This is a genomic window from Wujia sp., from assembly GCF_056872695.1.
The window spans coordinates 1-42,789 of the sequence record NZ_DBMFCD010000016.1; the positions used below are offsets into that span (position 1 = coordinate 1).

46 protein-coding genes and 2 tRNA genes are annotated in these 42,789 nt (G+C 39.5%); 29 read left to right on the forward strand and 19 right to left on the reverse strand.

The genetic code is table 11. The annotated features are described in order from the left end of the window. From ACZQK9_RS12205 to ACZQK9_RS12215, 3 genes are all read right to left on the reverse strand, one after another. Window positions 1-948: 3'-5' exonuclease (locus ACZQK9_RS12205; protein ID WP_216508190.1), on the reverse strand; the 948-nt coding region annotated here is incomplete at its 3' end. Between the two features lie 2 nt (window positions 949-950). After that, window positions 951-1,577, reverse strand: a complete 627-nt coding sequence (locus tag ACZQK9_RS12210; protein ID WP_216508189.1) for a hypothetical protein — start codon at window positions 1,575-1,577, stop codon at window positions 951-953. A 32-nt stretch (window positions 1,578-1,609) separates the two neighbouring features. Continuing rightward, window positions 1,610-3,022 (reverse strand): glycoside hydrolase family 1 protein, encoded by a 1,413-nt coding sequence (locus ACZQK9_RS12215; RefSeq protein ID WP_216508188.1) that lies wholly within the window; start codon window positions 3,020-3,022, stop codon window positions 1,610-1,612. A gap of 46 nt (window positions 3,023-3,068) precedes the next feature. On the opposite strand from ACZQK9_RS12215, the gene ACZQK9_RS12220 reads away from it, so the two are divergent. After that, a tRNA-Arg gene (locus ACZQK9_RS12220) sits at window positions 3,069-3,142 on the forward strand. A 13-nt stretch (window positions 3,143-3,155) separates the two neighbouring features. On the opposite strand, the gene ACZQK9_RS12225 is transcribed toward ACZQK9_RS12220, so the two are convergent. From ACZQK9_RS12225 to ACZQK9_RS12265, 9 genes are all read right to left on the reverse strand, one after another. Continuing rightward, on the reverse strand, window positions 3,156-4,121 hold the full coding sequence (locus tag ACZQK9_RS12225) for an ROK family protein (RefSeq protein WP_216508187.1): 966 nt from the start codon (window positions 4,119-4,121) through the stop codon (window positions 3,156-3,158). Window positions 4,122-4,144: 23 nt separating this feature from the next. Further along, window positions 4,145-5,020 (reverse strand): DUF3881 family protein, encoded by an 876-nt coding sequence (locus ACZQK9_RS12230; protein ID WP_178016886.1) that lies wholly within the window; start codon window positions 5,018-5,020, stop codon window positions 4,145-4,147. A gap of 32 nt (window positions 5,021-5,052) precedes the next feature. After that, window positions 5,053-6,330: a serine--tRNA ligase gene (gene serS / locus ACZQK9_RS12235; protein WP_216508186.1), complete on the reverse strand. Its 1,278-nt coding sequence runs from the start codon at window positions 6,328-6,330 to the stop codon at window positions 5,053-5,055. 95 nt (window positions 6,331-6,425) lie between these two features. Then, the gene (locus tag ACZQK9_RS12240) at window positions 6,426-6,992 is read right to left on the reverse strand and encodes a DUF4446 family protein (RefSeq protein ID WP_483270744.1); all 567 of its coding nucleotides are present in this window, start codon (window positions 6,990-6,992) and stop codon (window positions 6,426-6,428) included. Between the two features lie 21 nt (window positions 6,993-7,013). Further along, window positions 7,014-7,934 (reverse strand): ParB/RepB/Spo0J family partition protein, encoded by a 921-nt coding sequence (locus tag ACZQK9_RS12245; protein WP_483270745.1) that lies wholly within the window; start codon window positions 7,932-7,934, stop codon window positions 7,014-7,016. Between the two features lie 26 nt (window positions 7,935-7,960). Continuing rightward, entirely contained in the window at window positions 7,961-8,746 is a 786-nt protein-coding gene (locus ACZQK9_RS12250; RefSeq protein ID WP_483270746.1) for a ParA family protein, read from the reverse strand. Between the two features lie 1,380 nt (window positions 8,747-10,126). Further along, the gene (argS, locus tag ACZQK9_RS12255) at window positions 10,127-11,818 is read right to left on the reverse strand and encodes an arginine--tRNA ligase (RefSeq protein WP_483270747.1); all 1,692 of its coding nucleotides are present in this window, start codon (window positions 11,816-11,818) and stop codon (window positions 10,127-10,129) included. Window positions 11,819-11,849: 31 nt separating this feature from the next. Continuing rightward, the gene (locus tag ACZQK9_RS12260; protein WP_483270748.1) at window positions 11,850-12,974 is read right to left on the reverse strand and encodes a hypothetical protein; all 1,125 of its coding nucleotides are present in this window, start codon (window positions 12,972-12,974) and stop codon (window positions 11,850-11,852) included. Window positions 12,975-13,006: 32 nt separating this feature from the next. Beyond that, window positions 13,007-14,395 (reverse strand): D-alanyl-D-alanine carboxypeptidase family protein, encoded by a 1,389-nt coding sequence (locus tag ACZQK9_RS12265; protein WP_483270749.1) that lies wholly within the window; start codon window positions 14,393-14,395, stop codon window positions 13,007-13,009. A 150-nt stretch (window positions 14,396-14,545) separates the two neighbouring features. Here ACZQK9_RS12265 and trmB point away from each other — a divergent pair, with 150 nt between their 5' ends. The 8 genes from trmB (at window position 14,546) to ACZQK9_RS12305 (ending at window position 19,828) form a co-directional block, all read left to right on the forward strand. Beyond that, the gene (trmB, locus tag ACZQK9_RS12270) at window positions 14,546-15,193 is read left to right on the forward strand and encodes a tRNA (guanosine(46)-N7)-methyltransferase TrmB (RefSeq protein ID WP_178016894.1); all 648 of its coding nucleotides are present in this window, start codon (window positions 14,546-14,548) and stop codon (window positions 15,191-15,193) included. 65 nt (window positions 15,194-15,258) lie between these two features. After that, a complete protein-coding gene (locus tag ACZQK9_RS12275; RefSeq protein WP_178016895.1) occupies window positions 15,259-15,417 on the forward strand; it encodes a hypothetical protein in 159 nt (52 codons plus the stop codon). A gap of 125 nt (window positions 15,418-15,542) precedes the next feature. Continuing rightward, a tRNA-Lys gene (locus tag ACZQK9_RS12280) sits at window positions 15,543-15,615 on the forward strand. 144 nt (window positions 15,616-15,759) lie between these two features. Continuing rightward, window positions 15,760-16,734 carry a hypothetical protein gene (locus tag ACZQK9_RS12285; RefSeq protein ID WP_483270750.1) on the forward strand — a complete coding sequence of 325 codons (975 nt, stop codon included), beginning with the start codon at window positions 15,760-15,762 and terminating at the stop codon, window positions 16,732-16,734. A 136-nt stretch (window positions 16,735-16,870) separates the two neighbouring features. Beyond that, the gene (locus ACZQK9_RS12290; RefSeq protein ID WP_178016897.1) at window positions 16,871-17,401 is read left to right on the forward strand and encodes a histidine phosphatase family protein; all 531 of its coding nucleotides are present in this window, start codon (window positions 16,871-16,873) and stop codon (window positions 17,399-17,401) included. 136 nt (window positions 17,402-17,537) lie between these two features. Then, window positions 17,538-18,455 (forward strand): hypothetical protein, encoded by a 918-nt coding sequence (locus tag ACZQK9_RS12295; RefSeq protein WP_483270751.1) that lies wholly within the window; start codon window positions 17,538-17,540, stop codon window positions 18,453-18,455. A gap of 82 nt (window positions 18,456-18,537) precedes the next feature. Further along, window positions 18,538-19,329, forward strand: coding sequence for a zinc ribbon domain-containing protein (locus tag ACZQK9_RS12300; protein ID WP_483270752.1), 792 nt, complete (start codon window positions 18,538-18,540; stop codon window positions 19,327-19,329). Next, a complete protein-coding gene (locus ACZQK9_RS12305; RefSeq protein WP_483270753.1) occupies window positions 19,322-19,828 on the forward strand; it encodes a hypothetical protein in 507 nt (168 codons plus the stop codon). Before ACZQK9_RS12300 ends, ACZQK9_RS12305 begins: the two co-directional genes overlap by 8 nt. A gap of 1 nt (window position 19,829) precedes the next feature. On the opposite strand, the gene ACZQK9_RS12310 is transcribed toward ACZQK9_RS12305, so the two are convergent. Further along, window positions 19,830-20,675 carry a prephenate dehydrogenase gene (locus tag ACZQK9_RS12310; protein WP_178016900.1) on the reverse strand — a complete coding sequence of 282 codons (846 nt, stop codon included), beginning with the start codon at window positions 20,673-20,675 and terminating at the stop codon, window positions 19,830-19,832. A 211-nt stretch (window positions 20,676-20,886) separates the two neighbouring features. On the opposite strand from ACZQK9_RS12310, the gene ACZQK9_RS12315 reads away from it, so the two are divergent. Continuing rightward, window positions 20,887-21,642: a YwmB family TATA-box binding protein gene (locus ACZQK9_RS12315; protein ID WP_216508175.1), complete on the forward strand. Its 756-nt coding sequence runs from the start codon at window positions 20,887-20,889 to the stop codon at window positions 21,640-21,642. Window positions 21,643-21,871: 229 nt separating this feature from the next. On the opposite strand, the gene ACZQK9_RS12320 is transcribed toward ACZQK9_RS12315, so the two are convergent. Continuing rightward, window positions 21,872-22,747: a methionyl aminopeptidase gene (locus ACZQK9_RS12320; RefSeq protein WP_483270754.1), complete on the reverse strand. Its 876-nt coding sequence runs from the start codon at window positions 22,745-22,747 to the stop codon at window positions 21,872-21,874. A 213-nt stretch (window positions 22,748-22,960) separates the two neighbouring features. On the opposite strand from ACZQK9_RS12320, the gene ACZQK9_RS12325 reads away from it, so the two are divergent. The 7 genes from ACZQK9_RS12325 (at window position 22,961) to ACZQK9_RS12355 (ending at window position 29,269) form a co-directional block, all read left to right on the forward strand. After that, the gene (locus tag ACZQK9_RS12325) at window positions 22,961-23,401 is read left to right on the forward strand and encodes a protease complex subunit PrcB family protein (protein ID WP_483270755.1); all 441 of its coding nucleotides are present in this window, start codon (window positions 22,961-22,963) and stop codon (window positions 23,399-23,401) included. A 108-nt stretch (window positions 23,402-23,509) separates the two neighbouring features. After that, window positions 23,510-25,060 carry a DUF3794 and LysM peptidoglycan-binding domain-containing protein gene (locus ACZQK9_RS12330; protein WP_483270756.1) on the forward strand — a complete coding sequence of 517 codons (1,551 nt, stop codon included), beginning with the start codon at window positions 23,510-23,512 and terminating at the stop codon, window positions 25,058-25,060. Window positions 25,061-25,210: 150 nt separating this feature from the next. Beyond that, window positions 25,211-26,077, forward strand: coding sequence for a 4-(cytidine 5'-diphospho)-2-C-methyl-D-erythritol kinase (ispE, locus tag ACZQK9_RS12335; RefSeq protein ID WP_483270757.1), 867 nt, complete (start codon window positions 25,211-25,213; stop codon window positions 26,075-26,077). A gap of 222 nt (window positions 26,078-26,299) precedes the next feature. Further along, window positions 26,300-26,995, forward strand: coding sequence for a GntR family transcriptional regulator (locus ACZQK9_RS12340; protein WP_483270758.1), 696 nt, complete (start codon window positions 26,300-26,302; stop codon window positions 26,993-26,995). A 166-nt stretch (window positions 26,996-27,161) separates the two neighbouring features. Then, on the forward strand, window positions 27,162-27,992 hold the full coding sequence (locus tag ACZQK9_RS12345) for a DUF6273 domain-containing protein (protein ID WP_483270759.1): 831 nt from the start codon (window positions 27,162-27,164) through the stop codon (window positions 27,990-27,992). Continuing rightward, a complete protein-coding gene (locus ACZQK9_RS12350; RefSeq protein ID WP_483270760.1) occupies window positions 27,989-28,984 on the forward strand; it encodes a hypothetical protein in 996 nt (331 codons plus the stop codon). The genes ACZQK9_RS12345 and ACZQK9_RS12350 overlap by 4 nt, the downstream gene beginning before the upstream one ends. 129 nt (window positions 28,985-29,113) lie before the next feature. Continuing rightward, window positions 29,114-29,269, forward strand: a complete 156-nt coding sequence (locus tag ACZQK9_RS12355) for a hypothetical protein (RefSeq protein WP_483270761.1) — start codon at window positions 29,114-29,116, stop codon at window positions 29,267-29,269. Window positions 29,270-29,472: 203 nt separating this feature from the next. Here ACZQK9_RS12355 and ACZQK9_RS12360 read toward each other — a convergent pair whose 3' ends face one another. The 4 genes from ACZQK9_RS12360 to ACZQK9_RS12375 all read right to left on the reverse strand — a co-directional run bounded on the left by ACZQK9_RS12360 (window position 29,473) and on the right by ACZQK9_RS12375 (window position 32,720). Continuing rightward, entirely contained in the window at window positions 29,473-30,150 is a 678-nt protein-coding gene (locus ACZQK9_RS12360) for a cell envelope integrity TolA family protein (RefSeq protein WP_483270762.1), read from the reverse strand. Continuing rightward, on the reverse strand, window positions 30,137-30,466 hold the full coding sequence (locus ACZQK9_RS12365) for a hypothetical protein (protein ID WP_483270763.1): 330 nt from the start codon (window positions 30,464-30,466) through the stop codon (window positions 30,137-30,139). Before ACZQK9_RS12365 ends, ACZQK9_RS12360 begins: the two co-directional genes overlap by 14 nt. A 191-nt stretch (window positions 30,467-30,657) precedes the next feature. Beyond that, on the reverse strand, window positions 30,658-31,737 hold the full coding sequence (locus tag ACZQK9_RS12370) for a sensor histidine kinase (RefSeq protein ID WP_483270764.1): 1,080 nt from the start codon (window positions 31,735-31,737) through the stop codon (window positions 30,658-30,660). A gap of 242 nt (window positions 31,738-31,979) precedes the next feature. Beyond that, window positions 31,980-32,720 carry a LytR/AlgR family response regulator transcription factor gene (locus tag ACZQK9_RS12375; protein WP_483270765.1) on the reverse strand — a complete coding sequence of 247 codons (741 nt, stop codon included), beginning with the start codon at window positions 32,718-32,720 and terminating at the stop codon, window positions 31,980-31,982. Between the two features lie 188 nt (window positions 32,721-32,908). On the opposite strand from ACZQK9_RS12375, the gene ACZQK9_RS12380 reads away from it, so the two are divergent. The 4 genes from ACZQK9_RS12380 (at window position 32,909) to ACZQK9_RS12395 (ending at window position 36,097) form a co-directional block, all read left to right on the forward strand. Next, window positions 32,909-33,502, forward strand: coding sequence for an accessory gene regulator B family protein (locus ACZQK9_RS12380; protein ID WP_483270766.1), 594 nt, complete (start codon window positions 32,909-32,911; stop codon window positions 33,500-33,502). Window positions 33,503-33,507: 5 nt separating this feature from the next. Further along, window positions 33,508-33,654 carry a cyclic lactone autoinducer peptide gene (locus tag ACZQK9_RS12385; RefSeq protein WP_483270767.1) on the forward strand — a complete coding sequence of 49 codons (147 nt, stop codon included), beginning with the start codon at window positions 33,508-33,510 and terminating at the stop codon, window positions 33,652-33,654. A gap of 273 nt (window positions 33,655-33,927) precedes the next feature. After that, window positions 33,928-34,902: an ATP-grasp domain-containing protein gene (locus tag ACZQK9_RS12390; protein WP_483270768.1), complete on the forward strand. Its 975-nt coding sequence runs from the start codon at window positions 33,928-33,930 to the stop codon at window positions 34,900-34,902. Between the two features lie 37 nt (window positions 34,903-34,939). Further along, window positions 34,940-36,097 carry a hypothetical protein gene (locus tag ACZQK9_RS12395; RefSeq protein ID WP_483270769.1) on the forward strand — a complete coding sequence of 386 codons (1,158 nt, stop codon included), beginning with the start codon at window positions 34,940-34,942 and terminating at the stop codon, window positions 36,095-36,097. On the opposite strand, the gene ACZQK9_RS12400 is transcribed toward ACZQK9_RS12395, so the two are convergent. Continuing rightward, entirely contained in the window at window positions 36,094-37,542 is a 1,449-nt protein-coding gene (locus ACZQK9_RS12400; RefSeq protein WP_483270770.1) for a pentapeptide repeat-containing protein, read from the reverse strand. The genes ACZQK9_RS12395 and ACZQK9_RS12400 overlap by 4 nt on opposite strands. A gap of 186 nt (window positions 37,543-37,728) precedes the next feature. Here ACZQK9_RS12400 and ACZQK9_RS12405 point away from each other — a divergent pair, with 186 nt between their 5' ends. The 8 genes from ACZQK9_RS12405 to ACZQK9_RS12440 all read left to right on the forward strand — a co-directional run. Continuing rightward, window positions 37,729-38,019, forward strand: a complete 291-nt coding sequence (locus ACZQK9_RS12405) for a WXG100 family type VII secretion target (protein WP_483270771.1) — start codon at window positions 37,729-37,731, stop codon at window positions 38,017-38,019. Window positions 38,020-38,038: 19 nt separating this feature from the next. Further along, complete coding sequence (locus ACZQK9_RS12410; protein WP_118734742.1) at window positions 38,039-38,341, forward strand: hypothetical protein; 303 nt, start codon at window positions 38,039-38,041, stop codon at window positions 38,339-38,341. Between the two features lie 24 nt (window positions 38,342-38,365). Beyond that, window positions 38,366-40,012 carry an FHA domain-containing protein gene (locus ACZQK9_RS12415; RefSeq protein WP_483270772.1) on the forward strand — a complete coding sequence of 549 codons (1,647 nt, stop codon included), beginning with the start codon at window positions 38,366-38,368 and terminating at the stop codon, window positions 40,010-40,012. Window positions 40,013-40,023: 11 nt separating this feature from the next. Continuing rightward, entirely contained in the window at window positions 40,024-40,509 is a 486-nt protein-coding gene (locus ACZQK9_RS12420) for a hypothetical protein (protein WP_118734744.1), read from the forward strand. Then, window positions 40,499-40,807 carry a DUF4176 domain-containing protein gene (locus tag ACZQK9_RS12425; RefSeq protein WP_483270773.1) on the forward strand — a complete coding sequence of 103 codons (309 nt, stop codon included), beginning with the start codon at window positions 40,499-40,501 and terminating at the stop codon, window positions 40,805-40,807. Before ACZQK9_RS12420 ends, ACZQK9_RS12425 begins: the two co-directional genes overlap by 11 nt. After that, window positions 40,785-41,198: a hypothetical protein gene (locus tag ACZQK9_RS12430; protein ID WP_483270774.1), complete on the forward strand. Its 414-nt coding sequence runs from the start codon at window positions 40,785-40,787 to the stop codon at window positions 41,196-41,198. Before ACZQK9_RS12425 ends, ACZQK9_RS12430 begins: the two co-directional genes overlap by 23 nt. 2 nt (window positions 41,199-41,200) lie before the next feature. Next, on the forward strand, window positions 41,201-42,445 hold the full coding sequence (locus tag ACZQK9_RS12435) for a T7SS effector LXG polymorphic toxin (RefSeq protein ID WP_483270775.1): 1,245 nt from the start codon (window positions 41,201-41,203) through the stop codon (window positions 42,443-42,445). Then, a partial coding sequence (locus ACZQK9_RS12440; RefSeq protein ID WP_483270776.1) for a hypothetical protein occupies window positions 42,442-42,789 on the forward strand: 348 nt, incomplete at its 3' end. The genes ACZQK9_RS12435 and ACZQK9_RS12440, both read left to right, overlap by 4 nt.

Consider the following 42,789-nt stretch of genomic DNA (forward strand, 5'->3'; position numbering starts at 1 on the left):
ATTATGACGCTTTGTCTGACGTCTTATCCGGAGTTCATCCTGTCGTTCTTTTATTGCTTCCAGACCTTTTTTATCGGTAGGAAGCATCGTTTTAATGACAAATATATTGTTGTTTCTCGATTGTTTAAATCGTATTTTTCCGCTTACTAATCCGTGATGCCAGCATTTTCCAACACAGGTATAGGAGTTTGGAGTATTGGCAAACCATTTTACCTTTGGTGCTAATTTCTTTCCACAGCGATAGCAGATCGGAACCATAAGTTCTACATCTGAAATTGCTTCCTCCTTGCAATGGTATTCTCTGGATATATGCTCTAAATAATGCTTGTGATGGGAGATAATCTCATCTTTTTTGTCTTTCGGGTTGTTATAGATATCGTAACAATACCGGTCTGCCAGATCTCTTGGAGACATTGCTTTTAACACAAGTCCGGTATAATATGCATCATTGACTGCGCTGTGAAAAGGTTTATCTTCTTCCACTTCTATCTTCAGATGTTCGACTGCTTTTTTCAGCTTTACGATTTTTCCGTCTTCGTCATACATATCCGCATAAATCTGCTGTATATTATAAAACTTTAATGGCACAGGCATTGGCTTTAAGTAGTAGTAGTCCATGTTTGTCTGCAATATATTCAAGTCCATTGAACCCCATGTGCCAAAAATATAATCCTGTCCACACCATTTGATAAATTCACGATACACCATATCAAATGGTCGTCCCTTCCGGAGTGTGGATTCATCATAATTTAAAATTGTCTTGATATGTGGCTGCAGTTTCTTGTAGAGCTTTGGTTTTATAATACTGGAATATGAGTCGATAATATTAAATTTTTTGTCCAGTTTCACTGCACCGATTTCTATGATTTCAAATGGCATGCGTGGATTCTCCATATCTCTGCCACCACAGCACTGGTTCCATTCCAAATCAAATATGATATAGTTCATGTTTATTCTGCCTTATCCATTATATGAAGATGAGAATAGTCATTATCATTCTCTGTTTTTCCGTTACGCTGTTCTAGTTCTTTACAGATATCATTGAGAATCTCAATGGTCTCATTGGAAGAACGTGAATTTGCGGTTGCCATTTTTGTAATCAAAACGGCCATCTTTTCCGTGCTGCTTACCACACGGTCGGTATTGTCTACATCCTTCTTCAACTGAATCTTTGTCATCAGTTTATCCTGCTCCATGAAATCTTTCATGTGTTTTGAATTATCATCCTTGATCTCAGATAACAGTTTGGAATTCTCATCTTTCATCTCCAACATCATATCAAGGATGGCGGACATACTCTGGGTACGGGAAATCTCTTCTCTTTTTGCAACTGAATAGATACCTTTTTCTACCTTGGTAAGCTCGTTCTGCTTGTCGAGGTTCAGGTTTGCGATTTCATCGACCTTTGCAAGAATCCCATCTACTAAGAAATAGGTATCAACGACTACAATCAGAGAGACTGCAATAATAACCTGAATCATGGAAGGATATACCAATATTAAATATAGGTCAATCAGCAGTGCCGCTATAAAAGCGACAGCACTGATTGTAAGAGTTGTACTTGATTTACGGTTCATGTAACACCCTCCGTTCTACATATCAAACCGGATTAGTCTGTCAGATCTTCTCCGTTTGTTTCGATAACCTTCTTGTACCAGTAGAAGGAATCCTTTTTATATCTTGCCAGATCCTTCAGGTCGAATTCATCACGGTTTACATAGATAAAACCATAACGCTTTACAACACCTTCATGGGTTGATACAAGATCAATGGCTGACCATGGACAATATCCCATCATCTCTACACCTTCGGAGCATGCAAGCTTGATCTGTTCGATATGCTTTCTCAAGTATTCGATACGATACGGATCATGTACCTTGCCGTCTTCTGTGAGCTTATCATAAGCACCAAGACCATTCTCTGTGACGATCATTGGCAGGTGATAACGGCTATAGATCTCACGCATCGTTGCACGGAAACCATCCGGGTCAATCTCCCAGCCAAACTCTGTACGAAGCAGGTTTGGATTTGGATAAGCTTTAAATACGCCAGGTTCATCTCCACTGATTTGCTGGTCACCTCTGCCTGCTGGTTCTGATCCATCATTCCATTCTACAGTTGCCGTAGAATAATAGTTAAATCCGATGAAGTCAGGGTGTGCACTTGCCATTATATCCATATCACCATCTTCAATAACAGGTGTTGCATCGTGCTCCTCTAAGAATGCCCACACAAGATTATTATAACGACCGAAAACAGCCATATCAAGATACAGCCAGTTACGGATTGCATTTAAATTCTGTGCAGCCAGTATATCCTTAGGCTTGCAGCTTGCCGGATAGACAAGGGAAATGTTTGGTGCAGGACCAATCTTTCCACCCGGTACCATCTCATGACACAGAGCCATAGCCTTTGCCTGTGCAAGCAACATGTGATGATTTTCCTGATACAGCTTTTTGTATTTATTATCGACTCCCTTTAAATCACAGGTGCCGATTACTTCACCATTTAAGGTTAATACATTCTGCTCATTTATGGTTAGCCAGTATTTTACACGATCACCATAGTTTTCGTAGAGAATCTTCGCAAAATTGACGAATTCATCGACACTCTCTCTTCTTGACCATCCACCCTTCTTCTCAAGGGCTGCAGGAAGATCAAAATGGAACATCGTAACGAGTGGCTCAATATTGTATTTCAGACATTCGTCAATGACATTGTTATAGAAATCGATACCTTCCTGATTGACAGCACCGGTTCCTTCCGGAAGAATACGTGTCCATGCAACAGAAAAACGGAATGTCTTAAATCCCATCTCTGCCATCAATGCGATATCTTCTTTGTAGTGATGATAAAAATCAGCACATACATCTAATTCACTTGTGCCTTCCGGTACCTTTTTGATATCTTGTACACTTGGTCCTTTTCCATGTGTCAGGTTCGCACCCTCTACCTGATATGCACTGGTAGACGCACCCCATAGAAAATCTTTTGGCATTGGTTTTAAATTTTTTAAAATCATGGATATTGACCTCCTATCAAAAATATTATAAAATAGATAACGATTTGTTTCCGTAGCTCAGCAGGATAGAGCAACCGCCTCCTAAGCGGTAGGTCGGGCGTTCGAATCGCCTCGGGAACATTTCTTTTTTTGCTTAATCTTCCAGATACATCTGTCGGAAGCTGTAAAGGGCACCGAGCAGATTCGAATCATTTCCAAACTTACATACATCAACCTTGATAAAATTCGTAATCATGCTGATGGATTTTAATTTTTCTACATAGCGTTTCACACCTTCTACGAATGCAGGCTGTGCGCTGATTCCACCACCAAGTAAGATAATATCCGGATCAACTATTGCAAATATGTTGAACAGATATTTTGCAGTTGTAAAATAAAAATCTTCTAACATGTCAAGGACAACCGGATCCCCTTCCTCTGCCATTTTATAAAGGAGTTCTCCGTTGAATTCTTTTGGGTTGATGCCTTTTGCCGTTGCAACCTGATAACAAAAAGCACGTGTAGAGTATGATGTAGACCAAAGATAAGGAAGTTTCTCATATTCTTCTTCCATATCGCTGATTGCATCAATATCAAATATTTTATCCACATCTTTTCTTGTCAGGGTATCTGCGAAGAAATAAGAGAGTTCTCCGGCAGATAAATCTTTTCCTCTATGCACATGACCGTTGATAACAATACCACCGCCGATGCCTGTTCCAAGGATAACGACAGCAGCGTTTTTACAGCCTTTTGCATTTCCCATCCAGACTTCAGCAAGGGCTGCACATTTTCCATCGTTTTCCATGGAAATCTTCACCCCATCACAGCGCGCACCGAGCAGTTCTGCCAAGTGTGCATCCTTTAGATATTTGATGCCGCCACCATTTCGGATGATACCATTTTCTGCATCAATCAATCCTGGTAAAGAAAGTGCAATTCCTTCTACGCCATGCCCCTTGTATTTGTCATAAATCTGTCCGAGAGATTCCACGAATTCCGGTACAGATTCTCCTTCTCTGGTCGGAGTTGGAAATTTTCCTTTTTCCTGAATATTACCGTCTATATTCATCCAGGCATATTTTACAAAAGTTCCACCTACGTCAAATACTAGATACATAAAATCTCCTTCCTATAAGTATATTATATTGTTACGACACCCTGTAACCAGATTTCTCCGCGGAACCGTCTGCCAACTTTTGGTTCTCCCTGTAAATCTGCTTCATTGATGCCGACATTGATCATCAGTCCATTTGCTTCAATCAGCAAATTGTAGACAATCTCTTTGCTATATATATTTTGCAGTTTCTCCACTGCATAGATATTTCCGATAACCATGTAATGATCACATTCCACGCCACATGGCATAAAGCTTGTATCGATGATCGAAAGAACATCTTCCTTGATGACTCTGGAAGAAATCGAAGTGTAGGTGTTCATTTCGTCATAGGTTAGTTGTTCCATTGCGTCGGTATCACCGTTCCGCGCTGCATCGAGCAACTGGTTTCTGCGGTTACGACCTTTCGATTCGACGGCTATCTGGTGCTTGGAATGATGCATGCCAAGCAGAATCGTTCCAGCTACAGATAAAGCAGAAAATCTGACCTTCGTGATCTGCCGGTTGGAATAGTTCAACCATTTGGATTTTGCATAATCTGCGATATTGATGACATAGAAGATAATTGTCATACCAAGATGGTAATCTTCACAGACTCCCGCATAGCTTTCCTTGTCGGTCTGCTTCTGAATCGTGATGTTCTCAAACTGCATGAACCGGTCTCCCTTCAGATAAGGAAAATAATGTTCAATGGATAAAGAACCTTTGATGTCATATTCACCGATCAGCGAGAGTCCAAAATTCTTACCAAAATCTTTTTCAAACTGCAACAATGACGTATCAATGCTGATTGTCGTCATAATCTTACGGTTTGGAGTATTCAACGTGTGACGATAAATATCTTCCAATTGCTGTCTATTTTTACATTCGCGAAAACCGATCGCACGTAGATAAGTATGCATACTACCTCCAACATTTCCACAGGGGAAATGGATTAACAGATTTTTGTCTTACCACCCATATATGGCTGAAGCACCTTTGGAATATTGATGCTTCCATCTTCGTTCAGATTGTTCTCTAAGAAAGCAATCAACATACGAGGTGGAGCAACAACTGTATTGTTCAATGTATGAGCAAAGTATTTTCCATCCTTGCCTTTTACCTTGATGCCAAGACGACGTGCCTGTGCATCACCGAGATTTGAACAGCTGCCAACCTCAAAATATTTTTTCTGACGTGGAGACCATGCTTCTACGTCATATGATTTTACCTTCAAATCTGCCAGATCACCGGAACAGCACTCAATTGTACGAACCGGAATATCCATAGAACGGAATAAATCTACGGTATTCTGCCACAGCTTGTCGAACCACATCTTGCTATCCTCAGGCTTGCAGACAACAATCATTTCCTGCTTCTCAAACTGGTGGATACGATAAACACCACGTTCCTCAATACCATGTGCACCCTTCTCTTTACGGAAGCATGGAGAGTAGCTTGTCAGAGTCTTTGGAAGCTCTTCCTCCGGAGTCATTGTGTCGATGAACTTACCAATCATAGAGTGCTCACTTGTTCCAATCAGATACAGATCCTCACCCTCAATCTTATACATCATGGCATCCATCTCTGCAAAACTCATAACACCGGTTACAACGTTGCTGCGGATCATGAAAGGTGGTACACAGTAAGTAAATCCACGGTCAATCATGAAATCTCTTGCGTAGCTGATAACAGCAGAATGAAGTCTTGCAATGTCACCCATCAGATAGTAGAAACCATTTCCGGCTACTTTTCTTGCACTGTCAAGATCAATACCGTTTAGCTTCTCCATAATATCTGTATGATAAGGAACCTCAAAATCCGGAACAACCGGCTCGCCAAAGCGCTCCAGCTCTACATTCTCAGAATCATCTTTACCGATTGGAACAGTCGGATCAATGATGTTTGGAATGACCATCATTTTCTTCTTTAACTCTTCACGTACCTGAGGCTCCTGATTCTCCAACTCTGCCAGACGGGCTGCGTTTTTAGCTACTTCCTTCTTAACTTCTTCTGCCTCTTCCTTCTTGCCCTGTGCCATCAATGCACCAATCTGCTTTGCAATCGCATTCTTCTTTGCACGAAGCTCGTCAGCTTCCTGCTGAAGGGCTCTTGCCTGCTTATCAAGTTCAATCACTTCATCTACTAATGGAAGCTTTGCATCCTGAAACTTTTTCTTGATATTCTCCTTTACAGCGTCTGGATTTTCACGAACAAATTTAATGTCTAACATAATTGTCGTCCTTTCTTAATTTATAATAGTAGTTTAAAATATTTGTAAAAAAAATGATATCAAATTTTTTGTATCCATATAATATTGTAATCTAATTATGTATCAAAATTCAGATTACCATCAGCATCTTCAAATTCAGCTTCCTTCGTCATATCCTGAATCTCTTCCTCTACGGTCTTTGCCTGCTCCAATGCTTCCTTTTCTTCCGATGAAAGCTGGATATAGGATTCGCCGTTTACGATTTCCTTCGCATAGGTGAAACAACCTTCCCGCGAATGCATCGAGTTCAACAAAATACCGGAGTTCTCATCATTTAATAATGCTATAACGAAGCTTAGTTTTCCGGCCATCTTGTCAAATGCATCATATTTGACAAGTGCATATTTGCTGATACATGAGGACAGGTGTTTCTTGATATGCCGGTGTTCTTTCGTCACACGTCTGGCGTTTGCCTTGACTTGATCCATCTCTTTAAAACGAATACGAATAATCTTCTCCAGATCCGCACCTTTTTTTCCACTCATAAGCATCTCATATTTTCTAGCCATCACATTCATCTTATGAATGATAAAAATGATTAGAATTATGAGTAAAACAACCAGAATACAAAGGATTGTGACAGCAGAAGATATTTTCATACCAAATATCTTAGCCTCTTCCATGAAGTTTTCCTCTTTTCGATTTTATTGTGCGAGCAACTGCGTAATGCGCTCTAAATCTTCCTGTGAATAATATTCAATTTCAATCTTTCCAGAATCCTTAGTCTTTGCTTTGATGGTTGTCTTTGTACCAAGGGATTCCTTTAAGCGGTTTTCAATCGCTTTATATAGGAAGGAAAGTTCCGGATCTTCTTTTTCGGATGTCTTTTTCTTAGGTTTTTTATTTAATAATTTCTTGACGTAGCTCTCTGTCTCACGCACGGAAAGCTTCTTGTCAAATATATACATTGCTGTCTCATACTGTAACTGTGGATCTGTGATTGTGATTAATGCGCGAACATGTCCGGTTGAAAGCATATCATCAATCAGCATCTGCTGAACCTTTTCTGTCAGCTTCAGAAGCCGGAGTGCGTTTGTCACGGTTGTACGACTCTTTGATACACGTTCCGCAACCTCATCCTGTGTTAAGTTGAATTCCTGAATCAACCGTTCGTAAGCATGTGCTTCTTCAATCGGATTTAAGTCCTCCCGCTGGATATTCTCAATTAATGCGATTTCAACAATCTGCTGATCATCGTAATCTTTGATGACAACCGGAACTTCTTTCAGACCGGCTAACCGGGCTGCTCTCCAACGGCGCTCGCCGGCAATCAGTTCATAGTAACCTTTGCGCTTGACTACGACCAATGGCTCAATCACACCAAACTGTTTGATCGAATCTGCAAGCTCCTGCAATGCATCTTCGTTGAACTCTTTTCTTGGCTGATTCTTGTTCGGTTCAATTCGGTTGATATTTAATGTCTGTTCTGCTTTTTTCACAACCTCTGTTTTCGCAACTGTGCTGGTTTTTTGTTGCTTGGATGTCTTTGAACTGACATCTTCGGTTGTATCGTCTGTCGGAATTAAATTACTTAGTCCACGACCTAATCCTCGCTTTGGTGCCATAGCGTTCTCCTCCCAAATAGGTGTTTTTATAATTTTGCGTATAGTTTATTATTGATTACTTCGTCTGCAAGATCCCGATATCCCTGCGCACCGGACGACCGGCTGTCATACAGGTTGATAGGAAGTCCAAAGCTAGGTGCTTCTGCTAACCGTACATTTCTCGGAATAATGGTTTTATATATAAACTGATCCAAATTATTTTTGACGTTTTCTACGACCTCCAAAGACAGATTCGTACGTGCGTCGTACATCGTAAACACAACACCTTCGATTTCAAGGGATTTGTTTAGCTTTTTTTTAATCAGATTGATCGTGTAAATGAGCTGCGAGAGACCATCCAAAGCAAAAAATTCACACTGGATTGGTACTAAGACAGTGTCCGCCGCAGTCATGGAATTGATTGTCAACATACCAAGAGCAGGTGGACAATCAATAATAATAAAATCATATTTTTTCTTTACGCTTTTTAACAGGTTCTTTAGTATATGCTGTGGATCTTCGACATCGACCAATTCGACTTCCGCACCTGCCAGATCACGGTTCGCCGGCAGAACACTTAAATCTAGTTCATGAGGAAGTGGATGAACGACCATACACTCTCCAATGTTAATCTCTCCACTCATGGCATGATAAATGGTGTATTCCAAGGTATTCTTATCAATACCAAGGCCACTTGTCAGATTGCCCTGTGGATCCATGTCGACAGCCAAAACTTTCTTACCCTTTTCTGCCAGACATGCTGCAAGATTGATTGATGTTGTTGTTTTTCCTACGCCACCCTTCTGGTTGGCGACTGCAATGATTCTACCCATAAAAACCTCCACATATAATAGATATTATAGCACTACCTGACATGTTTCGCTATATCAAAATATGGGTAAATTTGTTGCAGGTGTACAATATATAGATATGTATGCTTGATTATTACAATATGTATGGAAAATAAAAGAAATTCATATAGAAATTAAGTGAAAACTCGCAAAATAAATATTTGTTATTATAAATATTTTAATGTTTCACGTGAAACATTAAAATATTCTTAAAAAATATATTTGATATTAAATTGAAAGAATGTTATTACATATGCTATTCATTTTAGATGTAGATGTATATAGTATTCAACAAATGAATATGCGATATGTTTCACGTGAAACATGCTTGCCAGATTATAATATATGATGATGTAATTCAATGTTTAAGTAATTATAAGTGAACCTGCAATAATAGATTTGATAACAAATAATTAGAGTAATATATATGACTAATTGAATTCTAATGTTATAGAGATAATTTATAAAAATGAAATATTATTTGATAGGGGTAAATGATTGAGAATATTCAGATATAAAAATTAAAATTAGTATAGACATAATGGTTGAAAAAAATTGAATATATGATGTTTCACGTGAAACATAGACTGTAGCATATGTCACATACTATGAAGATAATATCTATAATATATGGTTTGAGAAAGTTATCAGCATCTGATAATTAATAATTAATTTAATAACCAATAATTTTATAATTTATATTCGAATATTCAAAATTATATTACAACCAATAGTCGTACCTAATTATGAATTATAATCAATTCAATAATATAGAGAAGTCTTAATTTGAAATTATCAATATGTTTCACGTGAAACATCATATTAAACAATTAGAAAACAATGCATTTTCTAAATATCATATCCATAGCTATTAATTGTTTTATAAAGTTAAAAATAAATCTCACCTCGAATGTTTCACGTGAAACATTTAAATATATATCATATTGCGACAGAAGATTATAAAAAATATTATAGATATAAAAAATAACGGAATAGAGTAAAATTAAAACAAAATTGATTTCAATAGATGTGTTTCGATATGTTTCACGTGAAACACTGGTTATCCACACATATAAACAATAATAATTGTGGAAAAGTATACAATATCCACTAACTTATACACATAATTGTGGATAAAAATTGATTCTAAAAACAAAAATTGTTGATAACTTCGGATGAAATCATATATATTGTATCAAATAAATTAAAAATACAATATAGTGAGGTTAGCGAAGATTAAAACATAAGTATATGCATATATGACGACATCATAAAAATAAGCCGGATGATTAAATCATCCGACTTACTTAATTTTTTAGTAAATGTATATCAGATTCTATCTTAAAGGATAATACATACCAATTACATCTGCTCTGGGCAATCAATACCAAGTAATTCCATTGCATCCTTAATTGTCTTCTTTGTAATATAAACCAGTGTAGCACGCGCGTTACGTACATTCTCTTCTTCTACGTGGATACGGCATGCATTGTAGAATTTGTTGAATGCCTGTGCAACATCGACTGCGAATCTGGCAACGGCAGAAGGCTCATAACGCTCAGAAGCGTCCTTGACAACCTTCGGGAATCGGTTAATCTCTTTCAGTAATTCCATTGCTTCTATGTCTGTTAATACACTGTAATCGATATCAGACGATGGTGTAAATCCATCCAGCTTCTTTAAGATACTGCAGCATCTTGCATGTGTGTACTGTACATATGGACCAGTCTCACCATCGAAGTTCAGGAGCTTTTCCCATTTGAAGGAAACATCCTTGATACGCTGGTTATAAAGGTCGTTAAACAATACAGCACCAACACCAATCTTTTTCGCTGTTTCATCCTTATCCGGAAGATCCGGATTCTTCTCGTTGATGATCTCTTTGATTTTCGCAATCGCTTCGAGGAGAATATCCTCGGCATAAATAATATTTCCGCTACGTGTGGAAAGCTTGGCACCTTCCAGGCTGACAAGTCCATAAGGAATATGGACCAACTGATCCTTAGCCCATTCATTTCCAAGCAATTCAACAACCTTGAATACCTGCTTGAAGTGAAGCTTCTGTTCCTGTCCGGTTACATACAGACATTTTACAAAGTTATATGTTTCCTTCCGATAGAAGATCGCTGCGATATCACGTGTTGCGTAGATAGAGCTGCCATCGTTCTTCAGGATCAGACATGGAGCCATATCATAAGCGTCTAAGTTTACGATCTTAGCACCTTCGCTCTCTGTCAGCAGATTTGCGTCAGTCAGTCGTTTTACAACATCGTCAGTTTTATCACGGTAGAAGCTTTCACCAAGATAGTAGTCAAAGTCCATGCCAAGTAAATCATAAGTACGCTTGTATTCAATCAGACTGATATCTTTGAACCACTGCCAGATTTTCAAGGCTTCCTCATCACCATGTTCCATCTTTGCGAACCATGCACGTGCCTCATCGTTTAGTTCTGGATTCTTTTCTGCTTCCTCATGGAACTTCACGTAAAGCTTCATCAGTTCTGCAACGCCGTCCTTCTTGACAGCTTCTTCGCTTCCCCATGCTTTGTATGCGACGATCAGTTTACCAAACTGCGTACCCCAGTCACCGAGGTGGTTGATACGAACAACCTTATATCCAAGCTTGGAGTAGATTTTATACAGAGAGTTTCCGATGATCGTTGTACGAAGATGTCCAACGTGGAAATTCTTTGCTACGTTTGGAGAAGAATAATCGATACAGATTGTCTGTCCGTTTCCTTCGGTAGAGCATCCAAAATCATCTGCCATGGAAGCAGTTACCATTGTTTCAATAAATAAGTTCTTTTTTACGAAGAAGTTCAGGTATGCACCCTGTACCTGAATCTCCTGCAGAAAATCCACATCTCCGATTGCTTCCTTGATATCGTTGGCAATCATCTGTGGAGCTTTGCGCATTGTCTTGGCAAGGCGAAAGCAGGGAAATGCAAAATCACCGAGCTCTGGTTTTGGTGGAATCTCAATCAGGTCTGCAATTTCTGCTGCAGTTAATCCTTCGACGTTTGCAGCAATCAGTTCTACAATTTTGTTTTTCATAATATATAAACTCCTTTAATGTTGTTTGCTTTTATTGTTGAATCGGGAAGCTGAATTTCACTGTGGTTCCAGACATGACATCCCCGGAGATGTCCAGCTTGCCACAGAGCATATACAGGATTTCTTTTGCTTTGTGAAGACTGCTGTACCAAGGACTGTCCTCCATGTATGTGTCTTTAATGCCGACACCATTATCCGTCAGAATCACCTCTGCCATATTTGGTGTCAGACTGGCTTGTACGGATACATTAGATGCATCTGCATGTAATGCAATGTTATCAAAAAATATTGCAATGAGACGCATGAAGTTAATGTTGAACACTGGATGATAGCTGATGTTCGGATCTGGTGTCTCGACGGATGCAGTGATCTGAAGTTTTGGATTTTTCTGTTTAAATTCATTTAAGTATGATTCCAGCTGTTCCTTTAAGGGTTTATCCGAAGAAGAAAAACTGTTTAAGTTTTCTGCAATTTCATCCACAGCACGGGACATCTGTTTTGTATTATGGATAATTTCCTGCAAGGTTAATTTTGCACGACCGACATCTGTACCAATCAGATAATTGATCATATCCAGTTTATTTTCCATTGCTTCCAGGCCTGTCTTGATCTGTTTATCTAAAATCGTCTGGGCAAGTGCCCGGTCATATGCATCCAGCATTAAAATATTATAGCCATGAGAGGAGATATCTTCCTTTGCATCGTCCTGAAGAAATGTAAAACCATAATGATCGGTATGGTCCGGATCATCGGTTGTATAACGGGGTTCAAAAGAAGAGAGTGCATCTTCGGCATTATTTAATGCTTCAAGGTATTGACGGAGTTTGTTTAACTGTAACTCCATGCTTCGAAGCTTTAAAGTTAATGTTTCTTTTACAGACTGAAGATCCTTGATCTGTTCCTGAATGATCTTGTTGCGTTCAGTATCGATACCATCATTGGTAACAGGAGAAAAAACACTTTTTCTCGAATTCGTTTTGAATGCATAGATATCTTTGGTCTTATCCAGTTCGTCTATTTTGATATCAATCTCAAAAATCTGCGTTTTTAGATTCTGAATATCTTCCAATTGGGATAGAAAGGATTTGTTGAAATAATCCAGCATCATTTGATTTGCGGATTTGATCTTTTTAAAATTCTCTTTTGATTCTTCCATACTTGAAGTCCCCTTTTTCTAACACAGGTCCCCTATCTTCTGCGGGAACGCGGGTTTCGTCTGTTTTTTCGTTTACGTGGTTCGTATACATTGGCATAGATAAATAGCGCAAGAATACCTAAAACAATAAATCCGATAATTATATATTTCACATAGCTTTTTTTCTCTTTTAATAATGCAGGACGGATGCCCCCGTTTTTGTAAGCCTCTGATACGGCAACTTCATCGTTAGAATTGACATAGCCGGAATAACTGACCGGAAGTGTAAGGCAGACCGAACCTTCATAGGAGATTTCCAAGGTTCCAATATAGCCTTCCTCCAACCGATCTGCGGACGGAACAAAGTCCATCTGTAACTGTTCTCGATCAGCATTGTTTGCAAGGATAAAAGGCTGGTTGTTATCCACGGATAAATGCATGGTTCCAAGATTCTCACAGCCATAATAATTATTTAGAAAATCCTGTGCCTTTGTGGCTTCCTCTGCGTCAAATTCATAATCGGACAATAAAGTAGTATTAGAAAAGTTGTTATAAATATAATTCAATAGTGTAATGGTATCATTATAATTTGTACCATTATCCGGGGCTCCCATGGTGACACAGATTAACTGCATATCATTTTTTTCTGCCCATATAACCAGTGTACCGCCTGCATCATCTGTGTATCCGGTTTTTCCGCCCTGACATGCAGAATAATAATATTCGGAGTTGCTGAGCATCATACGGTTTCCCTGCGTGAGATAGCGGGTTTCACTATTTTTGTTTGTTGGAGGAATCTCATGATAAGTCTCTGAAGCATACTCACAAAACGTTTTGCTTGTAAGTGCCTGTTTTGTGATCAGTGCCATATCATATGCAGTTGTATAATGTTCCGGGTCGTGCAGCCCATTGGCGTTTGTAAAATGGGTATCTTTACATCCAAGGCTTCGGGCTGTGTCGTTCATAAGCTGAACAAAGTTTTCAAGTGAACCGGAAACCTGTTCTGCGATGGCCCAGGCTGCTTCGTTAGCAGACATAAGCATAACTGCATACAGTGCATCTGACATACTGATCTGTTCTCCAACATCCAGTGCAATATGAGAGCTGTTACGGTCAATGCCCCAGACAGCCTCATCACTCATAGTAATCGTAGCGTTTAAATCGCCGTTGGTAATTGCCAGATAGGCGGTAAGGATTTTGGTAATGCTGGCGGGATATTGACGTGTATGTGAGTTTTTCTCATAGATAATCTGACCGGATTGTGCATCGATGACGATGGCGGAGGTAGAAGTAATCTGCGGAAATCCTCCAACGGTAGTGGCGTCGGAAGTCGTTGCTGTTACCGTGTTGCCAGTCTGTGCTGCTTCACATGGAACACTGATTCCAAGGAGAAGTGTGAGTATCATTATATAGGAAATAATTTTTTTTATTGCTTTCATCATGTTATAGTATCCTTTATTATAACAGGTTGACATTATCTCTTTAATTATCTTATAAAACAGGAAAAAAAACAAGAGATAAAATGCAACATTCTTGTGAAAAATTGAAATAAATGTTAATATATAACATTATAGATGGATGAGGTACAAAAAATGAGATTACGAAATGTAAAAGGCTCCAGAGAAATGATTGCTGCAAATGATTTTGTTGTGCATGAAGAAGAAACGATGAAAGGAAAATGGCATGCATTTTTCGGCAATGAAAATCCGATTCATATAGAAGTTGGAATGGGAAAAGGACGTTTTATTATAGATATGGCGAAGCTGCATCCAGAGATTAATTATATTGGTATAGAGAAATATTCCAGCGTGTTGGTACGTGCAATCGAGAAACAGACAATGGAGCAGCTTCCGAATCTGGTATTTATCCGGATGGATGCAGAGGCAATTGAAAATGTATTTGAGAAAGGGGAGGTAGATTATATCTATCTGAATTTCTCGGATCCGTGGCCGAAGGATCGTCATGCGAGGAGACGTCTGACATCGGTACAGTTTTTAAATAGATATGTTAATTTTCTGGCGGAAGATGGGGGACTGACATTCAAGACGGACAACCGTCCACTGTTTGATTTTTCGCTGGAGCAGGTATCGCTTGCCGGCTGGGAGATGGTAAATTATACTTTTGATCTGCATCACAGTGAATATGTGGAAGGCAATGTCATGACGGAATACGAAGAGAAATTTTCTGCAATGGGAAATCCAATCTGTCGTATGGTAATCAAGCCTCCAAAAAAGAAATAAGAAAATGTGTAAAAAAAGAGATTTCGGTGCATACTATGGTAGTAAGATACCTGCCGGAGTCTCTTATGGAAAGAAAAAAATGCGGATTCAAGCTTACAAATGCAGTGTACTCGAATCGTTGCCTGAACCGGAAATTGATGAATCTGGGACGTAATATTCATAATGTCTGCTGTATTTTGAATCGTTTAGAAGCAATCAGTGCATGCAAAAAGCTAAGGAAATAAAGGCTTTTTGAGTATTCACAAAAAAATTTGAAAAAAATGTGAAAAAAAGCTTGCATTTTGTAAATGAATGTTGTATACTCCATATTGTTCTGATGAAGAACACAAGGTAAGTAAACATTCACTACGGGCCGCTAGCTCATTTGGTAGAGCACCTGACTCTTAATCAGGGTGTGCGGGGTTCGAGCCCCCGGCGGCCCACTCGTAAAAGCATCGGTTTTGCAGAAGAAGCTGCGGAGTCGGTGTTTTTTTTGTATTTCGGGTTTTGCACAGATGAAATGCAGATATTCATGCAGAATTTACAGGTTAAGCTCAGAAAGCGTGAAGAAGATGGTTTATGAAAAGATGATTGAAACAGAAAACTCGGATCCGATGCAATCTGCATGGGACGAATATCGTCATGCATTAACAGAATACATATGGGAAGGTATCGAAAGTTATTATCGTCGTGCACATCTGGCAGAGAAGGGAATGCTTAGGGATCAGGATTTTTCAATGCATGTGGATGAACCGTTGGAGTTAAGACCTGTGGTTGCCATCTGGGGTGCCGGGCGATGCAATGATCTGGACTTGCAGATGCTTGCACCGTATGTAAGGTTTGTGCTGATCGATCGTGATTTAGATGCTGCAGAATGTGCCAGGATGCGATTCGGATTTTCAAAACAGCACTGCAGGTGTGTGGATCTTGGATTCTGGGAAATATATGAGGAAGAAGAACGATTTTTTGAGACACTTCTTCCGGATGCGGATGATCTGCATTTATCTGAGTATTTACGACAGGTGTTGACATCCGTCGTAGAACTGCAGCCGGAACTTGCAGAATTTGAAGGAGCATTTGATTTTAGTGTTGTGTGCGGACTTGCCAGTCAGTTAAATGCGAGATTTGCAGGCTTGTTACAGTGCTATCAGAAGAATCCGCATAATCTTCCAAGAACTATGGCTATAATGAAAGAGATGAACGTACAGGCAGCAAGACGATTGATGGAAGCGGTTATGACTACGACAAAAGCCGCAATTTTTACAGCGAATGAGATTTATGCTGCGCCGCCAGCACGGGAAGAACGGCTTGCAGGGTATGCACAGATCTGGTCAGAGGAATGGGAACAGATATTGGATGCACAGACAGCGGAAAATACATTCCCCAAAGATGTAGAGGGGATTACCTGTCAGGTAGCAGGCAGCAGAGAGTTTGGACTACAGCTGATGCGGGCGCAGGAAGCAGGGATGCTGACAGTTCGACATCGAAGTGGTCTTATCTGGCCATTTTCCAATGAGAAATATTATTTTATGGATGTTTTAACGGCATATTGCAAAAAATAATGAAATAAAATAAAAAAATATCTTTCATAAGTTAGGAAAGCCTTTTTGGTGGGCTGCTTTGTTGAAAAAAGAAAGTTCCTATGGTATCATAACAAGGATTGATTATTTGAATAGCATTATTCCGAAGAGGGTATCTATGAAATTATATGTAACAAGACATGGACAGACGCAGTATAATATAGAAGTTCGTATTTGCGGAAGGGCAAATGTGCGACTGACAGAAAAGGGAGTCTCGCAGGCACATGAGCTGGCACAGAGTATGCAGGATACGGATGTGGATCTGATTATCTCTTCCCCGCTAATCCGTGCGAAAGAAACTGCAGATATTGTCGGTGCGGCGATTGGCGTGCCGGTGGAAGTAGATGAACGGCTGGCTGAGCGGGATTATGGAGTTATCGATGGTACATATGAAGGAACACCGGGGTTTATGGAACAGTGGGTACAGTTTGGTTATCAGTATCCGGAAGGAGAGTCTTTGCTGAAGGTTGTACAGCGTGTGTATAATTTCCTGGATGACATTAAACAGCGATATGCAGATAAGAAGATTATGGTAATCAGTCATGGCGGAGTGTGTCGGGTGATTAACTCATATTTTGAGAGTCTGGATAACGAGGATTTCTTCAAGTTTAATCTTGGAAATTGTAAAGTCCTTCAATATGATCTTTAAAAAGAAGAATCTGTAAAAACCGTAACAAATTTGTCATAAATCAGCATAAATTCCTTGAATGAACAAGGGGTTTATGCTATTATTTTTTTATCACATCTTATTAAAGATTAAGAGAGTTATGTAGGAGGGAAGATTTATGAATTGTACTATGTGTGGAGCAATTATACCAACCGGACAGACAAATTGTCCAATGTGTGGAGCTCCTGTTCAGGCAGAGCAGTCTGCAAACAATGTACAGCCAGAGGTGTCACAGCAGCCGGTACAGCCGCAGATGGGATACCAGCAGCCGATGGGTCAGCCGGTACAGCCACAGATGGGATACCAGCAGCCAACTGGTCAGCCAGTACAGCCACAGATGGGATACCAGCAGCCAACTGGTCAGCCGGTACAGCCACAGATGGGATACCAGCAACCAATGGGTCAGCCGGTACAGCCACAGATGGGATATCAGCAGCCAATGGGTCAGCCGGTACAGCCGCAGATGGGATACCAGCAGCCACAACAGCCGGCAGGCGGTTATTATCAGCCTAGAAGTAACGGTGCTGCAGCATTTGGTGCAGGCTTGAATGGATATCTTGGATATGTGAAAGAAAATCCTATGAATATTTTGAAAATGGTAGGAGCTTTTTTCCTGTTCCTTGCAACCTTGATCCCATGGGCACATGCAACTTACTGGGGTGTCACAGAGCGTTGGAATTTGTTTAAGGCAGGTGGTTTCAACCGCTTTATTGCTATTATTGTTTTATTGCTCTCTTTAGTATTGATTGCATGGGAGATTGCAGATTTTATTCCTGTTCCGCAGATTGCAAATGTGAAAGCAAAGTTACAGGCAATTCCATTCTTTGAGTATATCATTCTCGGTGTCATTTTTGTGTTTGTACTGATTGCAACGATTCGTCACGGTTATGTACATTCAGATGGTACAACAGTGAACTTTAAGGAGTATGGTCTTAAGGTGGCTATCTCAGCAGGCGTGATTTTTGCGTACCTAGGTGTGATTGCTGCCGCAGCTCCAAGAGTATTGGACAAGCTTGGAATTAAAATTGGCAAGTAATACATAAGAAAGATGAATGGCTGTCGAGCCGGTGTGGTTCGGCAGCCATCGTTGTATATGATGGTTTGGAGGGTGATAGAACATGGTATGTAAGGAATGTGGAAAAGAGATTCCGGAAGGGGCACTTTATTGTGAATCCTGTGGAGCACCATTGGAAGAACCGATTGTTCTGAAGGTATCCAAAGAGGATATCAAGAGAGCGGAGAAAGAAGAAAAAGCGAAGGAAAAAGAACGGGCGAAGCTTGCCGCAAAAAGTTCAGTAAAATCAGTGCCAGAGAAGAAGCAACATCGGAAGGCAGCTGATACGGGAAAGGTAATCGATATTGTTGGATATGCGCAGTCGATTGGTACCGATATGAATCTGCTGCTTGCATTTATTGGCTCTATATTGCTATATCTGGCGCCATTTATGAACTGGATCTGGGAGAAGGTTTATGATGTAAAACGAAAAGCGGATTTGTTTGAAATCGGTCTGAAGAGTTCTATGGTGGAAGCGGATGGAAGTATTCTGGCTATGGGAGCAACCATCGTGTTAGTGCTCGGTATTGTAGCAATTTTAGTCGGTGTTTGGATGTTACTGCTTTCTGCTTCTGATTATATTAAGGGACTGCGGAAATTCGCCGCAAATCCGATTATGCGGTTTGCACCAATTGTAGTTATGATCGTGATTTTTATCATTATCGTGAACAATAAGCAATATTCACAGTCGATGCAGTTGTTGAAAGATAATGTTCAATTGGTCAAAGCGGCAGGAACATCTTCGAATTATGATGCTGGAAGAGGGTTGGGACCAGTCTTTTATATAGGAGGTCTTGTGCTTTATACACTTGGAACAGCTGGAGATTTGGTGGAACGGAAGCGGAACAATGGATAATCAGAATCAAAATGAAAAAAGTCAATTTGTAACAGTGAGTATGCTGCTTGGTATTTTGTCTGCGGTCTTGCTGATTGTAAGCCTGTTTGTACCAGCCATTGATCTGTCGGCATATCATGCAAGCGTGCAGATCCGGTACAGTATTATGAAGATCTGTGAAAATGTGGGATTGATTTCTGACATGTGGCGTGGAATTCCGATTGGACTCCTGATTGGCGCGGTGGGGATGCTTGTGTTATCTTTTGTCAGGATACCGCCACTCAAGGCGATACCCTGTATGATTGTTGTGAGTATGGTTATCCTCGCACTTGTGGATATGGGAAATGTAACAGCTTGGATTTCCGGGATGCTCGCGCGATTTATCTCTTCACAGGCTTTATCCGGATCTGCTGTGTCTGGAGTAACAATCTGGAAGAGCTTTCAGGCAGGTATTTATCTGCTTGCAGCCGGTCTGGTTAGTGGTATTGCCAGTTGTTTTGTATCCAATCATCGTGTGTAAATTATTCTCCTGTAATTCCGTCGATTTCCTCCTTGCAGTGTTTACCATCTGCAAGGAGTTTTTTTAATGTTTCTGCATCATCGTTTTCCATCGCGGTTTTGTATTCCTGCAGGGCTGTGATGAAATAATCAAGTTCTTTGATCAGATGCTTCTTGTTCTCTAAGAAAAGTTCCGTCCACATCGTTTCATTTAACCAGGCAACACGTGTCAGATCCTTGTAGCTTCCGGCAGAGAAGCCATCATGATTTTTGGCGGTTGGGCTTTTCACATAGGCGTTGGATACGACATGTGCCATCTGGGATGTAAATGCAATCATTGCGTCGTGGCGGTCTGCGTCACAGATCGTAAATTTACCGAAATGAATCGGAGACAGCAGTTTCTTCGCACGCTCGATGGATTTCGTATCGTTCAGGTCTTCCGGTACAAGTACCATAGAAGCGCCGTTGTACATTGTTTTCGTGCTGTATGCGTAGCCAGAGAAATGACGACCTGCCATTGGGTGTCCGCCGATAAAAGTAAAGCCATACTGCTTGGCGATTGGGTAGCAGGATTCGCAGATCAGCTCCTTTGTACCACAGCAGTCGATGACCATTGTATCTTTGCGGATATAAGGAGCCATCTTCGTCAGATACTCGATGCAAAGCTGTGGATACAGACAGAGCAAAATCAGATCACAGTCTTTGATATTTCCTTCGTTTAATTCGCCGTCAATGGCTTTATCGTTATACGCAGCCTGAATTACTTCCTTGCTGCGGTTATAGGCGAGAACCTTGTGTTCGTCGTTGTCACTGTATGCTTTTGCAAAAGAACCACCGATCAGTCCAAGTCCAACAATTCCGATTGTCATAATATACCTCCATGCTGTGACTGTAATTCAAATTGATTTGACAGGATTGGCACAGCTTCAATCATCGACAATAGTATAATGCTTTAACGCGATAAAGTAAAGCGGAAATTTTAAATGTATAAGGCTCGTGAAACGTGGCAACACTTCTAGTACGCAGCTGGCGCAAATGCCGGACCGCGGAAATACCTTGAAAAGGGGAAGGGCTATGAACATGAAAAAAAAGTTATATATTGTTGTACTTATCTGGGCAGCGGTTGCGCTGCAAATCTTTATTACGAAGCGGATTGACCGGGAGAGCCAGATGGTGACGCAGGTTATGAGCGATGGCGTAGAAAATGTAACGGCAGCAGAGGTAAAGTTCTATGCACATTATGGGGATGAGCCGATGACCGGTGCTGCAAGGGAAAAAATCCTGCAACGAGTTGGGGAAAAGCTTGGAATCGTATCGGGGTATGACATAATCGCAGGAATCGAGGGTGAAAATATCTCGACAACATTTGTGAAAAAGGGAGAAAATGGTGACACGACCATCCGGTTGATTTCGATGGAACAGACAAACGCCGATGGCTCGACCACACAGGAGAATTATCTGATGACAGAGATTGCACTCAAAAATCAGTCGACGGAAAATATCTACCGGTGTAAGGAGCAACTCGATCAGATCTACGCAGATTTGGGGCTTTCCGGCAGCAGTAATCTCTATCTGTGCAGTCAGGAAAAAGGGCGGATGACAGAGGATGAAATGAAGAAAGCAACGGCAGATTTTTTCGAGACAATGCATGCAAAGAAGCGCAACGAAATCGAGTTGCAGGATACCTTATGCATCTATGGATACAGTGACAACGTTCCGGAATACGTCTACCAGAACGACCATAAGGTAAACGTGAACATCGCCTTTACCTACGATGAAGCGGAAGACATCACATATATCCACCGGGGATTACCTTTTATCGACAAATCATTTTAAATATACGACGCGCTGTTTACAGAAAAAAAGATGTATCGTATTTACAATTCTACACAGACGCGCTCCCGCCCACTTCATCACGCAGCGGTACTAAATTCGTGCTGCGCACTCATTAAGTGCCGGCGTGCTTCAATGGTCTGTTTAAGAATTGTAAATATGATACATCTGTATTATTCGTTGGTCTTGCGCGTCTTACATTTTCACGTAGAGATCAACCTTTTAAGTTCAATTAGTAGGAAATAATTTCGTATCCGTTTTCTGTAACGAGTACTTGGATCTCCCACTGTGCAGAAGGAAGTCCGTCCTCGGTATAAACTTCCCAGTCATTTGCTTCGTCAACGAAGATGTCTGGCTTGCCCATGTTGACCATCGGCTCGATCGTGAACATGAACCCTGGTACCATAAGCATTTCCGTACCTGCTTTGGAGTTGTAGCTTACCCAAGGTTCTTCGTGGAACTCGATGCCGACACCGTGACCACCGATCTCACGGACAACGGAATAGCCGTTTGCATATACATAATCATGGACAGCCTGCCCCATATCACCGAGGAATCCCCAAGGCTTTACCTGCTCAAGTCCCTTCATCATTGCTTCTTTGGTTACATCGACGAGTTTTTTCTTCTCCGGGCTGACATCGCCGATACAGAACATACGGGAAGAATCGGAGAAGTAGCCGTTCAGGATGGTAGAGCAGTCTACGTTGATGATATCGCCGGATTTTAAGATGACATCTGGTGATGGGAAACCGTGGCAGACCTGATCGTTGACGGAGGTACATACACTGTATGGAAATCCTTCGTAGTTTAAAGGTGCAGGAATACCACCCATATCGGTTGTCATATCGTAGACGATCTTATCAATCTCTGCGGTAGACATCCCCTCGTGAATTGTTTTCTGAATTTCATCCAGTACGGCGATGTTGATTTTTGCGCTCTCCTTGATCTTTTCAATCTGCTCTGCATTTTTGATTAAGTTATGGGTAGGAACGATATGTCCCTGATGAGCGATTTTTGCGATTCTATCATCAAAAGATTCATGGCAGACCTTGTATTTTCTGCCGCTGCCACACCAGCAAGGATCGTTACGGTTTAATTTTTTTGACATGATTACGCCTCTTATATTTATATTTGTGGTTTTACGCATAGGGCAGGAAAAACCACATATATTTTAGCAAAATAGTTTCATTTGCGCAACCTGCGTAGATGAAACGTTTTATCATCTGCAAGGATATGAGATAAAAGGCGGATGGAGAAATGGGGGATCATGGTGGATCGTAATGGGAAAATGTTGAATAAAGGGCGAAGCGGGAGGCAGTTTATGATTTTGGTTTTGGTTGCACTGGCGTGTGTGTCATCCGGGTGTCGGAAGCAGGAAGCGCGGGAACGACAGGAGCTGGAATTTACAGTGTGTGCGGAGACAGAGCTGCCGGATGATCTGCGGCAGATTATAGAGGAAAAGAAGTTACATGCGTTCCAGATGAGTTATACGACGAAAGATCATCTGTATATTGTGGTCGGGTATGGGGCACACGACCGCACGAATCTGTGCGTGGTTGTGGAGGAGCTGTATAAGACGGAGCGTGCAATCTACATAAAGACAGACCTCAAGACGGAGGCAGAGATGAAGGGGGAGATAACCGGTGCCGCATCTGGTACAGAGCCTGATATGGCTGCCGGGCAGACAGGGACATCTTCGATGTATCCATATATTGTAATTCGATTGCCGCGTCTGGAACTGCCGGTGTTGAATGCATCGTAAGTACAGTTGTTGCGTGTAGGAATTTATTTACATAAAATAATCATAATTCAGAGTACATCAGAATACATATAAAGCAGAGGGTAAGAATCTAGTTTGGTGGAGGGAGCTATGGAATTTTCGAAAAAGGAAATACATACAAGCGTGTTGACGCAGTCCAAATATTCACAGATAACGGTCGATGATGATTTTACAATCCCGGACAGTAAAGGGGATATGGAAAAAATCGTTGCCAAAGAAGGACATATTTTGTTGGAATCCATGATTCCGGAGGATGGAAAGGTGCGGATCACCGGATCGGTCTGTGTGCGTGTATTGTACCGGACAGGGGGCGATATTCCGCGCCTGTGTCAGTTCCAGAGTGAGATTCCTTTTGAAGATGTTGTCAATTGTGATGGGGTGTCTTCCTCCAGTCAGGTGGATTGCCACAGCCAGTTGGAGGATCTGACGGTGAGCATGATCAATTCGCGCAAGCTGGAGGTCCGAGGACTGATCGGAACAAGTGTCAATGTGTATGAGGAAATGTGCATGGATGCAGCGACCGGAATTGAACAGGGGGAAGGCGTTGCCTGTCAGTACCGGGATGTTACATATAGTCAGGTTGTCCTCGCCAAGCGTGATGTACTGAAGGTGCGTGAGGAGCTGGAAATCCCACAGAACAAACCGAATATTCAGGAGATTTTATGGCAATGTGTCGCGCTTCGGAACATGGAGACAAAGGCGGGCGATGAGAAGCTTCTGGTGCGGGGGGAGATAGAAATCTTCATTTTATATAAAGGGGGCGAGGAACGGCTCCCGGTACAGTCTATTTTCTCGGTGCGGTCGCTCTATCGTGAGGTGCCTTGCAGTGGCGCGACGGAGGGGATGATGCTGGATGTCGATTATGTGCTTGGCAAGGGGGAAATCACAATCCGGCAGGATGCAGATGCAGAAGATCGCGTATTTGGCTGTGATTATAATATTGATATGAATATCAAGCTGTATGAGGATTGTACATGTCAGATGTTGTCAGATGTGTATTCGCCAAGTGCGGAGCTTGTGCCACAGTTTGAAGTGATGGACTATGAGAACCTGCTGCTGCGCAATGCAGCGAAGGCAAAAGTATCTGCCAGAAAACAGATCGGTGGAGACAAGGCAAAGCTGTTGCAGATCTGCCATGTGTATGGTGATGTCGATGTGGATGATGTGGTTGTCGGGGAAAGTGGCGCAGAAATTACCGGTGTCGTCAAATGCTGTGTGCTGTATATTGCAACCGGAGATGATCCGATGAGCAGTGTTGAGGCGGAGATTCCATTTTCTTATACTGCGGATACGGTACCGCTTGCGCAGGAGGATTCGGTGCGCATTCATCCGTGTATTGACCAGCTTACCGCATCCCTGTTAAACAGTGAAGAAATTGAAATCAAGGCCCAGATCAATCTGAATATCTCCGTATTTGCGAAGGGGGAGAGCCAGGCGATGACGGATCTGCAGATTCTGCCAATCGATGAAGCGAAGAAGGCGGCACAGCCGGGAATTGTCGGGTATGTCGTGCAAAAGGGAGACAGTATGTGGAGTATCGCAAAAAAATATTATGCATCGATTGATGCTATCAAGCAGTTGAACAATCTGGAATCCGATTATGTATCGGAGGGCGACCGGTTACTGATCGTGAAATCTTAGATTTAACAAAAATTAAATATAAAAACCACAGAAATCCATGTTGCAGATGCGGCATGGATTTCTGCCGTTATGGGAAAATAAATAGATTGTGAAGAAACGTTTGCGTTGGTATAATAAAAACAGATTGTTTGTAACGGGAGGCTTTCAAGGATGAAAACGTTAACGAGAAATGCATATGCAAAGGTGAATCTGGCACTTGACGTTCTGCGCAGGCGTGAGGATGGTTATCATGATGTCTGTATGATCATGCAGAACCTTAGCTTGTATGATACATTGACATTTACGATGGAGGAGGCGGATACGCTTGCAATCACGCTTTCGTGTGATAAAGAGTTTGTGCCGTGTGATGAGCGGAATCTCATCTATAAGGCAATCGTGCTGATGGGGGAGACCTATCATCTGACCGGGCATATCCATGTTGAGCTTGTGAAGCGGATTCCGGTCGAAGCAGGTATGGCAGGTGGCAGTACAGATTGTGCCGCAGCATTTCATGCGATGCGGGAGTTGTATGGACTGGATGTCAGTGATCAGGAATTGATGAAGCTTGGTGTGAAGCTCGGAGCGGATGTGCCGTATTGTATCATGGCAAAGACCGCGCTTTCCGAAGGCATCGGCGAGGTGTTGACAGAGGTGGCACCGCTGCCGGATTGCTATGTCGTTGTGGCGAAACCGGCGATATCGGTCAGCACGAAGATGGTATATGAAAACCTGCATGCAAATGAGCTGCAGCACCACCCGGATGTTGCGGGTATGGCAGAAGCTTTAAAGCAGGGAGAACTGTCAGGAGTGGCAAGCCGTATGGAAAATGTACTGGAGACAGTCACAACGAAGCTTTATCCACAGATTGAGGAAATCAAGCGGACGATGAAAGAATCCGGTGCCGAAAATGCAATCATGAGCGGCAGCGGACCGACGGTGTTTGGTTTATATAGAGAGAAAGCGATTGCAGAGCAGGCGGCGGAGAAAATCCGGCAGCAGTACGGACTTTCTGAGGTGTATGTAACACAGCCGTGTTAGAGTTAATTGTGGATTCTTGTAGAATTGTGAGAGGCAAGGACTTTTTTGAAAAAAATACTCTGGTAGAAAGGAAAAATATGCTTGAAATATTCGTCTATGCATAGTAATGTATATTGTATACACGAAAAAGATATAATTATTTATGATGTATATGGGGGAACGAAGAAGGTAATGGAACTCTGAATGGATAAGTTTTGACAGGATGGCAAGGAGGTAGCAGATATGAAGTTAGATATGAATATCGATGAGTATCTTCCGCTTCGGGAGGTTGTATTTCATACATTGCGCAAGGCAATCATACAGGGAGAATTGCAGCCGGGAGAACGTCTGATGGAAGTTACACTGGCGAACAAGCTTGGTGTCAGCCGGACGCCGGTACGTGAGGCAATCCGGATGCTGGAGCTGGAAGGTCTGGTTGTTATGATTCCGCGGAAAGGTGCGGAGGTTGCGAAGATTACGGTGCGTGATTTAAAGGATGCGCTGGAGGTGCGTCTGGCAATTGATTCATTGTCGGTCAAGCTTGCATGCGAGCGGTTGGATGAGAATGATAAAACAGAGATAAAACAGGCATGCGTGGCATTTCGTGAAGCGGTCAAATCGGGAAATGTGCAGGCAATTGTGGAGGGTGATGAGCGTTTTCATAACACAATCTACCGGGCGTCGAAGAACCAGAAGCTGATCACGATCGCGATGAATCTGCGGGAACAGGTGTATCGATACCGGTTTGAATATGTTAAGGATTTTTCGTATCATGAGAATCTGATCCGGGAGCATGATCAGATTACAGAGGCGATCTTAGCGGGCGATGTAGAGACCGCACAGAAGATCATGAAGGAACATATTTATAATCAGGAGCAGATCGTGATACGGAATTTGCAGAAAGAAGTATCAGTAAACAGAAAAACATGCAAAACTTGAGTTTGGCGGAAAAAATCTTCAATTCGCGGAAAATGAATCGAAAAACTGTTATGCAGATGGTAGAATGAAAAAAAATACATTTGAAACAGTAGATAATCGAGAAAGGTACCTTTGAGCAGGGTACTTGCATATTTCAAGGAGCGGTATGAGGCAGAAAAATAAAGGTATGAAAAAAACAGGTGTATTGGGATTTATGATCCTGTGCCTGCTCAGCGGATGTGCACAGCAAAGCGCAGAATTCACAGAGGCGACAACGGACGCTGCGGTGGAAGCAGAAGCATTGGAGACGGTCGAGCTTAAATGTGCAGAAGTTGGTGATATCGTGCAGGTGGGAACCTATGAGCAGGATGGGGATACGGAGACAGAGGATCCGATCTATTGGGATGTATTGGACAAGGATGCGGATTCAATATTACTCATATCGCATGATGTGATTGGCTATCAGCGGTTTTCTGACAGCCCCAATTGTGTGATATGGGAGGATTCCCAGATACGGACATGGCTGAATGAGGAGTTTTATACGGACGCATTTGATAAGGAAACACAGGCGCGTATCAGGGAATCGGTATTGGAGAATCCAAGTATTGCAGGATACGTCACATCAGGAGTAGATGAGGCAAATCAGGAGTCGAGGGGTGATGCGACGGATCGGATATTCCTGCTGAGCCAGAAGGAAATCGAGAAGTATTATGGGCAAAAATTACCAAAAGCAGAAGCACTTTTATGCAAACCAAGCGAGGCTGTTTTACAGCGCTACGAAGAGATAAAGCAACAGCGCATTCGTGAAAAAGTACCATTTGGGGAAAGTGCTCCAGATGTGACGGAAGGGATTTCGTGGATGCTGCGGTCAACCGGAAAGTCACAGAATCAGATCTCCATTATTCGGGGGGACGGGTATTATTCACAATGTATGGCAGATTACTATCAGGGTGTTCGTCCGGCTATGTGGATCTATGTAGGTGATGAAAACGGAGAGGGGCAAGCGTTACAGGAATGAAAAAAATAAAACTATATGTTCTTATTACAGTCGTAAGTATCGTTTTACTCGCATGGTTGCTGGTGGTGGTTATCGTATTTCAGAAAAACCATGCGGATATCTTTTTCTTCGACAATAACAAAGAGATTGAATATCAATATGGAAACTACAAGGCGGATGCGCTGGTTGTGGATGGCTATGTATATCTGTACAGAAGTGTCGTGGAGCTGGGAAATTATGATAAAAAAGATACATCAGAGAAATGTGGAAATAACATCATATATCGTCTTTCCCCGGATGGAACGTATGAGGAGTTTTACGAATTTGAAGATGAAGAAGCCATCTATTATGACGTAAATTCCAAGCTTTATTATTATGATGAGCATTTCTATATCATGATCGGCCAGCGGGTGTATCGTATAACAAAGGATGGAAGCAGCGCACAGGTTATCTATGAGAATACCGGTGGCAATGGTATTTTCCGAATGTTTGGAATCCGGGAGCATTATCTGCTGCTGGCAAATCATAATGAAGTGCGTTATCTGGATATGCGTAAATGGGACTGGAGCACGCCAATTGACTTTGAACAGATGCGTGTTTTGAAATATGTGTATGCGCTGGACGCAGATACTTTTTATAATTGGATGATCAGTGGTGTTACCAGGCATTCTCCGAAGCGGCTGCAGGATGCGGATGCAGCAATAAAAGAAGAGGAAGATATTGAATGCATAAATATCTATCAGGATGCCGTTTATTATGTGCAGGAAAATGACGAGAATCATGCGTACACGATAAAATACAAATCTCTGACGTCAGATGAGGAAGGGGATTTATTCACGGTGAATCAAGATGGAAAATTGAGGATATTATCGTTGGCCGTCAGCGAGGATTTTATCATCTATGATCTTGGATCGTCAGAGTATGGTGATAACTATGAATATGAAGAGAATGTAGATGTGCGTGTAATATGGAACCGGCATACAGGAAAGTGGAAATCCATTAGTTACAAATAAGAGGACTCAGATCATATATTTATCTGCAACTGTGGAATGAAGAAATCAGAGAATGAACAGACGTAGACAGAAATGAGGCACTCTTCAAAAAGCGCGCCAATACTACTGTCTGAATCTGGATAAATGGGATTGGAGAAGATTGCGTCTGACGTGTATTGCCTGAATGTTTATAAAGGAGATGACTTTTATGCACAGAGCGTGGATGATGTCGTCTGCATAAAATACAGATCGTTCGATGGTGAGCCGGAAGTCGAACTGTTTACGATCAACCAGGACGAGAATTAGAGGATAAAATCGCTGGTGGTGAGTGATGATTTCATTATCTATGATCTGGAACCGGGCAATTATGAAGATGGTGTGGATATGCGGGTAATCTGGAACCGGAATACCGGGGAGACACAGGAGAAGGTCGTGTATCGGTAAAGCTGAGAATACGAAATAATTATTTGATATAAAATGGCACCGTTTTATGACGGTGCCATTCTGGGTTATTGCTTTTTAGCTAACAATGTTTTCAACTGCGCAATTTCTTCTTTTGATCGCTGTAATTCATCTTCAGCCTGCTTTCGTTTTTCTTCCTCTTGCTTTCGCAATTCCGCTTCCTGTTTTTGCTTTTTTTCAGCCAGTTGTAATTCATCCTGCAGTTCTTCAATCATGTATTTCACTGTATTTTTATCTGCAATTTTTAACGCTTCTGAAAACATGTGAATCACCTCCTCAGGTTTATTTACATATGTACTCATTTCACGGAATATCGCTTCGCTCCACGGATAGCGTCTGATCATGCGCTCCACATCCGCGATTGTCTCTGCGGTCAGGATAGAAAGCCAGCCTTCCAAATCATTCATATTTGAATCAATGGTTTCCCGTGTATCTGGATTCTTATCATCAGTATATCCGTTTTGACAGAATACATCAAGTGCAATCAGAAAATATTCCTGCAGGAGTTCCAACGTGAGTTTGGTGTTAAATCGTGTTTTACCGTGATGGATATAAGCACCATGCAATAGCGGATTTTTAAAATCAGCACCTGTTTTTTCATATAGAATAATGGTGTATACTTTTTTCATGTCAGAATACATAAATTTTTTGTTCTCGTTTAGGCGTGTGTATTCACGAAGCAACAAGTCAGAAGAGTAACAGGAAATGCGTTCAGCAGTGAACATATATGGAATCTTCTGAATCGACATTTGCAAGTGAGCCATTACTTAATCGGACAACGATATCCATGATTAGCAGGGAATCAATGGAGATGGCTGTATTTTCCGATGGCAAAAGCCGTTCCACAACGACGGATTCACCCAAAATGGAACTGAGCAGATTTGACAGCCAATCTGGATGTCTGTCCGGGTGAAACATACATTTGAAAAATGGATCGTAAGTAAGTGGCATCGTTTTCTTTCCTGTCATGTAATCAGCGAAGCGTTTTTTCCATGTCTTGTCAAGTGTGATATATTCTGAATATAGGTTTTGTGTTTTCATAGCTTCTTCAAGTTCGTTTACGGTCTGATAGAATGTATTCGAAGAATCGAAGATAAAAATATAAATTAATAGACTGTTACCGAACTACGCTATGAACGAGCGCTTCTCGACAACAAAGAAACTGTATCATGAATTACAGCAGAATGTAAAGAGATTTTTAGAAATGCAACTAATTGTAGCATTTAAGTAATCTACGCGTTTAATGCTATTGGTAATACCACAGTCGCCACGAAGAATCCTCCTTCAATCGAGTAGTTGACAAAACCATGATTGTTCTCCACTGCATGACGGATGCTTTTGGTGCCGATGCCGTGAAGCTTCGTGTCCGTCTTGGCAGAGACGAATTGTCCATCGCGTAAAACCGGTGCTTTGTCAAAGGTATTTCTCACGATAATGACATAGAAGTTATTGTCGTTTTTCTTTGTAATCGTCAGTTGTACAACACGAGAATTGTCGCGTACCAGGCATGCTTCGATGGCGTTATCAAGCAGATTTGACAGAATAGATATTATGTCCGCGGATGGTAATTCGGCAAACGTAATATCCGGGAGTACATCGATCGACATCTGGATATTCTGCGATTGGGCAAATTTAGATTTCTCAGTTAGAATTGCATTCAGAATATCATTTTTGGAATAGCGCGTAAGGATGGTTGTATCTAACTTTGTATCCAATTCGGAAATGAGTGCAAGTGCTTGATCTGGATGTCCATCATCAAGCAGTATGCGGATGGCTTTCAGGTAATGTGTTGTATCATGCACCAGCTCCTGCAAATGTTCATCCATTGTGAGCAGCTTCTGATAGTAGTTCAGTCGAAGCGACTGATCGGAGATGATCAGGCTATTCTGCAGGTTGTGATTAAGCTGCTCCGTGTATCTCTGGAATGCGCGGAAGATCAGAATGTTTCCAAACTGCATGATCGCAAAAAATACGCAGAGCAATATCCGCATGCGTGGAGACGATGCGAAGTCCAGTCCAGAATAATAAGTGAGTAGCATCATTGCAATGCATGCAATTGGAATACACAAATAGCATGCGAAAATCTTCCGATCCATGCGGGCGGAGGATCGGACAGAGGTCTGCTTATACAGGCAGCAGATCAGATAGGTCAGGAGCTTCAGTGTAAATATCTGCCAAGGAATCGTGGACAGATTCGCAACACTGCTGGAATGAAAAAGATATGCCGGCAGCTTCAATAAGACTGCAAATAAAAATTCACAGCCGAAGAAAATTGCACACAAAAATACGATATACAGCAGTCGTTCTTTCAAGCTTGCCTCATAAAGAAAAGAGTAAAGAAGTAACAGGCAAATGAAAGAAAGCATATTCAGGTAGGAAATATGCAATGTGTTGATGCAAAAATAAATGCCGATAAAAGGAATCGCAATCAACAGGCGGTTTCGGAGGGGTTGAAAATTCGGCCGAATGGTTAAAAAGGCGTCAAAAAAGTCCGAAAATATAAGGTATTCTGCAATGCAACTGAATAATAAGATAATATAATCCATACCGTCTCCTAATTTTGTGCTGTCATATAACGAAAAAACATTGCATGGAATTCTTTCTGTCTGGAGCGTGAGATAGTCAGGATGCTTCCATCAGATAATGTTAATTCTGTTTTAGTTAAAGATTTTACATATTTGAGATTTACCAGATAGCTATTATGTGCATACGCAAAGTGATAATCGTGTAGCAATGCATGCAGATCGCTTAGGGAGTTTTTGCACAGGATCTTGTCATTATAAGCATAATAAGGACTCTTCTGAGATACATAAATCCTAGAACAACCACGACCACGAGAGATATACATAATCTCGGATGCAGGAAGCTTTAAGTGTGTGCTGTACCATCCGGCATGGATAAAAGGCTCTGCTTTCTCGGCCTGAATATGAGCAACGATAGAAGCGAGTTTCTCTACCATATGTTCATCCGACCATGCTTTGAGCAGATAGCGGTATGGCTCAGACTCAAATGATTCTGGCGTTGGAGACTGCTTCCCGGAACAGAAAACCAGCGTGGAGCTTGGGAATTTCTCACGAAATGCTTTGGCAAATATCGTTCCATTTACATCCGGGAGCTGAATATCCAAGATCAGCAGGTCAACAGTATAGAAATTCTGGAAATCTGCTTCGAATTCACTTGCAGAGAGGTAGCTGTAGAATTTGCAGGCTTCTGAGTGAAGTCCTGCGCGTAGCAATAAACATTTCATATGATCTATAAATAAAGTATCATCATCACAGATAACAATATGATACATAGTCCGGAGTCTCCTTTTAATAACTCAATTTAATAAAATACTTGTTCTATTTTATCATATATATTTTGGAAAAAAAGATGTTCCTGTGCAAAAACTGCATCTCAATCTGCAAAAATCGACATAAAGGTTGAAATGAGATAAAAATGCCTGTACTGTCAGGTAAGAGCTAAATAAGGAATACAGGAAATATGTTTGAAAGAATTTCGAATAAACTAATCCAATCTCAAAAATCGAATATACGAGAAGATGAGGTTGCAATCTATCGATATGGATATTATCTTCTGTTTGAAATTGCGCTGAATTTGAGCTTGGGATTGATATGCGGAATTTTGTTACATGCAGTTAATATGGTGTTTCTTTTTTGGATTATCTACATTCCATTAAGAAAATATTGTGGAGGGTGGCATGCATCTAGAGATTGGGTGTGTACGATTATTTCCACGATTGTTCTGATTATGGCAATTCTCTGGTGTCGATATTATGTTGGCTTGCCTCATATTGTGAAGACTGCGTTAATCGTGCTGCAGGGAGTATGTGTGATTGGAGATATATGGTTGGCACCGGTAGCAGCAACCAATAAACCGTTAACTGAAAAAGAACGAAGAACATATAAATTAATAGCTGTTATTTTGATTATTGTATATAGTTTACTTTCATGGAAAGTGGAATATATAAGAGCAATTGTGATTTTTTCACTTTTTATAGTTTTTCTGGCAACGGGTATTCAGAGATTGCTCGATGTAGGAACAAAAAAAGTGAATAAAAATAAAAAAGGAGAGTAATAAGTATGAAAAAGTTTATGAAGATTGCAACAACTGTTTTGAACAGTCTGGCACTTACCTTAGTGATCTCAAGCGCCAATGCGACGTGCTGCTGGTTATTCCATCAGCCGGAATTCCCAAAGGAAGCAGAGAAATTTAAGAAAGTACAGTAGTGTTTTGGCAGCCGTTGAATGAATCTTTAGTGAAAAAGTTTGACGGCTACTTTTATGCTCGAAAAATAATGAAAATTCGAATAGATTTGGATACGTGGGTCATGTAAGCAACGTTAGTTGATCGTGATTTTGCAAAAACTGCATCTGAAAATGCAAAAATCGACATAGAGGTTGAAATGAACAGGGATGGCATTAGAATTATTATGAAACAAAAATGACTGATAATAAAGAGTTATCTGTTAAATACTGATTTTATCATTAGGGTGAATTTAGATGAAAATTGGGTTGTTATATCAGGATATAGCGAGTAATGAAATACCATGGCAAAAAAACAATGTAATATACTATAGAACTGCTCGACGAATACAGCAAATGGCTATCGCGCTTGTTGAAGCAGGTTATGATGTAGTTATATTTTCTTCATTAAAAAAATTGTTGGATAATAAAAAAAATATTGATATTGTTTTTCCGTGTATAGAATGTTGTTTTGACCGAAATACCAATGGTTTTATTCCTACTATATTACAAATGAATGGAATTCCTTTTATCGGAAATGACTCATATATAAATACAATTGTTTCCGATAAATATTTATTTGAAAACATCGCAAAATCGTTAGGGATTAACACGCCAAATTCAAAGATTTTTAGTAAAGAAAATTATGGAAATATATTGGAATATATTCAAGAGATACAATTGCCATGTATTTTAAAATACCAATATGGATCAATGAGTTATCATACAAAAAAAATATCTAGTTCACAACAACTTAAAAAATACTTGAAGTATATGGCATCACAAAATAACGGAGCCATTTTGTGTGAGCAGTATATTGAGGGAAAAGAAATAAGCGTTCCTGTTATAGGTACCGCGTCAGATGAAAAAATTTTATCTGTAATAGAGTATACAGATTCTGAAAAAAATCCATTAGAAATATATGATGAATTTTGGAAGGGTAAAAATGATTGTCATGTTCAATTAAATGTTATGGATCAATCATTATTGTCAATAAAAAAAATCGTAAACTGGGTCCATAAAATATATCAATTTTTAAATTACAAAGATTACGCTAGATTTGATTTTCGTATGGATTATAACGGAAAACCATATTTACTAGAAGGGAATCCGCTTCCAGCTTTAGCTTATGAAAGTGCATTTGATCCGTTATCCTATGGGGAAAGCCAATCTTTTAGTATGATATTATCCGAAATTGTAGAAAACGCAATTAACCGTTATGATCTTGGTTAGGTCAGTAGAATTATTTTGCATTAAGGAGAGTTGTTAAATGGATTTGAAAAAATTAGAAGTTCAAGAACTTTTGAATTTAGATGACATTGAGAGCGAAGAAATGTTATATTTAAAAAAATATGGATATTTTCCGTTTAATGTTTCTACGTGGAATCCCTCTTCGTATTTTTCACAAAAATTTTTGGATCATCAACTAGAGTTACCGTCATTAGATTATATCTCATACATATACTCATATGAGTTAAATCATAATCTAATAAATACTGTTGAATCCAACTTAGGAGGAAATAATCTTGGGTGCACAATTGTCAATACGGGAACTTCTGCAATATCATTAGTAACTTCTGTACTTAAACAAGTTCATGTAAAGCGCGTTTTGCTTGTTTGTCCAATATATTATTCGGTAATATATAATTTTCTAGAAAAAGGCATAGCAGTAGATAATGTTTATATGCATCGAAAAAATAATGGTTATGCGTTACCAAGAGAGGAAATCATGAATAAAATTGCAGAAGTTGATGCGATATGGATCACTAACCCTATATATAATACCGGTATATATTTAGATATTGATGACATAAATTTTTTGAAATGCGCTATTCCATCAAGAATTACTTTAATATGTGATGATTGTTTTGCAAACTGTGGAATGGAAATGGTCAGATATCTAGGAAGCCGACCTCAATATATAAGCATTCATGATCCTTTAAAGCAAATAATGATTAATGGTCTAAAATTTTCATGTGTTTTGTATTCTTTACAGTATGAACATATATTTGAACAATGGTCTGATATTGTTTGTGGTAGTTTATCTTATTCTACTTTACAGAGTGTAGAATTTTTCATCTCCGAAAAATTTAAGCAAATTCGATTAGAACTGCAATCACATTTTCTGAAAATGGATAAATACTTTGAGGAATTATCTAGAGAATTTCCGTTAATTTCTATAGATAATAGAGACCACCTTGGACACATGCGCATGTGCTATATGCATCATTTACCTTTCGATTTTCTAGAAGATAAAGAAAATTTGCATAATTTTATAGATGAAACTGGAACAAGCATAATTCCAGGTAATCGTTTCCATTTCTCAAATAATTGCGGATTTTGTTTTCGTGTAAATTATGGACGAGAATGTAGCGAATTCTGGGATGCCCTAATTCAAATTTTTATATATTTATCTGAACATAATTAAGAAGATTTTGGCGTTTTATCATCTAAATCAATTTCTTTTATGTTTTTTGCGTTTATTCCGTCACTTGAAAGAGAACGCAACTGGGATAATAGTGCGGAAGGTTTTTTGGTTAATAGAACAGAAAGTATGCTGTTGGCTAATTTTTCAGAATCATCCTTTTCATACACATCTAAATAATATTTGCGTGGCAATTTTTTAGAAAATAAAACCGCTAATGAAGCTCTTAGTTTAATTAAATGTTTTACACCTCCAGTTAACAATAGGGTGCCTATATTAAACGTAGCCAATGCAGCTAATGGCATAATTAACCATATAATATAAGATCCTGTCGCGTCCTTTATAAATTTAATATTAGGAGTTTGAGACGTATTGCAAACATATTGATATAGAGTGATAAAGACAGCTTCAATATCTTGTGTTGGTTTATTTATAAATGTTATTTTAACCTCACATTCGTGTTGTGTGTCCAAAAGGTCAAAATTATACGATCCAAGTTCGTTAATAATTGAATTATAAATTAAGCATATATTGTTATAAAACAAAAGTAAAATTTCATAATATCTATCATCATCTATAAACTTATGCATTAGTTGTTTAAAATACATAAGAATTTCTTTTATAACCAATAGGGGAAGCATAGATTCTTTCCTTAAGGTTTTTAAAATTTCATAAAAATATCGAAATTCATCTGGTGATAAATATTGTTCGTTAGAATAACGATCATTGAAACCAGATAATAATTGTTCCATAGCGTCATAAATATTTCTTTTTTTCAAGGAAACATAAAAAGTAAACATTTCTATACATAAATTTTTTTCAGATAAATAATTACAATAATTGGAGTATATTTTTTCTTTTTCTTCTAAGATTTCCCTTCCTAAGCTTAAAAAAGAAACATTTATTAATTCTTCTTCTTGAATGCCCCATACACTTCCTAAAGTTTCTAAATTCATTTTACTATCCCTAAAAATGCATTTTAATGCGACATTATAATCGATTGTACAATTTCCAAAAACACTTTCTATCCACTCGGATTTTTCAAAATAGTTGAATTTGGTTGTACTTCCCATTAAATCTACATTTTTAAATAACGATTCCCAAAATGAATTTTCGGTAATGCGTGAACCTGTAAATTTTACATCATAAATATGACATTTATAAAAATTTATATTTTCAATTTCTGCCAAGCTGAAATCACAATTTTCAAATCGACAATTGGACAATTTACAAAAGCACAGATCTGCATTCATGAATTTACAATTTATAAAAGTAGAATTAAAAATGCGCAAATTGGTTAAATTTGAGCGAGTAAAATTACACTCATCAAAAGTACAATTTTGTACATGTACATTTTGGATATTGCTTCTTTGAAAGATAATTTCTTTAAATTTTTTTTGATCGACTGTTTGATGCATAATAGTTGCACATTCAAAATTCTTATCCATAATAAATTCCCTCGTTATAAAATTAACAGATAACTCTTTATTATCAGGCAAAACGTTATGCTTTTTTATACTAATTTTGCAAAAACTGCATCTCATATTGCAAAAATCGACCAGCTGATTGAAGGGGATTAAATAATATGGTAGAAAATATAGTACAAAACATAAAATGAGGAGGATACAAGCATTATGGAAGTAAATTATAATGAAATACGTGAAAACGTAATTGCTAAAATGATGGAGTATGCTTCAACGATGGAAAGTATTTTGTCATCATTATCTGGTATTGTTGGAGATATTACAGCGTGCAACTATCTTACGGGAGAAGCTGCAAATGCATATGTAACGGAGTTTGAAGAAACAGTTCAAACAACCTTTTCCCGAATCAATTTAAATATTACTAATATTGCAGAACAGTTAGAAAAGGTATGTAAGGAATATGAGCAGATGGATGCAGATCTGAGAGATCAGTTGAATTAAAAAAAACGGAGGAATAAGAATGGGTAGTTTACGAGTAGACGTGGATAATTTGACTTCTGTTACAATAACAAGTATGCAGCAGGAAAAAACAAAGCTGGATTCCTGTTATGAGGACATGGCAAGTGCAGTGCAAAGCTTAGTAGACAATGAGTATATGCAGTCACAGGCAGCAAATGCATATGTAGAAGAGTTTAATTCATTAATAAAGCCAGATGTAGAGGCGTTATCGAATATGGTAGAAACATATTACACACAGTTAAGTCAGATATGCGAGGCTTTTACAGAAGGAGATCGTGCATTAGCAGATTTTTTAAATGCTTAAAAAAGGGGGCGATAGGCCCCCTTTATGGGTAAAAAAATGAGAAAAAAATGGTTTGAGTTGATAATATATTTAGTACTGTTTCTCTTAATCGGTACAGGTATGGAACTGCATAGTTCTGCTTTGGAGGCAGCAAGTGTTACTGATGCAACAGAGAGTGATGCGGATGTCAGCTATGGATCTTACGATGTAAAGCAAAGTATTGTAGTATTGCAGGCGGTTTATATCGGAGAGGATGGATATCCGAATATACTCGGGCAGGAAAACGGCTTTTTTATAGGAACAGCAGACAGCGGATTCTTTTTCATTTGTGGAAGAGCATGTATTACATTTTCTGAGGAACAAAAAATGGGAATCGCAGCGAATCTGGGTGTCGACTACAACAAGTTTTCAATCTCTTATCAGGTTATTATGGAGCCTGATGTTCGCATTGGGATGAGTCAGGTGGTTGAGAGTGAGCAATTGGGGATTATAATCTTAAAACCAGATACCGGCTTGGGAAATGTAACATCATTACGATTGGGTGACAATGATTATGATAATCAGGTGGGGGATTGCTTACAAATACTTGGTAAACATGGAGAAGAGGCCGGATATTGCAATGAGGGAACATTAGTAGATTGGAGAACACTGGGAGATACTCATTTTTATTTACATGATGTGGTAATTAACAACGATAATTATGGTTGCCCGGTATTAAATGAGAATCAAGAAGTAGTAGCAATCAATATATATTCCGATGGGACACTTAATTATGCTCTTCAGATAGGGGAAGTCAGAAAGTTATGTGAACTTGTAGGGATACAATACAATCCTCCAATTCAGGTAGACACACAGGAATTAGAACAATTGATGCAGGATTATGAGAATTTGAATCCGGATAGATATACAGCGGAGTCGTTAGAGCTTTGTCAGACATATTACGAAACTGCTCAACAATATATGCAGGAAGTAGTAGAGAATCAGATTGATTATGCATCTCAGGCAAAGATAGATGCTTGTGCTGAAAATTTAAAAAATGCAATAGATGGACTGAGTCAGAAAAGAGTTAATATTAAACTTTGGTTAAAGATTTTACTTATAGTGAGTGTATTAAGCTTCATTGGTTTTGCGGTAATGTTGATATTGTGTATAACTCAGCGAAATAAGTTTAAGAAAAAATTGAAGCTGGAAGAGCAAAAACAAATAACGGCAGAGGAGGCACTACGAATAAGTGGTCGTATTACACCAGGAGAAGAAAAAAATCTTTTATCGGCGGGAATGCCTATTAACAGGAGTTTGTCCATTATAGAACAAAACAAAGAATATAAAAACCCGGAAACATCTGTATTAGGAAATGAAGACATGATATCGCAGAGATATAGTAATACCCAGATACATAATAATGCTTTTTTGATCAGAAAGAGGACGGGTGAAGAGATATTAATTAATAAAAATAGATTCTTTGTTGGGAAAGATGAGGAATGTGTTGACTATAAAATAGAGTATAACGCAAATATCAGCCGCAGGCATGCTGTTATACGTAAAATATCCGGAAATTTTTATATACAGGATATGGATACCACAAATGGAACATATGTGAATGGAGTTCGATTGAGAGATCAGGAGGAACAGATGTTACAGACGGGAGACATTATCCTGATGGCAGATGAGGAATTTGAATTTAGCAAATAGGAGACAGTGGATTGGGAAGAAATGGTTATACAGCATATACAGATGCAACGGTTCAGAGGTACAATCGAGATTTGTCGGTTGCGCAGGGTCAATTGAATAAATTATATGATGACTATAGAGAACTGGAGTCTTTATATAATGGTTTGGATGAAGATATTATGCAATGGGATACCGAACAAGATCATGTAGAACAAGCAACCGATCAACAGGGAGTGTGGAAAGGTGAGCGAAGAAATAAATATGATGAGTATCTGTGGGACACTATGGGAATTGTGTTTCAGCAATATACATCTACTTATGAACAGATGAAGGAGCAGATCTTTGTTAAGATGAATGAGATATCTCAGTCTATTTCGTCATATGAAAGTGAAATTCAAAAAATGCGGTTCATGAAAGATCAATATCAAAGAAAAGAGTATAACAAAAAACAGCAATGGAAAGCTGCATCAGCAGTCAATGATCTGAGTGCACGGGGAAGGAGTACACATGGAAAGTAAAGAAAATAATGTATTGCCGTTGGGAAGTATAGTAATCTTAAACGGTGATGCGCAGATGGCAATGATAGTATCACGAGGAATAGGTGTGGATAATGGAGGATCCATATATAGTTACGATTATGCAGCCTGCAGGTATCCGGAAGGAATGATAGACGATAAACTTATGTTTTTTGATGAGAAGGATATTGGGAAAGTCGTTTTTAAAGGATACTGGGATGAGCGTAGTGCAGTAATAGAAGGGGCATTCAGAAAATGGAAGCAGGAGGGAATGAAGTATGGCGGAGAAAATAGCAATTGATGATGTATTGTTTGCGGATATGGAGAGTTTTCTGACACAGGATTTATCTTTTTTAAAAGATGAATTGAGCAGAAATCGTGATGCAATAGATGCGGCATTTGAGCAAGTAAGTGCACAGTCGCCGGTTATGGATACGATAAAATCTATATTGAATAAAATGGTGAATTTGGTCAATGATTACTATCTTATGAATAAGAATGTAATTAAGAATTATTTGAAAATTGGACGGGAATTGCAGAATCAAGACGAGGTGATTCATCTATCGCTTACAGCATTACAGGGTGAGGCGATGGCACAGAAATGGGAAAAATTTAATCAATCTCCAGATGTAAAGGATCATCTCAGCAATGTATATCGGGCAGCAGGGTATAATATACCATATGAGGATTAAAAATGGGATTAAAGATTGAATATGATAAAATTTTTGATAGCTATGAGCAGACAATACAGATCATGGGAGCGCTTATCGCAAATTTGAATGAGATGGTTGAAATTGAACAGGCAATATGTTATTCAAGAGCGATTCAAAGTGAAAGTGCAACAGCCTTAAAAAATTATATACAGGATATTCATTGGACAGGATTTTTAAATTTAGTTATCGACTGTTATACAGAGATAAATCGAATTATAAGTTCGTATATGGTTGGACTTCAAAATCTGGATACATCCATAGACGCAGTCATAGATGAGGAATGTCTGACAAATGTGGAAACAAGAATGAAGCAACTAGATGACGAGTTATATACATTTGCTGAAACTATGAAGTCAAAAGCGGAATCGGTCAGTCATATTATGCAGTTGCCTGTGAAATCTGGGGAAAATGTGAGTACAGGAATTAGTGCGATGGCAAAGGAGGCTGTTCGAGTACGGGAGGATTTTATAGAATATGAAGAAAATAAAAAGAGAGAAGTAGAATTATATAATAATTTGATGGCGGATTTACTTTTAATTGGATTTGGGTATGTGCTTTCAAGTCGAAATCTGGTAAGTAATAATTTTCAGAATGAATTATTTGGGGGACTATCAAATATTAATCAAATGTATTCAAATTATTATGTGCAAATTGATTATTCATCGGATCAAGCAAGGCATGATGTAGATCAGATGCAAAATTTATTAGCTGTACACAAAAATAAACAGATGGAAGATAAGCAAATACATTATGCATATAAAACGGCTATAGCGATAGCATACACATTTAGTTCGACAGCAAAGGCATTTGCATTGTTCAGAGCTATATGCATTATTTCTGCAAGTTATAATCTTAATCAATGTTCGGAAGCTTGGGATGCGGGAAAATTAGCTACAACTTGGGATACTGATAGAGAGGCAAAAGCAATAGTAAATTTGCAGGAGGGAAGCAGAGCGAAGGCGATATATACGGGTGTAGGATTTTTGACGACATTTATTGTAGAAAAAGTTTCAACAAAAGTTTCAACAGATTCCATAAAAAATATGCTTGAATATCAAATGCTTCCAGATGCTATAAAAGATACAAAAGATGGTCTTGATAAGCTTAAGGAATGGAGCGATTTATTTAATATGGTACAGGGTTGGATGCCTAGTTATTCCAAAGCTATAAAAGAGGGTACAACATATGAAAAAATAAGGGAACTAGAGGAGAGTGGACGTCAATGATAGTTGTAATTTTAGATGTTATTGCAGGAATTTTTTGGGCCTTTGTATGTGGGGAAGAAGTGAGAAAAAAGAACTATGATCCAACAGCATGGTATGTGCTTGGTTTTATATTTGGGGGATTGGCATATTTGGTTGCGTGGTGGTTTATAAAACCTAAGATAAAAGAAGTGGACAAAGTAGATATTGAAAGAATTGTACAGGCAGATAAAGCACGTGCAATGAAGGGGGATATTGAGGCTGGTCGTGTCTGGATATGTCCGGTGTGTAGAAACGTGAATGATTCAAAAGTATATGCATGTCCGTGTGGGGAACGGAAACCTCCGAGGGTTATTTCGCACGCGGTA

Bases quoted from the DNA above. Each gene is read 5' to 3' on its own strand.
- ACZQK9_RS12390 (WP_483270768.1), top strand. From the start codon at position 33,928: ATGAAAATTGGGTTGTTATATCAGGATATAGCGAGTAATGAAATACCA.
- ACZQK9_RS12410 (WP_118734742.1), top strand. From the start codon at position 38,039: ATGGGTAGTTTACGAGTAGACGTGGATAATTTGACTTCTGTTACAATA.
- ACZQK9_RS12300 (WP_483270752.1), top strand. From the start codon at position 18,538: ATGGTATGTAAGGAATGTGGAAAAGAGATTCCGGAAGGGGCACTTTAT.
- ACZQK9_RS12215 (WP_216508188.1), bottom strand. From the start codon at position 3,022: ATGATTTTAAAAAATTTAAAACCAATGCCAAAAGATTTTCTATGGGGT.
- ACZQK9_RS12230 (WP_178016886.1), bottom strand. From the start codon at position 5,020: ATGCATACTTATCTACGTGCGATCGGTTTTCGCGAATGTAAAAATAGA.
- ACZQK9_RS12330 (WP_483270756.1), top strand. From the start codon at position 23,510: ATGGAATTTTCGAAAAAGGAAATACATACAAGCGTGTTGACGCAGTCC.
- ACZQK9_RS12210 (WP_216508189.1), bottom strand. From the start codon at position 1,577: ATGAACCGTAAATCAAGTACAACTCTTACAATCAGTGCTGTCGCTTTT.
- ACZQK9_RS12405 (WP_483270771.1), top strand. From the start codon at position 37,729: ATGGAAGTAAATTATAATGAAATACGTGAAAACGTAATTGCTAAAATG.
- ACZQK9_RS12430 (WP_483270774.1), top strand. From the start codon at position 40,785: ATGGCGGAGAAAATAGCAATTGATGATGTATTGTTTGCGGATATGGAG.
- ACZQK9_RS12240 (WP_483270744.1), bottom strand. From the start codon at position 6,992: ATGGAAGAGGCTAAGATATTTGGTATGAAAATATCTTCTGCTGTCACA.
- ACZQK9_RS12395 (WP_483270769.1), top strand. From the start codon at position 34,940: ATGGATTTGAAAAAATTAGAAGTTCAAGAACTTTTGAATTTAGATGAC.
- ACZQK9_RS12250 (WP_483270746.1), bottom strand. From the start codon at position 8,746: ATGGGTAGAATCATTGCAGTCGCCAACCAGAAGGGTGGCGTAGGAAAA.
- ispE (WP_483270757.1), top strand. From the start codon at position 25,211: ATGAAAACGTTAACGAGAAATGCATATGCAAAGGTGAATCTGGCACTT.
- argS (WP_483270747.1), bottom strand. From the start codon at position 11,818: ATGAAAAACAAAATTGTAGAACTGATTGCTGCAAACGTCGAAGGATTA.
- ACZQK9_RS12415 (WP_483270772.1), top strand. From the start codon at position 38,366: ATGGGTAAAAAAATGAGAAAAAAATGGTTTGAGTTGATAATATATTTA.
- ACZQK9_RS12325 (WP_483270755.1), top strand. From the start codon at position 22,961: ATGATTTTGGTTTTGGTTGCACTGGCGTGTGTGTCATCCGGGTGTCGG.
- ACZQK9_RS12290 (WP_178016897.1), top strand. From the start codon at position 16,871: ATGAAATTATATGTAACAAGACATGGACAGACGCAGTATAATATAGAA.
- ACZQK9_RS12285 (WP_483270750.1), top strand. From the start codon at position 15,760: ATGATTGAAACAGAAAACTCGGATCCGATGCAATCTGCATGGGACGAA.
- ACZQK9_RS12385 (WP_483270767.1), top strand. From the start codon at position 33,508: ATGAAAAAGTTTATGAAGATTGCAACAACTGTTTTGAACAGTCTGGCA.
- ACZQK9_RS12225 (WP_216508187.1), bottom strand. From the start codon at position 4,121: ATGTATCTAGTATTTGACGTAGGTGGAACTTTTGTAAAATATGCCTGG.
- ACZQK9_RS12375 (WP_483270765.1), bottom strand. From the start codon at position 32,720: ATGTATCATATTGTTATCTGTGATGATGATACTTTATTTATAGATCAT.
- ACZQK9_RS12275 (WP_178016895.1), top strand. From the start codon at position 15,259: ATGGAAAGAAAAAAATGCGGATTCAAGCTTACAAATGCAGTGTACTCG.
- ACZQK9_RS12260 (WP_483270748.1), bottom strand. From the start codon at position 12,974: ATGGAAGAATCAAAAGAGAATTTTAAAAAGATCAAATCCGCAAATCAA.
- ACZQK9_RS12245 (WP_483270745.1), bottom strand. From the start codon at position 7,934: ATGGCACCAAAGCGAGGATTAGGTCGTGGACTAAGTAATTTAATTCCG.
- ACZQK9_RS12435 (WP_483270775.1), top strand. From the start codon at position 41,201: ATGGGATTAAAGATTGAATATGATAAAATTTTTGATAGCTATGAGCAG.
- ACZQK9_RS12295 (WP_483270751.1), top strand. From the start codon at position 17,538: ATGAATTGTACTATGTGTGGAGCAATTATACCAACCGGACAGACAAAT.
- ACZQK9_RS12345 (WP_483270759.1), top strand. From the start codon at position 27,162: ATGAAAAAAACAGGTGTATTGGGATTTATGATCCTGTGCCTGCTCAGC.
- ACZQK9_RS12320 (WP_483270754.1), bottom strand. From the start codon at position 22,747: ATGTCAAAAAAATTAAACCGTAACGATCCTTGCTGGTGTGGCAGCGGC.
- ACZQK9_RS12265 (WP_483270749.1), bottom strand. From the start codon at position 14,395: ATGATGAAAGCAATAAAAAAAATTATTTCCTATATAATGATACTCACA.
- serS (WP_216508186.1), bottom strand. From the start codon at position 6,330: ATGTTAGACATTAAATTTGTTCGTGAAAATCCAGACGCTGTAAAGGAG.
- ACZQK9_RS12380 (WP_483270766.1), top strand. From the start codon at position 32,909: ATGTTTGAAAGAATTTCGAATAAACTAATCCAATCTCAAAAATCGAAT.
- ACZQK9_RS12315 (WP_216508175.1), top strand. From the start codon at position 20,887: ATGAAAAAAAAGTTATATATTGTTGTACTTATCTGGGCAGCGGTTGCG.
- ACZQK9_RS12305 (WP_483270753.1), top strand. From the start codon at position 19,322: ATGGATAATCAGAATCAAAATGAAAAAAGTCAATTTGTAACAGTGAGT.
- ACZQK9_RS12340 (WP_483270758.1), top strand. From the start codon at position 26,300: ATGAAGTTAGATATGAATATCGATGAGTATCTTCCGCTTCGGGAGGTT.
- ACZQK9_RS12365 (WP_483270763.1), bottom strand. From the start codon at position 30,466: ATGAAAACACAAAACCTATATTCAGAATATATCACACTTGACAAGACA.
- trmB (WP_178016894.1), top strand. From the start codon at position 14,546: ATGAGATTACGAAATGTAAAAGGCTCCAGAGAAATGATTGCTGCAAAT.
- ACZQK9_RS12310 (WP_178016900.1), bottom strand. From the start codon at position 20,675: ATGACAATCGGAATTGTTGGACTTGGACTGATCGGTGGTTCTTTTGCA.
- ACZQK9_RS12360 (WP_483270762.1), bottom strand. From the start codon at position 30,150: ATGTTCACTGCTGAACGCATTTCCTGTTACTCTTCTGACTTGTTGCTT.
- ACZQK9_RS12425 (WP_483270773.1), top strand. From the start codon at position 40,499: ATGGAAAGTAAAGAAAATAATGTATTGCCGTTGGGAAGTATAGTAATC.
- ACZQK9_RS12400 (WP_483270770.1), bottom strand. From the start codon at position 37,542: ATGGATAAGAATTTTGAATGTGCAACTATTATGCATCAAACAGTCGAT.
- ACZQK9_RS12350 (WP_483270760.1), top strand. From the start codon at position 27,989: ATGAAAAAAATAAAACTATATGTTCTTATTACAGTCGTAAGTATCGTT.